Consider the following 56658-nt stretch of genomic DNA (forward strand, 5'->3'; position numbering starts at 1 on the left):
GCAAACCAATGTCAACAGACAGCTCTGCAGCAGTGCTGGACGTTGTTTTAAAGCACAGCACGACTTATGACCGCCTAGGCAAGCTGGTGGGCCTGAGCAAGAAGCTGGAAGGCTCTATAGACCCGTTAAAGAGCGAATCCAAGATGGAGCACGACAGACTGGCTAACAACCCTACCAAAGATATTGGCAGATACGAAATGCTGGAGAATGCAGAATATACCGTCCTGCAGACCAAACGGGAACGGATACTGGATATCCGCTCTACCATACATAATGTCGATCAAAAAATTGGCGAGTTGGTTTCCGAGCTCAAAGAGGATAACTCCCGCTTGTCACAAGCAAATAAAGCCGTACCGGAAATTTCCCGACTTGAGGAAGATACGAATAGTGATAAGAAGGATACCAAAGACAGCACTTCGAAAGATAAATCGCTCTCGGGAGACCAAAAAACTGGGGATGATGCTGGAGCTTCCGGGGTGGTAAAATCAATTGACGTACGGGTGTGAAGGCTTTCGAGGAGATTAACAAAAACCGCTATTCACTCGATTAGTTAATCAAATGAATAGCGGTTCAGCTAAACTGAGATTTGTTTCATTGAAGATTTCAACTAAAATTCTGATCAAAACATATATTAGTTTCACATTTAATTTTGTACCATTTACCACCATAACCCTCGTTTTCTTGTACAACCAGTCTATTTCCGCATCGTAGGCAATTCTTTGTTACGCTGCTATCTAACTTATACTCTTTAACGTATTCTTCGGCATGCTCTACCCCTTTGATTTCTTGTCTAAGTGCTTGGTCACTGATATCGAATTCTTTCATGTCTCCTCTACTAGCATGTATAGACCGGCCAAACGCACCAAACCCTCCAACCAATTCGTGATGATGAGTACTAATCCGTCCTCCACCTCTTTCAAACAACTTGATGATTGGCTCATATGTATCATGAAATTTAACAGCAACCGGGTTGCCGGCATCAATCAGAATGCACCATTGAATATAGTTGATGCAAATTATTTTTAGAACCGTTAAATTTATCGGCTCAAGATTAGGACAAATTTCATACAGATTATCAAAATCGAGAATCTCCATTTCATTATTAATGATTTTGGCCATGCCCGCAAAAATACTAACGCCTTCAATAGACATAAATTGTAATAAAACGCCAACTCTACGATAGTATTCAGCGATAAGTGTAGCGTCTGCCGTATATTCACCTTTAGACCTCACATCTTCATACCTTTTATTAGAGATATCTATATAATACTCAGCATCAATATTGTTAATTCGATTTACGGCTCTTGTATAATGACTCTTCATAATAGCTCCCTTACTTTGAACAGTTATTATCTAAACGTTCGTTCATAATCTTCGAAACGGATCTTTCTAATTTGTTTACGGTCAGTTGTTCTAACAATGATTCCTTCTGATTTGCCTGTTGCTTCGATCCCCACTTGCGTATTTTCGAACCTTGTTAAGTAAGAATATGTATTCTCAAGAGAAGTTGGAAATTGCGAACCCTTGATGGTTTCCAGAAGGGGTGCGGACTGCAAATCCATGCGCTCTACAAATCTCTTCTTCTCAATTTCATCATAAAACGGCTGATTACCATGATCTCGCCACTCCGCAATTTTCTCCTGCGATAATTCTAGTAATCTAATTAATTCATCCTTATCCAAGGAGAACACGTCAAATACACGATACCCTTGAGTTCTTCTGTCAGAATAGTTCTTAGATGCTTTAGTTTTTCCTCCATAAGATTCCTGATAAATTACGGTTAATGCCCAGTCCCCCTGTGAAAAGATATCTGCTGTTACTTTCTCTGCTAACGGTTTAAGGAATTCTGCAATGTTCCCGTAAGGATTACCGATTCTGTCTCCTTTTGCATATAACAATTCTTCTCTGGAACCAACTAGATAATCAACTTCGTTATAATCATTTTTAAATAGAATGATTCTTGAATTTTCACCATCTACTTTTTCGTAAACAAAAACATCGTCTGATTCTGAGAAGCCTTTGGACTCCGTTAATACATCATTTAAGCGGCCCCGTTCACCTAATTGATGATAGGTAAGAATGCTTGGGTACTTTGTTAAAGAATTAATTTTCTTCAAATTCAATATATAACTTCCTCTCTCAATGAAAATATTATTCAAGCATGATCGCGAAATGATTGAAGTTGGTTGTAAACAGTGTTACTCTATCAACGGTAAACTCAAATCTTCAATACCTCTATTAATATTCACTATTTTAGTTATAAAGAAAGGTAATACTATGATAAAAGTTGATAACTTATCCTTTTCATTTCCGCAAAAAGAACTCTATAAAAATATTTCATTTACGTTAGAAGAGGCACAACATTGCGCTTTTATAGGAACAAGTAGCAGTGGAAAAAGTACACTGATAGATATACTGATGGACCCAGAAAGATATATTTTCGATGGCATGTTAGAGATGGAACAGGCTTGCACAATTGGGTATGTAAGTCAGTTCTCGCAACTGGACAAATCTAAAGAAACAACAGTTTTTGAATATGTAGGAGAAGAATTTATTAAGATACAAAATGAAATAAAATCTATTTGCACTGAAATGGAAACATCATCGGATATTGATTCGTTACTAGAAAAGTATCAATTAGCTTTAGACGCATTTGATTCAATTGGCGGAGATGATTTTGAAAGCAATATTAAAAAGAAACTAAATCTAGCAAACCTCATGAAGCTAAAAGATCTTAGGGTATCCGACCTGAGTGGCGGCGAATTCAAACTTATTCAAGTGATGAAGGAAATGCTTAGTAGTCCAGACTTAATGATTATGGACGAACCAGATGTATTTTTAGACTTTGAAAACCTAAATGCGCTTAAAAATCTTATTAATTCCCACAAAGGAATGCTGCTAGTTGTTACGCACAACCGATATCTATTGAATCATTGTTTCAACAAAATTATACACCTTGAAAACATGGAGATCCAAGAGTTTAATGGGCGATATATTGATTATAACTTCTCATTACTTCAAACTAAAATTGAGTTACAGGAGCTCACGGTCGCTGAGCATGAAGAAATTGAGAGAAACGAGAACATCATCAATAATCTTAGAGTTATCGCAACCTATAATTCAGAAGCATCTAGAGGGAGAGCTTTAAAAGCTAGAGTTAGGTTTCAAGAGAGATTGGAAGCGCGTAGAATTAAAGCGCCATTCGTAGATATTAAGCAACCGAATATCAGTTTAGGTATTGATAATGAAATTGAAGACACCGTTGTTGTAAATGTCAATAATTATAGTGTTTCCTTTGATGAATTGCTTTTAGAAAATGTTAACTTTGAGATAAAATCAACTGATAAAGTAGCCCTTGTCGGTTCAAACGGAACTGGGAAGACGACTTTACTCCGAGAAATCTTTAAAAATAATCATGATTCAATTGAAATAAACGCGGATGTTAAAATGGCTTATTTATCTCAGCTTCAAAGCGAAATACTAAAGGATTCTAATACAATACTGGAAGAATTCATCGATGCCGGGTTTAAAACTTATGATGAGATAAGATCGTATATTTCAAACTATGGCTTTGAAGGAGAAATCGTTAATCAAAAGATAGAATCTTTATCTGGTGGAGAAAAAAATATGCTTCAATTGGCTAAAGTTTCTGCCAGTAAAGCAAACGTATTGCTTCTTGATGAACCGACAAGCCATTTAGACACCTATACACAAATAGCACTGGAGAAAGCCATTGAAGACTATAAAGGTGCGATTCTCATGATTTCTCATGATTTCTATTCTGTGGTAAATGGTATGGATTATGTTTTAATCATTGCCGATAAGACGATTAGAAAAATGAGTATGCGAAAATTCAGAAAGATGATTTATGCTAGTCATTTTGATAGAGACTATTTAGAAACTGAACAAAAGAAAAAATCAATTGAAATGAAAATAGAATTGGCTTTAAAAGATACTGATTTTGAACTTGCAAAAGTATTGGTTGATGAGCTGGAGGAGCTAATTAAGTTGCTTTAAACTGCAACCTTCTGGAATGAAATAATTACAAGAAGAAAGACACTGATGAATAGGATCTCAGTGTCTTTTTATATAAGAATGAATGGATAGTCAATGCCGTGTGGCAAAATGACTGCTATATCATGATATTACCCACCTGTTCCTTCTCCTCTGTCGTGCTCAACAGAATCAGTTAGCCTTCCGTCTTTCATACGGATTACATGATCTGTTGCTGATGCAACTAACGGGTCATGCGTGACGATAACCACGGTCACTTGCTTATCTGTATTTATCTTGCGCAGCAAGGTTACTATCGCCTCCGATGTCACAGTATCTAAAGCTCCAGTAGGCTCATCAGCCCAGATGACGCAAGGATTATGGACAATAGCGCGGGCAATTGCAACCCGCTGGGCTTGTCCCCCGGACAGTTCATGCGGCATGGCCTTTAACTTATCCGATAGCATGACATCTTTAAGCGCCGCCTTTGCAGCTTTGTGGGCAACTGACATCTTAGCGCCCTGACTGATAAGCGGCAATGCAACGTTATCAATATTGTATCGGTTCCGCTGGCACGGCAGTTGGGACTTAGTGTCGGTAAAACAATGATAATCTCGTTTGATGGACAAGAAGTGCCTGTAACGATTCGCGATTTAGCAGAGGAAAGCGGATTAACAGGTTTTCGCGGAACAATGCGGGCACAAGGGACCGTTATTCTCTCGGATAAGCTTGCGCATCAGATATTCGGCGTTCCAGCAGCAAGCGCACACAGTATGTTACTGGCGACGGACAAGATGTATTCATCATTACCAGGCAGTTCCTTCTTTACTGATCTCATTGAGAGACCAGTCAAAAAAGAAGCGCTATCTCATATGTCGATGGTGCAGAGTATTTTCACGCCTCCATTTTTGTTTTTTGTCGCTGTTTCTTTGTTCGCTGTCAAAATAAACGTCACTGGACAATTATCGATTCTAGTTGTATTCACCGTTACACTGACGAATTCCTATATAAGTGACCCATCTATTTATAGTGTTGTAATCCATACTCTATGCTATTATCAAAATATGGAAAACAAATTTTACAGCTTATTCCCAACTGAAAAAGCTTACAAAGATTATGTTTTTTCACTTAAATGGAAAGGTGGTATCTTTTGTCCCTTTTGTAGCTCCAAATACCATACACCCCTTCAGAACTTTAAGTATCATTGTAATTCCTGCAACAGCAACTACAGTCTTTCAGTTAATACTGTGATGCATAATACAAAATTAGATATGCGTAAATGGCTAATTTCCCTAGACTCATATTTATCATATGAAAACCTGAGTTACAGAAGACTCTCAGAAATTCTTCAAGTTGATAAGAAAACTGCCTACAGAATACTCCTCTCTCTCTCCAAGCTCTTTAAAACACATAAGCTAGATGTTGTTGTTTTCTTAGGATTAAATCGGAATATTGAAGAGGTTCTAACCCACGTATTACTAATAAATACAAGAAAGAAGGGGTACTAAGATGGAAGAATTAGCGATTTCTATAGCTACACATCAGGGTATTTTGAAAATTGGTGACAATGAACTAACCTGTGCCGTACTTGAAGATGGTTCTCGTATTATCTCTAGAAATGCAATATTCAAAGCATTTGGTAGAACCAAACGTGGTCGAAAAAAGGGCGAAGTACGAGTAATAGATGTCCCTGATCTACCCAGTTTTATTGATGCTCAAAATTTACAACCATATATTGATGAAAACTTAATGAACTTACTCAGAAAAAAAATTACATATAAAAGTGGAAACGGCAAGCCAGTCGAAGGATATACCGCTGAAATTATACCTTTATTGTGTGACGTATATCTGTCTGCCAGACTAGAAGGAACATTAAAGCCAAGCCAAATGAAGTTAGCCATTGCAAGCGAAATATTAGTAAGAAGTTTATCAAAGATCGGTATAGTTGCTCTTGTCGATGAAGCCACTGGATACCAGATTGACAGAGATAGAGAGGAACTTCAGAAGCTACTGGCTGTATATATCTCCAAAGATTTACTTCCTTGGACAAAAAGGTTCCCTGATGAATTTTATAAAGAGATGTTTAGATTACGTGGCTGGGACTATCCAAGACCTGCTGGTAAAAGACCTAGTATTGTTGGTTTTTACACAAACAAATACGTTTATGATTTATTACCACCAGGAGTCAAAGCAGAGTTACAAGCGAAAAACCCCGTTATTTCAGCAGGCAGAAGAAAATGGAAGCACCATCAATTTCTTTCACAAGATATTGGAAACGTACATCTGGAAAAACATCTTCTTAAAGTCATCACATTAATGCAAGCAGCAGACACATGGGAGGAATTTCAGAGGAAATTCAATAGAGTCTTTAACATAATGGAAATTGAACAAGTTGAAATGGATTTTGGATAATTCGGATGCATTACTTAAGTCATTCCTCGTTTTAGGCAAAGCAAAAAGAAGTAAGCCACTTCACACCCTCAGAAAGTTTGAGTGGCTTGCTTCTTGTCGCTACGTAGGAAGGGAATGCTTAAGCATCTTGCACTGTCGTCCTGCTATTGTAGCCTGTGTTAATGACGGTAAATCATACGTAATACGGTCAGCTTATCCCTCGACAAGTTAGGCTGACCACTTCTTTGCGACATTGGGTAACAATAAAAGAATCATATCAAAACCCTAGTCTTAAATCAAATTTGCAACCGCTGTCTATACGGCACTTATAGCAAAAGCTCTGATACCAGAACACTCGAATCGTACCACTACTCAAGTACAATGTCATATCTTTATCCTTACAATCATTTGACCTCAATTAGCAAAAGCCTTTCTTGAAATCCACCATTCTTGTCATGCTTCTCCTTACGAATTCGCTCCAATTCGTCAACGCTTACTCCTTTGGTCTGCACAAAGCTATACATCACTTCAAGCAAATCAGCAAGTTCCTCCAGTTGCTGATCTTCGGAAGCTTCAAGAAACTCATTCAACTCTTCCTGCATCTTGGTCTTCAGCGCTTCAATATACTCAGTATCCTCCATTACCTTGACAGTACATTGTTTTCCACTCGCTTCAATAATCTGTGGTATCTTATCACGTATCAATTTATTGTAAGTCTTCATCGTCTTCATTCTCCCCCTCTGTTCATCCCTGACAAGCAATCCAGAACTTACGTACAAGATTGCTATCCACTGCCAGTTGAAGCTCTGAGACATGCTTATCAAGCTTGCCTTGTTCCTTCATACGTTGAAGGAGTGTCTTATTCCTCTCATCAAGCCGCTCAATCATGTTTTCACTTGGTATCACATTGGACTTGCTGCTGTTACAGGACTGGTGGGCAAACACAAGGTTCCACACATCATCAGAATAAAGATATGACCAAGGAATAACGTGATCAATGGCTGGAGCCTCATTTTCAATTCTAGTACCGCACAAGAAGCAAATACAATCAGTATTCTCGATTTGAAGGTAGGATGAAAACTTCCCAAGCGACTTACGTCTTACTTGATCTTCGTCAATGATCCTCACCTTCTTCGAGAGCCTTGGCGAGTGATTGAAGTTCTCCAGCATTTGTGTCCACCGATAATTGATCGCATCAAAGACAATCAAACTATTCTCCTTGAGAGCAAGCAAGCTGTCCGCACTCATGAACAAACTGTCTGCTTTTTGCTCGTAGTGGTAGACCTCTTCAACTTCTTTGCCTTCAACCCTTAAGAAGCGGTAGCTAACATCTGTCTTTAATGCTTTGATCGTCGCATTAACAGCTTTCTGATACTCAGAAGGACAAATGGATTCAATATTGGCTCGAAACCATTTCACTGGTTTAACTGTACCTGAGTGTTTCTGGTAATCAACTATCAGCTTCTTTACTATTGTCACAAGCACTGGAGGTTTTAATGGGTTTGAGCTTTGCTGAAGGTCAAAGAAGATCGTTTGTTCAAAATAGTACCGTAAGACCCTTTTTGCAATATCCCTCAGTTGTATTTCGACTGTATCTGCTGAATTTCGTAATGACTCCGCTTCAAACTCTAAAGCTATTTCTGTGATAGCCTTAGCCCATGACGTTTTGTAAGTATTGTCAAAACTACAATTTCTGATGATGTACAGCCACTTATCCAGAAAGTTCATGTTCTACTCCAATACGATTAAGTTATTACTCCATAGTGCTACTACAACGTCCATTTGAGAATCATGAGTAAAATGTGCCCCTTGTCTAACCTCACTCCAAAGTTTTAACTTATTTTCTGCTAATTCAGGCTTGTTCTTGAGAATTTGCACAGCTTTTATGGCATATTTCTTATTCTTCTGTAATCCAGTTTTTCCAGCATACTTGCCTTTTACAATACCCTGAATCATACCAGCTTCACACAAGCCAAGAAATGCACTCTTGGGACAACTCTTCTGTTGTGCCCAAGTTCCCTCACCAAAAACCTCTGATGCTACTATGTTCCATGCTTTAAGTGGCTCTAACTGTTCTTCACTCTTAATCAATCGAACAGTTCTAACTGCGACCACACCATACAAACCCATAGCCACTATCCTTTCAATTTTATAAAGATATATGACGGTAGGTATTCCATAAATCAACAAAGATAGTTATAATGACCTATACATATACTACCATAATCCAAGGTGAATATGAGCATCGAAAATTGGCTAGGAGACGTTAAAAGGAACCTTCTTTAGTTGGATTAGCAATGCAGTTGAATGATCTTTGCCTTTGTACTAGCATTCAATTTCACCTTCGGCAAATATGGAGCTTCATTGGGAGGTTGAAAATGTCGAAGGTAAATGCAGCTCAAACAATAAAGGTGAATGATCAGATTCCTGTAAGTGGAGATAAAATTTCAAATTCTGTCGCTCCAAGTAATGTAGAAGATGACCTCTACATCTGTGCCAGATGTGGTAAGTCTGCAACGAATAAAGTTAAAAAATATTGCTTGTCCAATACGAAACGCTTTAGGGGACGAATATATTGGTGTGATCATTAAAGGATGTTAGGTCGTGAGGAGGTTAAATAAATGAACAGCGGTGTAATGGAGTCATGGAAAAATGAATTTCTTGAATTTGATGATACGTATATCAATCATGTATCAAAATTTGTTGATTACTTAAGTATGATCGGAAAAGCAAATCAACCTAATAACATTGTAATAGAGGATGTCATTAACTGTGTAGGGCATTACAATAGCATTGGTAAAATCAATACAAGAACGAGTATGGTGAACCATCTCGAAGGAATAAAATCATTTTTTAAATTCTTAGTCAGTAAGCACTATACAAATGACATATTTAATAATATGGTTTCTTACCAAGACTTCAAAGATAGCCTTACACTTAAATTCCAATTAGTACAAGTCACAGAAAGAGGGCTTTGGTCTGATGTAGAATTGATTCAAATAATTGAAAGTTTGGATAATTATTTCGAAAGAAATGATTTAAGCAAATTATCAAAAACTAATGAAATAAAGAAATTTTACAAATTCTTAGTATTACGAATTTTTATCAAGCTTACATTAATTGCCCCTGCAAAAAAATCCGTCATTTATTCTTTAAAAATTAATGATTTTAGTTCTGATTACAGGTCAGTAATTATTAATTCTGTCAACATAAAGATTCCAAACGGATTGAAAAGGGACCTTCAATACTCTATTGAGTGTGTTGAAAAAAATCTAAAAAAGAAATTAAATATAAAAGATGGACTACTAGCTTTTTTGTATCCAAACGCCTTTCCGGTAGAACGCCTTAATGAGTACTTTTGTTTATTTCTTAAAGCTCACCCCGATATCGTAGAGGTAGCACCAGATTCAGATACTTTTGAACTTGAAGGAATAATGAACTCTGCATTATTAGGTCTTGTACAAAACAATGTTAACCCTGCTTTAATAGCAAAGATAAGCGGAGTTAAAATCTCAAGCCTTGAAAAAAAATTCTATACTAATGGCTTCCACATTAATGATGCTGATGAACTAATTAATAATGAATTAAGCAAAAACTCGTATTATCATTATATTTAGATACCTTTAATATGGTTCTTTCAACTATATAAAATTCAGATTTCATATAAAGCACAGCCTACGTTAAGTGAGATTTCCACCAACGTAAATGTGCCTATTTTTATTGATTAACTGGTATTACTGCCTATAATAAGCTTAAAACTTAACGTTATCTGTAACAGTAAGCGATCTGCTGTAGTCCCCCTTCATCAATTGATACTCAAAGAGTTGATCATCATCGACAAAATCAATAAGCTATATGAAGATCAGTATTCGAAAATCACACCTTTTTTTGTCGAGGATAAATCATTCACAATTCACTACAATCAACACAACTAGGTTTTATAGAAAGGATACTCAAAATGAAAAACCATGTTTTTTACTCTTGGCAATCAGATCTCCCCAATAACAACAATCGTAGTTTTATTGAAAGCTGTATTAAGCAGTGCCTGAAGGAACTAAATATATCTGAATCGTTTGATATAGAATTTGTCATAGATAGGGATACCCAGAATGAGACAGGAACCCCTGATATTGCAAGCACAATTTTTTCGAAAATAGAAAAATCAAAATTATTTATAGCTGATGTCAGCATTATTAATTCCGATTATCACAAAAGAAAAACACCTAACCCTAATGTTCTTATTGAATTAGGATATGCAGCAAAAGTATTAGGTTGGGAGAGAATAATCTGCATTTTCAATTCAGATTTTGGTTCATTTGACGATCTTCCCTTCGATATAAAATTCAGAAGACCACTTTGTTATAGTCTTGATGGTAAAAATAAGGTGCAAGTAAAAAAACAGATAGCAGAAGCAATCCAGAGTAATATTCTTTCTTTAGACTCAAAAGGAGCAATTTCGATAAAAGAGCACTCCTCATATCTTGTTATGGAATCATCGAACTTTTACGATCTGTTAGAAAAGAAGCTGCATAATATTGTTAGTAATGCTAAACTTCAAAAAAAATATAATTATTCGAAGGAATGTTATTCAATTGAAATATGGGATGACCTACTACACAGAATCGAAAATGAAGAACCAAGTGAAGAAACTGACGTAGAATACCACATTTCTATCGAATTTAATGACGATACATACTCATTTAAAGAATACACAAATAAAACATGTTCAGTATTTTTCCAATTAATAGAGAAATTCAAGCAGATTAACTTCACTAATAATAAAGTTTATACTGTATTTGAAATTATTTCTCATGGATATAGTCCTTCAGAAAAGAGGAATTACGGTGGCTTATCAGATGAAATTTTAATAGAGTTGCAGTAACACTTACAAATAAGCATTTTGATATGAGGAAGACGAACCTGCTAAATTCCGCAGGTCACATGCACATGAACACGCATCAGGTGTTATAGAAGCCCTCTACGGCACTCACAAGCTTGCCTTTGATGTGAGTGAAGCTGGACTAGCTAGTGAGCCTGAATTCAATTTGAGCCAACTGGATTGTTTCAGCCATGCCGTAACACTCGTATTAGTGCAGTTGCCACGTTAGAAGATAGACTGACGGAACATGGCTTATGGTATAGCTTTAAGATTTTTCACAATCCTTATGCGGCTATGCCGATTTCAGAGTAAGTATTTAAGGGGTATAAGCAGTTTGTGAAGAATGATACTACTAGGGAAATGGAGTGGATTGTTTAACATTTGTGAGACAAGAGCATACCGTGTTTCACAAATGTTAAACACAAATTCATCCAATAATAAAACCTTGTAACGCTAAGAGGTACTGTCTTCTAAGGTTAAACTGAGTGTTAATGCGAGAGTGCCGCAAGCGGCACGATAGGAGCGGAGCGACAGGGTTTTACGGTTTTGACTCTCAGGGAGTAGAACACATATTTTTGCTATTTTTGAGTCTGTAAAATATATTGTGTAAACTCTCAAACCCATTAAAATGGAAGTAAGAGAAAGGTTGGGGAGAACACATGGGACTTTGGTCAAAACAGCAACTTCGAGAATTTATTAAGGAGAATAATCTGGTTACAGCACAAGATGCACAGAATGCCTTAAAAGATCTATTCGCAGAGACAATTCAGGAGATGCTGGAAGCCGAAATGGATACCCACTTGGGCTATGGAAAGCATGAAGTGAAGGCGAAGCTCACGCCAAACAGTCGGAACGGAAAGAGCCGTAAAACGGTAGTGAGTGAGTACGGCGAACAGGAGATCACCGTCCCTCGGGACCGGCTGGGGGAGTTTGAGCCTCTGGTCGTCAAGAAGCATCAATCGAATGTAACGGGCATCGAAGAGCAGATTATCGCCTTATATGCCAAAGGGATCAGCACCAGAGAAATTCAGGATCATTTGGGGCAGATGTATGGCATTGAAGTCTCCCCTACGCTCATTTCCAATGTGACGAACAAGATTGTGCCTCTCATTAAAGAATGGCAGAATCGTCCGCTGCAGGGCGTCTATGCGGTTGTCTATCTGGATGCGATCCACTTCAAGGTCAAGCAAGACGGGGCCATTATCAACAAGGCCGCCTACATGGTCATTGGCATCGATCTGGACGGAAATAAAGACGTGCTGGGCATGTGGATTGGTGAGAATGAGTCCTCCAAGTTCTGGCTGAGCGTGCTGAATGAGCTTAAGAATCGCGGGGTCCAAGATATCCTCATTATCTGCGTGGATAATCTGTCCGGATTCTCCCAGGCGATTGCGGCCTGCTATCCCCAAACCGAAATCCAGAAATGTATTATACACCAAATCCGCAGCTCCACCCGTTACGTGTCGTACAAGGACATTAAGAAAGTAACTGCCGATTTAAAGCCCATTTACAAGGCAGCTACCGAGGAAGGTGCCTTGCTTGAACTTGACCGTTTCGAGGAAGTTTGGGGAGCGAAATATCCCCTAATCCTCCGTTCATGGCGAACGAATTGGGACGAGCTCGCTACCTTTTTCAAGTACCCGCCCGAGATCCGCAAACTCATCTACACCACCAATATGATTGAGAGTTACCACCGTCAGCTTCGAAAAGTGACGAAGGGAAAGAGCATCTTTCCTACGGATGAAGCCTTGCTGAAAATGCTCTATCTGGCTACCGTGGACGTCACCCGGAAATGGACAGGACGTGTCCAAAACTGGGGCCAAATGCTACTCCAGCTGTCGGTCTTTTTCCCCGATCGGGTCGGTCAACACTTGCGTTAGTTTGAGAATTCCCCCTCGGGGGAACCTATGCTTAAAAGAGTTTACACAAAATTATTGACAGACCCCTATTTTTTCTTTCATTCCACGTCAATAGTACTCTTAACCTATTCTTGATCTTCCTGCTTTACTTCAATTTTTTCATACTGGATTGGAGGTAGTGATTTTACTTTCTCCATTTGATATTTTGCTAAGAATTTAAGTCCTTCTTTTGATGTTTGAATTTGCTCAAATTGAACACCTGAAACTTTTACCTTTTCTAAAATTCCGAAATACATTAATTTTGGTGCTACTCTATAATACAATTTAATCCTCTTTTCAGTTGCACCATTTGCATTTGTAACTCCAGTTGCGAAAATGTTCGAATAAGAAACTAAAGCCTTAAGCAAGCTCACTTTGGTTACATCTTCATTACCGGATACTTCTTTTGGTAAGGTAATAATAGTACTTTCAAGCGTAGTCTTTAATTCCTCATAATCCCATTCACCAATCATTACCTTCTCTTTCTGTTGTTCCTTAGCCTTATCTAATTCAGCTTTCAACTCTGCATTTTCTTTCAATAAAGCCACATTCTCTTTTAATGTCTCTTCTGAGCTACCTACTTGATCAGCCTTAACCCATCCAATAAGTGTATCATCCGATTCAAATTCCCTAAGTGATTCCATCGTAGTAAGTCTAATATCCTTAATATCTTCATAGAATTTTGAAATATGCCCTAGCACTTGTCCTTTAAAATCCATGTATTTAGCATAGTTTAGTCGCTCTAAGAAGTCTGGATTCTCTCTAGCCTTCTCGAGCAATTTCTTCTCATCAATTACAATGGCAAATCTACGCTTTCCTAATTCACCAGCATAGTCATATTCCCAATGTGTGTAACTCTTACCTGTCTCTTCATCAATGCTACCGTATCTGCCACCCAGGATAAGCATATAAGCGTCTGATTCTTGTATCCAGCGCATTATAGTTGTTTTCTGTGATTGGTCACCGGACTTAAACAACTCCATACCAGCAGGAATATGTCCAGCATTAAGAACGGCAGAGACAGCCGCTTGTCGTTCCTCAATCATATCCGTATATGTAGATGAAATAAAAACCTGTAGCTTCTTCTTCATATGTATTCTCCTTATGTATTATTCGCTTTCTAATTATACAATATGTTACAGGATTCAACATGCAAATATAATAAATGTATCCATAAAAAAGGCTATCACTAGGAAATCAGTGACAGCCTTCCATTTTTATCAATTCAACCAGCCCATATAACTCAATCCAATTGTTCCCCTTCGTCTTCACATATAATTTTCCATTGATCAATTTACCTGTTCTAAAACGGCTCATAATCGTCGCTTCCAATCTTGTATAGTTGTTACACGAATGCCATAGCTGTCATAAAATATAATTTCGGGTCATTCATCTTCATATCATATAATTGTCTCAGGCTTGCCCCAAGCCTCTCGTATTGCATTCTCATACCTTCGTTGATTGGCTGGAGGAACAGTCTTTCCAGAGCATCAAAAACGTCCATTTGTTCAAGTTCAGCATAGCTATTGTATATGTAGTTGTATGATCCGATTTCCTTACAAAGCTTCATTATTGCGGTTGATTTGTGCTTGTTACCTTTATAACCATTGATCCAGCGTGTAACAAATTGTTGACGGTCTAAATCAGTTTTGAGGAAAAAGTCGATGATAGATGATACGACGATGGCCTTGTGAGGTGTTTCAGTGAGTCTCAAAATGTCTTCTGTAGATACTTGCTTAACTGTTGATACAGGTTTCTTAAGTGTGATGTTCACCGTATTCACCTTTTGAACATTCAACATTTGCGTTTGAATTGTCATTGTTATTGTCTCCTTTTAGTTGTTTGATGATATGGATAAAATGGGCATAGTTAAATAAGGAAATGTGTATACATTCCTTTTGAGAAATGGTAATATAAAATAGCGAATATCATCTTGTCGTGATATTAATTTATCACGATGTCATGATATTATCAACTCAATATAGGGGGATTTTTTATATGCGACTAAAAGTAAAACTGAAAGAAGTTTTAAAACAAAGAGGGATTACTCAAAAGGAATTGGAAACTATGTCTACTGTTCCCCAATCAAAAATTTCAAGTCTATGCAACAACAAATTCTCAGAACTGAATATTGCCAATCTTGAAAAAATAGCTAAAGCGCTCAACATTACCGACATATCAGAATTGATGCAATTTGAAAATGAATCAGAAAACGAATAACACACAGCACATATTGAAAGCATAGCATTAGCCACATCCTTCATAGACCGATGGACCATTGGTCCATCGGACATATATACAGACACAAAGAAAAAGCCCTAGAGAACGTGTCTTAGGGCTTGGGCATTAACATTAAAAATCTAGAACTATACCAAATTTATCTTCTATATCCAATAGAAGTAGAATTATATCTCCGAATTTCATATAACCTTTCTGATCTATGGTATCTATTAAGTACGTTTTATTTAATGATGTTTCTAACCTCATGTTCTTCCATTCTGAAGGTTTATCCGGTTGATTTTTATTAAAATTAAACTTTCCTCCATGAGCTGCAGCATTTCTAACATGTCTATAAAATTGCCAAAGTGGATCATCTGAATAATGCTTATCAACAGTCAATGCATAGGTATTGATTATTAGAAAGTATAAAGCACCATGAAAAAGGTAATCAAATCCGTCTTTATTGTACTCCAACACCTGATTAGCCAGATCATCAATATCTATAACAACGTTAGGTTGTGTCCCTGAGAAACTTAATATTTGATTCCCCATTAAGGGAGTAAGATTAAAGTTGTTTTTAAACTCTTCTTTCGTTTTATCGTTTATAACTAATCCACTAATCATATGATCAATTTTTTCTTTATCACTATCTTTAAAGAGATTTATTAAAAACCTTGAAGAGAGTTCAAATATTCCATGTACTGAACACAAGTAATTCATTATTAGAGGATAGAAGGTACTTTGTTTAATATCTTGATATGATATTTCAGGCATCAAATTCCTCCCTATATTTCTTCTTACATTTTGCTACAGAAGGAAACTCTTTTCCATGTGTAAAAAGATAGTATTTTCTCAAAGCATTCTGAATTGCGCCATTTTTATCACCAAATTCGGCTTGTATTCCTAATAGTGTTTGGTAGGTATTGTAGTCGTCTTTAACTACTGTGTCCAGGTCAACCTTAAGAGCTTTTTCAATTCTATTAGCTCTACTGATTCTTGAACTAACAGCATCATATTTACTTTTAATACTATCCAGTGATTCTAAGAATACCCTGAATTGTGTCTCCTTCATAGCCTCTCCTTTGCTCACTCAAACTAAATCATACCGCAAATTCTTATTCCCCTCATACCTTGGCTTGTACATGGCGTGTAGAATCGCTTCTATAAGGTTCAGAGCAAATAACCCTAATGAAGCATCAATAATCAAATCTACACGCTTAGTATTCATTCTGATCCAGTCTCCAACGCTATCATCATCAAGGTTATGGATACTCATTGTTGGATCAGCAAGTATAGATTTTGATAAATTACTTTGATTTCTCCTTGGATGGTAATGGTGGCTGTAGAATCTTGATTTATTCTTCTCGCTCACCTTACCAATTTTCAAGAATTCACCTTGATATTGAAATGTATAAATAGCTATATGGTTCTTTGGATATTTAGATTTATGTGGATTTCCACTATTAACAAATCGAATCTGTTCTTCTCTTACATTAATACCTGTTTGCTTTAGGATATTGAATATCAATTGCTTATCGGTTTCAATTTCTTCTTGCGTCTCCCACATTTAAATCACCCCTTAAAGGTCTTCATCATCCTTCAACAATTCAGCATATACCTTATTCTCATGTAACTTTTCATCATCAATGAACCAGTTAAGGAAGCTCTGAACAACAAGAATATTAGGCATTTCGTCTGGATAGATTCCCTCACTCTTAATTGATTTCCCTAATGAGTTGATAATCTGAATGTGTGCCTTCTGTGAATATGCATAATCATCTTCATGAGCAAATTTAAAATCCATGGATTCAATGATTGCTTTAACTGCTTTAAGTTGTAAATCTGCTCCCATAAAGATTTCATGTTCCCCGTTAATTGTTACTGTTACATCCTCTGAACGAATCAGAATGTCGTCATGAATTGACATGGTTGAATCCCCCCTATTTAGATATTTCAGTCTATAAATTGCTGCAATCTGTACTCGTCATCCATCATATCTGCATACATCATATCAGCATAATGTTCTGCCATTTCATCCGCATAATCTGGGTCAACCGACTCGAATCTCGCTTCCACTAACAATTCTTGTATATTCTTAATATAGTCAATAAAAAAGGTAACTGTTTGCTCATACAATCCTTTTAGATCCCTTGTAGTCTCGTTTACTTCAGCTACTGACAATTCAAGTTCATAATGCATTAGTTTGTTTCTGGTTAGATTAAATTTATCAATCCCCGCTATAAAAATTGGAGGAATTGAAATATCGCACAACAATTGCAGCCGCTTGATACTTTCACTAAGATTAACTGTTTTTAAATCACTACTAACTTCAAATACGTTTGATTTACCCTGTTGTATCATTTGTTTTTTAGCATTCATATACCTTCCTATATCGCTAAAAATTAGATACTCGTTTTCACGTTTTAAGATCAGTTTGAATAGAATCTCAATGGCATGATTCAATGATAAGATTGCATCTTTCATGTTGTGTTCTACGCCTTCAATTAAGTATGAAATCTTTTCAATACTATTGTAGGCAGACTTTAAAGAGTCCACACCATTCTCTAATAGGCCATACTTCATAAGCCAGTTCCTCCATTTTGAACAGAATCAAGAAAACACACTATTCATCTTTTCTCCAAGTGAATAATACTCGTCTACGGCCTTCTCATACCTCTTCACAAGCTCTGTATGCTCATTAAGTTTGTAACTACTATCTACTTCACTCTTTAACAATAGATTGTGTGTAATGCCATGTAGGAGTTGTACAGCATACATAAGTTTATCAACGTATTCGATAAAGATATTACATTTAGCAGCAGCTTCACTTCCAGATTGTCTTATGTCATTTACTTGTGTTTTGTATCTTGACAGATCATTATGAATACTTTGAAGTCTCTGTTCCAACTCTTGAAAATTTATTGCTTTGAACAAAAAAGGGATAGGAATAGAGTTGCGAATAGATTTCTTGAATATCTCATCATGGATGTTAGTGTAATCAGTCAATGAATCATTCAAATTTCTAGCTATGGCAATTAGGCTGCTCATGTTCGACACCTCATCCTGTCGAGATATGTAATACAGTAATATTTTACCACGAATGAAAGTACATCAGCATCTAATATTCTGGATTAGTGATAAGTTAATAATGCTGTAATTAAATAGTGAGAGTTGCTATAGACCTGATAAATTCCGAGTGGTAGAATTCAGGAAAAACGTCATGGGGGACTCTTAAAATGGCATCAAGGATATGTAACAACTGTGTACATGAGAATCCAGAGGAGAGTTTGTTTTGTAATAAATGTGGATCAAAGTTAACAAGTGGTAATAGTACACCAATAGAATTACATAACGAAGGAAGTACCCCTGTAAGTGTAAAAATTTCTGATGATATCACTGCAAATGAGAAAGATAAATTTCCAGTTAAAGCACTAATAATAATCATAATAATAGTATTAATAGCAGGATTAAGTGGTTTATATAATCATTATATGGATGAAAAAGAAATCAAGGCAACGAAGATAACTCTTAGAAATCAAGAAAAATTATACTCATATATTCGAGAGGCGAACTGGGAAGAAGCGAAGTTATTTATTGAAAATACTGATGCTAATAATGTTACTAATATAGACGACATTGATTATCTTAGTTTATACATAAATGCTAGATACAACTATGGACAGATTAACGATGATGAAAAACATAATAAAGAAATATTCGATAAAATTGATGGTGTATGGTATGAGTTAATGGATTACGAAGGTGAGTTTAAAGAAGACATAAAAAAATTCAATATTGAATATATTAAAATTCGTTGGAAATATAATGAGTTAGAAGAGAAATTTGGTTCAGGAAGCAATAATACTTCATCCCCAACCTTAGAAGAAGACACAGACATTAATGAAGAGTATTCAAAGGAAACATGGGATAAGACTGCTGGTAGCACCACAGGGTATGATTGGCTAAAAATGAATAATGCTCAGAAAAAAGATATTGTTGAAGGTGTCATTTTAGACTGGAAATCAAATAATTTTGATGTTTCTGTCAGTTCTACCTATTTTATATCTGCGCTTAATGCATTTTATGGCGATGTTTCTACTAATAGCACTAACCTAGCCGAAGCAATGTCTATGATTGGTCTTTCAGGAAATGTCTTGAGCAAAAAATAATACATACACAAATTCATTTGCCTACTTCGGGTGGGCTTTTTCTATGCCTATAAATGCTGACCTTAAAGTTGACCAGTGGTATGTTTCTTGTCAAGTTTAATCTATTCCCCAGCATCAATTTTCGGCTGATTTACTTACAGTATTCTAATGAATTAGTAGCTGTGTGAATGCTGGAGGGTAGTTGTTAGGGTATGAATGGAGTATAGGAAACGCTATAGAGTTATTGTAGATTAGGATAAAACAAAAAAGGCACATGTATCAGTTGAGGGCAGATGTACATGTACCTTATGGATTGAATGGTTCTCAGACGCTCTAGGACTGGCTGTAAGAGGCTTGGATTAGTCGATTTGATATTTACTCTATTCACAAGGAAAGAGTTGCAGTAGAATAAGAACTTCGAATAAAATTAGCAATAAAATTCAACGTGATATTGTAACCCATCAGAAATAACTTCAACTCCCTGGCTAATTCCTGCTTCTTTTTTTGCTTGTTTCTCCGGATTCTTTGAAAACAGTCCCATTTATGTAGTCTCCTTTAATTTTCATATAGATTTGATTATCGATTATTTGATATGTAGGATTATTTTACCATACCAAATAGTACGAGAGTATGTATTTTTTGGTTCCAGTTAGCATTACAGTACAACCAAATAAAGCAACTAAACCTAGAATAGATTAGCTGCCTTTTGGATTCGCTAGTTCTTCAATTTCCACTTACCAAGCGGACTATGATTTTGATATTTCTTCGCAATCTCTTCTCGCGTTAAATCCATATATGCTGCCTCTGTAAACGTGACCGAACTATGTCCAAGAATACGAGACAAAGTAAAGAAATCCCCGCCGTTTAAAAGATAGTGTCTTGCGAAATTATTGCGAAGCATATGAACGTCAATCCCCGCCATCTTACTAGCATCTTTTAATTGCTTTTCAAATGATTGGACACTTAAAGGAGTTCACTTGGTAGTTGGAAAAAGTAATTCTGATTCTGTATACCGATCTTTAAATCTTAGATATTGTTTCAATTCTCGCTGCATTACATTAGAAAAATAAACGTAGCGTTCTTTTTTACCCTTTGTTTTAGTCAGTAGGATCATTTTATTTTTAAAATCTATTAGATCGTCCCTCACTTCTAAGCATTCACCAATTCTCATACCTGTATCTTGTATCAGCATTACGATAATCTTATTTCGGTAACCATGAAACTTTGTATAGTCAAATTTATCAATTAAACTATTAAATTCCCCTTCGTTTATCCCCTTTTTTTGTCTCCTCACAGTTTTTATCTGCGTAATGTTCTCGACTGGGTTTTTGGTCAACTCTCCTTCTTCTTTTAACCAATTGAACAAAACTTTGATGTTGCGTATATAGTTGTTTATTGTGACCGATGAAACCTCTTTTTTATAGTCAGTCCTTTTCTCAGGAAAATTGACCTGTTTCGAAATTTCCCTGCTCACTACTGTATACTTACCCCGCTCTTGAACATAGGCAATATACTGTCTGATGTGTCCTGTTCGTACCTCGTTCACTTTGTCTACTTCGTGTTTATCTTTCAAATAAGCAATAAACAGCTTTAGCGATTGTTCATAAGAGCTAATCGTTTTTCGTGATAAATTTTTGTTTTGACAATAGGCTAAAAAGTCTTCTAAATAATACTCCAATTCCGATAACTTCATTTCGATCCTCCATCTCTTTTCCTACAAAAAAAAACCAATAAACCAAAAAGGTTTATCGGGTGAGATGGGAAAAGTTTATAGGTTTCAAAACAAGTTTATCGGCTTTTGAATACTGGCTGGATACAACTTCCAATCCCCACAAAGTCCTTCACGTATCCTGATCCTTACCCTTTCAAGAAACCTTATGTTCAATCCGCAGCTTGTCGGCTACCATGGCAATAAATTCTGAGTTAGTCGGCTTGGATTTGGAGATATTAATGGTATAGCCGAACAGGTGGGAGATGCTGTCGATGTTGCCGCGGGTCCAAGCCACTTCAATGGCATGACGGATCGCGCGCTCTACGCGTGAAGGTGTGGTCTTGAATTTCTCAGCGATGGCCGGATATAGTGTCTTGGTGATAGCACCGAGGATTTCGATATTGTTGTACACCATCGTAATGGCTTCCCGTAAATATTGGTAACCCTTAATATGGGCCGGAACGCCGATTTCATGAATGATTGAGGTAATGTTGGCATCCAGATTTTTGCCTTTGGAGAGTGGCACAACATTGTTGTTATTTCTGGAGCCGGAATAATTGGACATGCTGGAGGAGGAGCTCATACTGCCTTGGGTACCGACAAGCTGACGCACACGATTGGCCAGAACCTCCATATCAAACGGCTTAAGAATATAATAGGACGCGCCAAGCTGCACAGCTCTTTGAGTGATGTTCTCCTGCCCAAAAGCAGTCAGCATAATGATCTTCGGTTGCGGATTCAAATCCATATCACGCAGGCGTTCCAGGACGCCAAGTCCATCTAAATGCGGCATGATGATATCAAGAATAAGCACATCCGGAACTTTACGTGCCCCGCTAAGCATTTGAAGCACTTCTTCACCATTATAGGCTATGCCTGTAACGGTCATGTCTTCCTGTTCCGTAATGTATTCAGCAAGCAAGTTCGTAAATTCCCTGTTATCATCGGCCAACAACACTTCAATATTCTGCACTGGCTGCTTCCTCCTTATTTATATCTGCTATTCGAAAATAACATTTATTGTCTCCCTTACATTTTCGACATGCTAATCAAATATCCTTCTGTCGAAAATTATTTTTCTTTATTTTTTTTCGGCGTTGGATTATAATTAAATATTTTGTTTCATATTTCGATCTTTCTCGCTTGGCTTCGACAAAAAAATCTTAAGGCTAAACCGCCTTAAGATTGTAGGGAGCAATATTGCTCTGCTGAGCCACACCAGAGTCCTTCAGCATCCATTCGATGAAGCAGCCATACCCTGACTTCGGGTCATTGACGAATACATGGGTCACTGCGCCGATTAAACGTCCATTCTGCACAATCGGACTGCCGCTCATGCCTTGAACGATTCCTCCGGTTTTGTCGATCAGACGGGGATCTGTAATGCGCAGCACCAGACCTTTGGTTGCCGGGGACTGCTGCTGGGCAACATGGATGATCTCCACATTGAACCGCTCGACCTGCTGTCCGTCAACAACCGTAAGAATTTGCGCAGGCCCTTCCTTGACTTCATTGCTCATGGCAATCGGTATCGGCTGCTTATAAAGACTGTGCTCCGGATTGCGGGTCATTTTGCCAAAGATCCCGAAGTCCGTATTGCTTTGAACATTGCCAAGCACTTGGCTCTCCTTTAGAAATACAGCACGTTTCTCGCCTGGATCGCCGTCCTGGCTCTTGGAGATTGATGTCACACTGGACTGGACGATGTGACCGCTGCCGACGACAATCGGTGTTCCGGTATTCATGTCCGTAATGACATGGCCCAGAGCGCCATATACGCCCTGCTCAGGAGCATAGAACGTTAAGGTGCCGACACCGGCTGCTGAATCGCGGATGTACAGCCCCAATCTCCATACCTTGTCATTACGGTCATAAGCAGGCTTCAGCTTCGCTGTTTGTTCTTTCCCGTCACGTTTGTACACGATGGTCAGCGGCTCATTTGCCATTCCTGCACGCTCCACAAGCTTGGCTACCTTAGATACCTCGTCCAGTTTGTTCCCGTCAATCGAGATCATCAGATCACCCGGTATAAGGCCGCTGTTCTCTCCAGGTGAAAGCTTGGACTGCTCGGATACTTCAATAAGATGATGGCCCACAACCAGAACACCTGCTGACTTCACTTTGACGCCAATCGTCTGGCCTCCAGGGATGACTTTCAGCTCCCTGTCAATTCCTTGTACCGGCGTGTCAGGCGGAATATCCAGGGGTGATGCATAGGCCTGGAGAGATCCCGTAATTCCTGACATGCTGAGAAAGAAGGCAAATAAAAGGCCGGGCATTAACTTCCTGAGGTTCGGCTTCAATGGCTGTCACGCTCCCTTTTGCTTCTTTCGCTTGACGAAAAAGGTGGTCGCCAATTGCGTACCTATAAGATAACCTTGCCCCCAGGCTTTTATTACTGTCAATCATTGTCCCGCTTAGCCTAAAGCTGCTTTGCTGGCCTCGGCCAGACCAAGCATCTCCTGTGCGTGATGCAATGTTTTTTCGGTAATTTCCACACCGCCCAGCATTCGGGCCAGCTCCATCACCCGGCCTTCCGCTGAGAGGGACTCCACTTCGGTCATCGTGCGTCCGTCCTCGACTTTTTTGCGAATTAAATACTGATGATCGGCCATGCAGGCCACCTGTGGTAAATGCGTAATTGAAAAGACCTGGCAAGAAGATGACAACCTGAACAGCTTATCCGCTATGGACTGGGCAGCCCGGCCGCTGACACCGGTATCCACTTCATCAAAGATAAGAACCGGAATCGCATCGGTCCGCGCAAATATGCTCTTCATCGCCAGCATAATCCGCGACAGCTCACCGCCGGAGGCAATCTTGCCCAGCGGTCTCAGCGGTTCTCCCGGGTTCGGGGAGATCATAAATTCGGCGCTGTCGATTCCCTGTCGGGTCAGACGGTAACGCCGCCCCTGATGTTCGATACCCCGGGGGTCCTCCAGAGGTTCCAGCTTGACCTGCAGCGAAGTCCGTTCCATCTGCAGATCCTTCAGTTCACCTTCAACCTGGGTAGACAGATCCACCGCACATTGGCTGCGCGCGACGCTGAGCTTCCCGGCTGCCTCCATTAGAACGTTTAGCAATCCATCGCGCTTCACGGTCAGCTTCTCTATATATTCGTCTTTATTCTCCAGAAGGTCGGTTTCCCGTTCAATCTGCTCATAATAAGCCAGAATCTGCTCTACACTTTCCCCGTATTTGCGGCGCAATCCAGTTATCTGATCCAGACGGTTTTCAATTTCCTCCAGCCTGACCGGATTGAACTCGATTTCCTCACGGTAGTCGCGCAGCTGGAACGCCGCATCCTCAAGCTGATAATAAGAGGACTGCAGCTGATCAAGCACAGCCCGGAGACCCTTTTCATCATAACGCACCGCGTCCTCCAGCTTCGAGATCACGTTACCAATTGATTCCAATCCCTGCCTGTCATACAGCAGCTCGTATGCGCCGGATACGGAATCCATCATTTTCTCGCTGTGGGATAGTTTGACCCTTTCTTCAGCAAGTAATTCATCTTCTCCGGGTTTTAATCCTGCAGAAGAAATTTCCTCTAATTGAAAGCGGTACAAATCGAGCATTTGGTAAGCCTTCTGGCTTGATTCCTGCAGCTCCCGCAGTTCTTTCTCTACTTTGGCAAAAGCGGAATATTTCTCTTGATAATCAGCCTTAAGAGGGCCGATCACGGCATCTCCGTATGTATCCAGCAATCCCAGGTGACGTTCTGCCTTCAGCAGGTTCTGGTGCTCATGCTGCCCGTGAATATTAACCAGCTGTTCGCCGATCTCACGCAGCATACTGAGATTCACCATTTGCCCGTTGACCCGCGAGGTGCTTTTGCCAAGGGAGGTGATTTCACGGCGGATAACCAGATGCTCCTCCCGGTCGGCTCCGATGCCAAGACGATCTAGGGTTTCCCATACCGGATGGCTGGCGGGTAAGCTGAATAACGCTTCCATTTCTGCCTTCTCACAGCCGTAGCGGATCGAATCCGCTGATCCGCGTCCGCCTGCAATAAGTCCAAGCGCATCTATAATAATCGATTTACCTGCCCCGGTTTCCCCTGTAAGCACATGAAAACCGGGATAAAAATGCACATCCACTGCTTCAACAACGGCAAGATTGCGGATCGACAAGGTTTCTAACACGAATACAACACCTCCGAAAAGATGATCACTGAGTTTTTTAAATTAAGAGATATAGCCCATAATTTGCGAAATAACATTTTTGCTGTCCTCCGGCTGACGGCAAATAATCAGAATAGTGTCGTCACCGGAAATGGTACCCATAATTTGCGGCCAGTCAATATTGTCGATCAGAGCTGCTACTGAATTGGCAGTACCCGGAAGACATTTCATCACCACAAGGTTGGCGGAGAAATCAATATGAACAAAGTTGTCCACCAGCACGCGCTTCAGCTTCTGAATCGGGTTGTAGCGCTGGTCGGTCGGAAGAGAATATTTGTATCTGCCGTCATCCATCGGAACCTTGATTAGCAGCAGTTCCTTGATGTCACGCGATACCGTAGCCTGAGTGACCTGGAAACCGGCGTCGCGCAATGCTTCCACCAGATCATCCTGCGTTTCAATATCCCTCTGTGTAATAATTTCACGTATCTTGATATGCCTATGTCCCTTCATTATTGCCTCCCGTATTTAAAAAATGAACATTAATTCGATTCCCCATCATCTTTACCAAGTTTGATGAGATGTATGGCCGAAGCAGACGTGTTAACATACAGAACACCACTGCATTCGGGATAAATCAGCAGATAAGGCAGCAGGGTATCCCGCAGGCCGCTGCCGGTAAACTCCAGCCCTTTGCGCGGGCGGGATAAAATCACCAGGTAAAAATTGTCCTCTTCTTTACTGGCAACGTAGTCAATGAAAAGCCTGCTGTACATTGGAGACCCGTCCACCTGAAAGGATAGCGGAATCTTCAGTTTGCCACCAATCACCTCATATCCAGCCGCCTCCAGCAGATCTATGGCAGGATGGGGCAGAATGTCTTTATTGAGGGGCAGCCGGTCCTTGATGAACGAACGCGGAGAGCTCTGCAGCCATATAAATATCCGGTAAATCAGGAAGATCGATACCGCCACTCCAATGAGTATCATAACCACTTTATCAGAGCTCACCAAAGCAATCACCTCGGTGATTTATTCGCTTGAGGATCGCTGAAATCCTGCTTGCCGTACTGAGCACTTGGTTATTTGTTGCTGAACTAGCAAAAGAAACTCATCGTTTCTTCGATGAGTTTCCAGTGGTATTGGCAGTAAATGTCGCCGCCGCTTCCTTAATTACGGCATCAGCAAGCTCTGCAAACGAAGTCCCCGGGTCCGCCACCGATGCTGTTTCCACAGCTTCCGGCAGCAGCTTCCAATGGGCCAGAAATTCGATATTTCCTTCTCCGCCAGTAATCGGTGAGAATGTCAGACCTTCCAGCCGGTAGCCCAGCTCTGAAGCCATAGTCAGCACATTCACCAGCACCTCTTTATGAACGGCAGGATCACGCACCACTCCTGATTTGCCTACCTTTTCACGGCCAGCCTCGAACTGCGGCTTGATGAGTGCGGCGATGTCCGCAGGGCGGTTAACCAGCGCTTTGAGCGGCGGGAGAATAATTTTGAGCGAGATAAAAGAGACATCTATGCTTGCAAAATCTGGCACCGGTCCGATCAGATCAGGCGGCGTCATGTAGCGGAAGTTGGTCCGTTCCATCACGCTGACCCGCTCATCATTGCGCAGACCCCAATCCAGCTGGTTATAACCGACGTCAATCGCATAGACATGGCTTACACCATTCTGCAGCGCGCAATCGGTGAACCCTCCGGTAGAAGCGCCAATATCCAGCATTATTCTCCCGGTCAGTTCGATACCAAACTGGCGGATCGCCTTCTCCAGCTTCAGTCCCCCGCGGCTGACATAAGGATGGACAGCACCCTTGACCTTCAGGGTTGCACCGCGCGATACCTTCATGCCCGCCTTCTCGATCCGTTCTTCATCCGCAAGCACCAGGCCGGCCATAATGGCAGCCTTGGCCTTCTCGCGGCTTTCATAAAAGCCTTGTTCAACTAACAGTACATCTATACGTTCTTTAGGGTGTTCCATGTTCATCTCCCGATCATTGGGCTCCCAAGTTCAGCTTCCTTCATTCAGGAAGTAGAAGTCGTCTTGTAAGTATATTTGCTTGAAGCCTTCATTGCCTTTATACGTCCGCACAGCGCTTCCACGGTAAGTCCCGTCTCCTGGCGCTGCTCTTTAATCGAGCCATGTTCAATAAACAGATCCGGCACACCCATTAAGTGAACGCGGGCATCATAAATTTCATGTTCGGCATAAAATTCAAGCACAGCACTGCCCAGAGAACCGGCCTGGCTGGCTTCCTCCAGCACTACCATGCTGGTTGCGGCATGGGCAAGCTCAAGCAGCATGGAGATGTCGAGCGGCTTCAGGAACCGCGCATTCACAACACCTACCTGAATGCCTTCACGCTTCAGAATCTCCGCCGCTTCCTCTGCTACCTGGACCATCGGTCCGCAGGCAAGCACCGCATAATCGTCACCCGGGCGCAGACGCTCCCAAGAGCCGATAGGCAGGCTGCGCAGCTCGGCGTCCAGTTGAACTCCGGTTCCGTCAATCCGCGGATAACGGTAGGCAATCGGACCGTCGTTGTACTCCAGCGCCGTCTTCATCATATGGCGCAGCTCATTCTCATCCTTCGGCATCATCATGACCAGATTCGGAATATGGCGCATAAAGGCGATGTCATACACCCCTTGATGCGTCTCGCCGTCAGCGCCGACGAAGCCGGCACGGTCAATCGCGAACATTACGTTGGCGTTATGCCGGCAGATATCGTGAACGATTTGATCGTACGCCCGCTGCATAAAGGTCGAATACACGGCAAATACCGGCTTCATGCCTTCCATTGCAAGTGCCGCACAGAGTGTTGCCGCATGCTGCTCGGCGATCCCGACATCAATCATCCGATCTGGAAATTCCTTGGCAAACGGGAATAAACCCGAACCTCCAGGCATCGCCGGGGTAACGGCAATGAGGCGCTTGTCCTCATGACCTAGTTCAATCAGCGTCTGCCCGAAGACTTCAGTGTACATCGGATTGCCCACAGCCTTAAGGGACTGTCCAGACTCAATCTTGTAAGGAGAAATGGCATGCGACTTATAGTAATCGGTTTCAGCCGGTTTATAACCTTTGCCCTTAGTGGTCAGCACATGCACCAGCACAGGTCCGGACACATTATCCGCCTGATGGAAGGTATCAACCAGCTTTTCCAGATCATGCCCGTCTACCGGCCCAAGATAGGTAAAGCCCAGTTCTTCAAACAGCACTCCGGGAACCATCATATATTTAAGACTGTCCTTGATCTTCTCAACGGTCTTGGCCAGCTTGCCGCCGATCGCCGGAATCTTCTTGAGGGATCTTTCAACTTCATCTTTGGCCCGGAGGTAATGGCGGTCGGAACGGATTTTGCTCAAATAATTGTGCATCGCCCCGACGTTGGGAGCAATGGACATTTCGTTGTCGTTCAGTATGACCATCAGCTTGCGTTTCTCATGACCGATATGGTTCAAGGCTTCAAAAGCCATCCCGCCGGTGAGCGCGCCATCGCCGATCACAGCAATTACCTTGTTGTCTTCGCCCTTCAAATCACGGGCCATAGCCATACCCATCGCAGCTGACAAAGAGGTGCTGCTGTGCCCGGCTTCCCATACGTCATGCTCGCTTTCAGAACGCTTTACAAAGCCGCATAGCCCATCACGCTTGCGCAGCGTGTCAAACCGGTCCTGGCGGCCGGTCAGTATCTTATGCACATAAGCCTGATGCCCTACGTCGTATATCATTTTGTCCCGGGGACTGTCATAGCAATAGTGCAAAGCCAGTGTAAGCTCCACTACCCCCAGGTTGGATCCGAGGTGCCCGCCGGTTACAGTAAGCTTCTCGATCAGAAACCGGCGGATTTCCTCCGCAAGGGTAGCCAGCTCCTCGGTTGACAAGGATTTAAGTTGCTCCGGATCATTTATTTGTGGAAGCAGCACGAGTATTCCCCGCTTTCCTAGATGTTGTAAAATATATAAAACCCATTATAACACAAACGAAACGGCTGTCGTAACACAGCCGCTCCCTAAATTTTTCTAATGATCGCGAGCCATTAAATACCCCGCGATTTCAAGCAGCCGTGTATTGTCGGCAAATCCGCCCTCAAGCACCGCGCTCCGGGCAGCGTCTGTTAGGCGTTTCACCTCTTCGCGCGAGGATTCCAGCCCGATGAAATACGGGTAGGTCACCTTTTGCTGCTTGATGTCGCTGCCTGTCTTTTTGCCGAGTTTGCCTTCGTCGCCGACCAGATCCAGAATATCATCCTGCACCTGAAAAGCCAGCCCGATATGGGTGCCGAACTCACGGAGCGCCTCCAGCTGCTTCTTATCGGCTCCGGCGATCCGTCCGCCCGCCAGCAGCGAGAAAACGATAAGATCGCCAGTCTTATGAAGATGAATGTACTGCAGCTGTTTCAGATCGGTCAGCCCCTGCTCACCCTCCATATCGGCAACCTGGCCGCCGACCATGCCGCGCGGACCGGCCATTTCGGCCAGGTCCTCCACGATGGACAGCACCTGCTCCGCAGGAATGCCATGGCGGCGGGAAGCCTGTACCACGCTGTAGAACGCATGCGTCAAAAGCGCATCGCCGGCCAAAATTGCCGTCGCTTCACCGAATACTTTGTGATTCGTCAATTTGCCGCGCCGGTAATCATCATTATCCATGGCCGGCAAATCGTCGTGAATCAGCGAATACGTATGCACCATCTCAATGGCCGCTGCTACCGGCAGAGCCGCCTCGCGGCTGCCTCCCAGCGCTTCACAGGCAGCGATGACGAGCAGCGGGCGGAGGCGCTTGCCTCCGGCCTGCAGCGAATAGTCCATCGCTTCCTTCAAGTGGACGGGGACTGTCCAGGCTGCCGGAAGCGTCCGCTCCATCTCAGCCGCAACCCGTTCGCAGACTTCGGCAATGTAATCCTTCAGCGGCGGTTGCTGCGCCTTGCCGGCAGCGCTTGTCTCCAAGTCATGCTCAAAGCGGCTCATCGGCATCCCCTTCCAGGCGGGCACCGAACGGTTTTTTGCGCAGCTCCCCATCCTCCAGGGTAATCATCTCAATCTTGCGTTCCACTTGTTCCAGCTTGCTGCCGCACAGCTGCGAGAGCTTCATGCCCTGCTGAAACAAATCTATAGCTTTCTCCAGGGGAACGTCGCCGTGCTCAAGCTCACGTACGATTTCCTCCAGCCGCTCCATGGCTCCTTCAAAATCCAGTTCCGCTTCCTTCGTCATCGTCTTTGCCATCCTCCTTCATTCCCCATACCTGGCAGCTTAGCTGTCCGTCACTGAGCTTTATATTCACTACATCGCCAAGCTCAACTTCCTTAAGCGATTTGATTAAATGCTGTTCCTGTTCATCGTAGACGAGGCTGTAGCCCCGCGACATGACCTTGAGCGGGCTGAGCGCATCCAGATGGCGCAGCTCCGACACATACCGTGAGCGCTTGTCCTGCAGGCGCGCCTGCATGGCCCCCGCCAGCTGGCGGGTCATGCTCTCCGCCTGCTGGCGGGCAGCGCTGACACTGCCCAGCGGATGGAACCGCTGCAGGCTGTGGTGCAGCACCGCCTGGCGCTCACGCGCACGGCGGTTCCGGGTCTCCGCTGCGCGTGTGAGCGCCGTGCGGAGCATATCCAGCCGCTGCGCGTGCTGGGTCAGCTGGCGGCGCGGGCCGACCAGCGCCAGCGAGCGCTGCAGCGAAGCCAGGCGCTCGCCGCCGCGTTGGGAGCGGCGCAGCAGGCCCTGGCGCAGCCGCTGCTCAGCCGTGCGCAGCTGGGCGGCCAGTTCAGCCGCACTCGGCACGGCCAGCTCTGCGGCGGCCGTAGGCGTCGCCGCCCGCAGGTCGGCGGCGAAATCGGCGATCGTAAAGTCGGTCTCGTGGCCGACGGCCGAGATGACCGGAATGCTTGACGCCGCGATGGCCCGGGCGACAGCTTCTTCGTTGAAGGCCCATAGCTCCTCCAGTGAGCCGCCGCCCCGGCCGACGATCAGCACATCGGCCTCGCCCATGTCATTTAAGGTTTCAATGGCCTTCACAATGGAAGGGCCTGCACCTTTGCCCTGGACAAGCACGGGATAGAGCACAATCGCCACCTGCGGAAAACGCCGCTGCAGCGTAATCACAATATCCCTAACCGCCGCGCCTGTAGGAGAAGTCACAACCCCGATACAGCGCGGGAACCGCGGCAGCGGCCGTTTGCGTGCGGCCGCGAACAGCCCCTCCTGCTCCAGCTTGCGCTTAAGCTGCTCGTAAGCCATGTACAGACTGCCGATCCCGTCAGGCTGCATATGCGTAGCATAGAACTGATACTGCCCGTCCCGTTCATATACGGTTACATTGCCTCTGGCAATAACCTTGGTGCCTTCCTTCGGGACAAAGGGCAGGCGCTGGTTATGCGAAGCGAACATTATCGCCTTGATCCGGCTGCTCTCATCCTTCAGCGTGAAATACATATGCCCGCTGCCGTGATGGGTGAAATTCGAGATTTCACCGCGAATCCACACATCGGACAGCAGGTTGTCGGAATCGAGCTTCATGCGGATGTAACGGTTAAGATCCTTTATCGAGTAGACTTGCCGTTCTGCCGCCATGAGCCCTGACCTATTCCAGGCCGCGGCGGCGTTTGGCCGCTATCAGCGTGTTGCTCATCAGCATGGTGATCGTCATTGGCCCCACTCCACCCGGTACTGGTGTAATGTATCCGGCAACTTCCTTGGCACTCTCATAATCGACATCACCGGCAAGCTTGCCGTTATCCAAACGGTTCATCCCGACGTCAATCACAACAGCTCCCGGCTTAACATAAGATCCGTCAATGAAGTTAGCCCGGCCGATGGCTACCACCAAAATGTCTGCCTGGCGGCTAAGCTCAGCAATGTTCGCGGTGCGCGAATGGCACATTGTTACCGTTGCATTCTCACGCTGCAGCAGCAGTGAGACCGGTTTGCCGACGATATTGCTGCGCCCGATGACTACAGCATGTTTGCCCGACAATTCAGTGCCGGTACGTTTAATCAGTTCGATGACTCCGGCAGGCGTACAAGGAAGCAGGCTGTCATCGCCGATGACCAGATTGCCGACATTGATAGGATGGAAGCCGTCAACATCTTTCTCCACAGATATAGCGTCAATGACTGCCTTCTCTTCAATATGCTTCGGAAGCGGCAGCTGAACCAGAATACCGTCAATATCATCACGGCTGTTCAGCTCTGCCACCAGCTTCAGAAGCTCTTCCTGGGAAGTGGAGGCATCCAGCCTGTGAACTTCCGAATGGAAGCCAAGCTGGGTGCTGGATTTCTCTTTATTGCGGACATACACCTGAGAAGCCGCATCTTCACCGACAAGAACGACAGCAAGACCGGGCTTCACGCCGCGTTCGGCCAGTCCGGTAACTTCCCGGGCAATGTCGATACGAATTTCGTCGGATACCTGTTTACCGCTGATGATTGCTGCTGTCATGTAAGTCTCTCCCCTTTTGTCTGATTAAGATATAAATAGAATACTTTAAAGGTCTGCTTTGAGCGTGTCAATCTCCTGAATCATCTTGCCGAGAACACCATTGACGAACTTGCCGGAATCGTCCGTACCGAAGTGCTTGGCCAGATCAATCGCCTCATTGACGGCAACCTTAGCCGGCACATCATTGCCAAACACCATTTCGAACGTGGCCAGGCGCAGAATCTGACGGTCCACCCGGGACAGCCGGCTCATCTGCCAGCCTTTAAGATAATGCTCAAGCATATCGTCGATCGCAACCTTATGCTCCCATACGCCATTTACGTGCTCAACGACATACGCCTTCAATTCAATTTCATCTGTAATGACACGTTCAGTCTCATTCTCTTCCGAAGCTTCCTCAATCAGCATCTCCACGGCTTCCGCACTGTCTACGTCATTCATTTCCATCTGGTACAGGCTTTGGACAATAATCTCTCTCGCTAAACGTCTTTTCATGTGTTTCCTCCTACAATCTAATCTTGCATTTTATATTACACTGCCGTGTTTCCACACCAGCCTGTCGCGTTGCATTTCATACAATTATTTTAAGCTAAATCAAGCAAATTCTATCCCTAAACAAGCTTTGCGGACCAATACTGCAATTTTAAATGTACAAAATGCAATTAAACAAGCGCAAAACTTCATTTTACGTTAGTTAAATAAACCTGTAGCCTAATCTCAACTGCTAGCCAGAGGGAATTGAGATACTGCTGCGGGCAATCCTGCAACGTTCCAGCCGATTACCGCCCTGCTCCAGAAAAAAAACCGCACAGCCCTTCTTCCGGCAAAACAGGCAACTCTAACGAACGGGTTCCAGCTCCGGGAGAAAGACTATAGCGGTTCACTTGAAGGGACGCCAGCGTCCGGACAGCCGCGCTACGAGCTCCTGCCACTGAAACAGGGGACCCTGCGCGGTATCCTTTCTTTTGCCGAACGTATATCCGATGAACACTACCAGTGCAAAGAACAGCATATCCCAAAAACCGCTAATCAAATAAATCAATCCGAGAACGATGCCGAAGGTGACTCCGGCGATTCTCCCCCCGTGACTTTCCCATACTTCTCTCCAGAACATAGGGAAACTCACCTCTATTCCACTCGACTTTTGAAGCTTGGAGACTGAGTAAGGTTGGCAATATATACAGAAACGTCAGCAACCGGAATTCCGGTTGTTTCCTGCACGAAATCATGCACCTGGCGCTGCACTTCCGTTGTAAGCAGCGGAAGGGAATGCTCGCCGTCCACCACTGCACGGATCATAATTTCGAGACCGGCCTGGGAAACGCGAATGCGCGATTTCAAATCCCTGATCCCTTTTACTTTAGCGGCAGCCTTGAGGCTCAGATTCTCAATGGTCTCTATTGAGATCTGAATATCCCCGTACTCCGTGCGCTGATCCACCGAAGGCAGCGAGGCCCGGTCCCGGCGCAAAGAGATGTAGAAGAATCGGATGCTGAGCAAGAACAGGATAACAGCCACGGCTATTACAGTTATATACGCTGCAGGGTCATCCGGAATCTCCAGCGTATCCGGAATAGCGCCGCTTAAGAGGAGGATGGCAATTACAGATAATATTCCGATACTTAAGCTGTACAGAAACAGCAGAAGTCTGTCCAAAATTTTTGCCACGAGTCACTTAACCTCCTTAAATTAGAGTAAACCCTCGACGGTGCTGTCGGGGGTTTATGGAAGAACGTTGGCCCTTATTTCACGCGGAGAACCGCGTCTGTATCTTCACTCTTGTCTGGAGTGTTATTGTTTCTGAATTGCACATCATGAATATGCACATTTACTTCCACAACAGTCAGACCTGTCATTGTCTCGATGGAACGTTTCACGTTGCGCTGAATTTCTCCAGCCACTTCCGGGAGACGGTTGCCGTACTCAATAATGACGGATACATCTACAGCCGCCTCACGTTGGCCAACCTCTACCTTAACGCCCTTGGACAGGTTCTTGCGTCCGAGAAGCTCCACGATTCCTCCGGCAAAGCCGCCGCTCATGCCAGCCACACCTTTAACTTCTACGGTTGCCAAACCTGCGATAACCTCGATCACTTCAGGAGCGATCTGAATCTCACCGATCTCCGTACGTTCGAATTCCGTCGGCAATGTACTCATTTTGGACTTCACACCTTTCAATCAAAAAGTTGTTCACAATTTCAAGCGCCAAGCACGTCTCTTATTAAACATACTATATCATTTGCCGAACTTTATGACAAACAATGAGAAGCCGTCCTAAATTTCATACTCCTCGAGGAATTTGATATCGAAATTGCCGTCCAGAAACACCGGGTGCTCCAGCAGTTTCTGATGGAAAGGAATTGTAGTATGTATGCCTTCCACAGCAAATTCAGCAAGCGCACGTTTCATCTTCGCAATCGCTTCCTGGCGCGTAGGCGCCCACACAATCAATTTGGCAATCATCGAGTCATAGAAAGGTGAGATTGTATATCCCGGATAAGCTGCGCTGTCTACACGTACACCCAGTCCGCCCGGAGGCAGATAAAAGCCAATCTTTCCCGGTGAAGGCATGAAGTTACGCTCCGGATCCTCTGCATTAATACGGCATTCAATCGACCAGCCGTTAATCACGATATCTTCCTGTGTAAAGGACAGCGGGTTCCCTTCAGCCACAGAGATCATTTCCTTAATCAGGTCAACGCCCGTAACCATCTCCGTTACCGGGTGTTCAACCTGAATCCGTGTATTCATCTCCATGAAATAAAACTGTCCGTCCGGACCCAGCAGAAACTCCAGCGTACCCGCTCCTGAGTAATTGACCGCCAGTGCGGCCCGCACCGCTGCTTGGCCCATAGCTTCGCGGATCTCCGGCGTAAGTACGGAGCATGGAGCTTCCTCCACCAGTTTCTGGCGGCGGCGCTGTACGGAGCAATCCCGTTCGCCTAGATGGACAACATTGCCGTGGTTATCAGCAATGATCTGAATCTCCACATGCTTCATGCCAGTCAGGAATTTCTCCAGGTATACGCCTGCATTGCCGAAAGCCTTCTGTGCTTCCTGCTGCGCGGCGGTAATCTGCTTCACGAGTGATTCCTCATCCTCGGCAATGCGGATGCCCTTGCCTCCGCCGCCTGCGGTAGCCTTAACGATAATCGGATAGCCGATATCGCGGCCCAGCATAATAGCCTCCTCCACATCGCCCACCAGCCCGTCAGAGCCGGGAATGATCGGCACGCCAGCCAGCTTCATCGTTTCCTTGGCTACAGCCTTGTCGCCCATACGCGTAATCGCGTCGGGGGACGGTCCGATGAAGGTAATATTGCAGGATCCGCAGATTTCTGCGAAATCGGCATTCTCAGCCAAAAAACCGTAGCCGGGATGAATGGCATCGCATTCAGTAAGCGTGGCCACACTCATAATATTTGTAAAATTCAGATAACTATCCTTCGACAGCATCGGGCCGATGCAGTAAGCTTCGTCCGCCAGCCGGACATGCAGTGAATCCCGGTCAGGCTCCGAATAGACTGCCACGGTGGAAATGCCCAGTTCACGGCAGGCCCTAATAATGCGGACCGCGATTTCGCCGCGGTTGGCAATCAACACTTTTTGAATGTTCATGCGTTTCCTCCCAAAGTTTAACGAAGCTTGCAAGCTCCTCAAGTTCTGCGTGCTTTATTCCGGTTTCACCAGAAACAGCGGCTGGCCGTATTCCACAAGCTGGCCATTCTCGGCAAGGACGGAAACGATCTCTCCGCGCACTTCAGCCTCCAGCTCATTCATCAGCTTCATCGCTTCAATAATGCAAACCGTTGATTTCTCGCTGACCCGGTCGCCGACATTAACAAAAGACGGGGTTTCCGGTGAAGCAGCACTATAGAAAGTCCCTACCATCGGTGAGACAATTTTATGTAATGCGCCTTCAGCGGGTGAAGATGGCGGCTGCTGTGCAGCAGGGATCTCATAAACGGCCGTAGGTGCAACTTGCTGCGGACTTTGCGGCTGCGGTGCCGGCGTAAAGGGATAGCCATAAGGAGTCGCCTGTATTGCTGTTCCATCAGCTTCAGGGCGATCCGGTTTTCGAATAGCCAGCTTCATTCCTTCGCTTTCAATCTCCAGCTCGTGTACGGAGGAGGTTTGGTCCAACAATTTAATCAATTCCTTAATTTCGCTTAACTTGAACATTTAATAGTTCACTCCTTCAGCTTTCTCTCGAAGCCACTCTTCTGATACGGTCAAGATAACTTTATGTATTATATCACAAACGATAGAAATGGAAAGAGCCCGGGGCGCACCCGGGCTCTTTCGGCATTTTCTTTAGTTTTCGACAGGCTGATTATTGCTCGCTGACATATTGGACTCTGATCTTGTCCTGGGAAACGCTTAGTTCCTTCATCACAAGATCCACGATTCCAACTGCTTGCTTCACATCCAGCTTCTCGCTCAGCACCACCACGGTGTAAGCATCTCCGGATTCTTCTTTGACAATGGCTTCACCATATTTTTTCTGCAGTTGCTCTTCAATTCCGGTGATTTTGGTTTCTTTTTCTTCAAGCTTGTTCAGCTGTTCATGGGCAACTGCATTTTCGGCAGGGGTTTTGTCCATGTCATTGATCAGGGCCAGCAAATCGTTGTAATTCTTCAGATTCTGCTGCTCGCGTTCATAGAGGTAGTTGTTGAACAGGCTGCTTGCAGAAACACTCTGGGAGGCTACCTCATCCAGAATTTCATCGTCGCCCTTGGCTGGAGTTTTCTCTGTGGAAGCTGCTGTAGTATCTTTATCGGCTGCTGCGGAGGTATCTGCAGCTGCGGTTTTTGAATCGCTTGATTTGTCGTCCTTTGCGGCCGCTGTCTTATCGGCGTCTTCACCTTTGGCATTCGCCGGCAGGGTGCTGTCATCTTTTACTGCGGCATCATCGTTGTCACCTTTCGCGGCGACAGTGCTGTCATTGGTGCTGTCATCAGCAGCGACGGCAGTGTTGTCGTCCGCAGTACCCGTTGTTCCGGCATCAGCAGTAAGTGCGTCCTTTGTGTCCACTTCATTAATGACCAAGCCGTTATCCAGTACTGTTGAATTCGCGCCAGTTTCCTTGAGGTTATCCACTTGAATACTTCCCGCTGTTTCCTGGGGGACCGAGGCCCCGGAGTCCTCTGTGAATAAATAGTATGCGGATAGCACAACCATTAAGCTGAGCATGGATACCAACCAAATCGTTTGTCTTTTGCCCTTCATTTTTTATTCCTCCTCAAAGTTTGTACATGTAATCAATCACTGCTCCTGCTTGCGCGGCACTACGGATATGCGGTAGCTAGGCACGTTCAGACCCTTCTCGACAGCCTCTTCAATCAATCCCCGGACGACTTTGTTCTCCGCTCCCTTGGCAACGACGAGAACGCCGCGCACCTGGGGTTTTATCCGCTTGGTTATAATCGGGGTTTCGTCGCCCGATTGGCTGTAGGTGACGATCTCGCCATCCCGTGTGTATTGGGTAGTGTGCCGTTTGCCTCCGTTGGCATCGGTCTCTTCACTCTGCTGCTGGGAATCGTTCATATCCCGGACCACGACAATTTCTTCAGTAGAATCCACAGTGACCATAATATCGACCGTGCCTACACCAACGATTTTCTCCAGAATTTCTTTCGTGCGGTTCTCCATTGCCAGCTCAATGCCATCAAATGAATTGGGAGTGCTCAATTCCCCTTGCTGCAGCGTTGCCTGCGAACTCTCGCTTACCGGCGGTTCTCTTCCAGTGTTCTCGCTGTCCAGCTTTTTCACGTTCACGAAGGAGTTGAACAGCATGATTGCCGCACCCAGCAGTCCCAAAATAATCAGCCAACGGAAGGTATGACTCCTTTTCGGACTGCCGGACCCGCCCCCTGCCCATTGCTCCAGTTTCTTCAGCCAATTGCCCACTTCTTATCCCTCCTCCGGTTACCGGCGTATGCCGTATTGGTAGAGCTATATCTATAATTTCTCGGCGCCGTTTTTACCGCCTTGAATATGAATTGCACCGCGTTCTAAATTCCAGTTCTGCTCCAGCAGCTTGATGATCAATTCCTCATCGGTAGTTGCACTGGAGCTGTCTTCAACCGATGTCCCGGCTTCTGTTCCAACCTCAGCCGCCTCTCCCTCTTCACCGCCCAGGCTAACCTGCACAGGTTCCACAGGCTGGATGATGATCGGCTCTGCTGTGTCTGCGCCATTGTTTAATTCCGCACCTGTACCCCCAGCCTCCACTGCCCCGGCCGCTGCCGGCAAGGAGACGGTCACCGAAGAGATTAACGGAACCTCTTCACCGCCGCCCTCCCCCGGAGCCTTGCCCATCTCCAGTGTTACGGTGACTTTTGCCCCGCCTACCCCTGTGCTGCCGGCAATCTGGTCTCTCATCTGCCCAGCCACCTCTTCGGCGGCCAGCTTCAGACTTTGTTCCTTCGCTCCTGCAGCCAGCATCCGCCCGTCCGCCAGGATTTTCTCCAGCGAGTCTGCTCCGTCACCTGCACCGGACAAAAGACCGCCGTGTTTCTCCTGCTGCACCATCGCCACACTCAGCTCTGCTGCAGCATCTCCTTTCAGAAAAGAGACAATCGGGCTCAGCATAGTAAGCAGGACCAGCAGACTGAGCACCAGCCTGGCATAACGCTCCATCGACTTGCTCGGAAGCAGCATTTCCACGAAGGCGGCCATCAGCACCACCAGAATGAGCTCCCGCAGCCATCCGCCCAACCAGGTCATTGTCTACCTCCTACAAGTTTTGTTAGGACTGCATCGCAGTACTCGCTTCGATAATACTTACTTTGGAGAAAAAACCGCTTTGAAGCTGTTCCCTGTTCACCTCATCATGACGGTGACATTGCCGGCTGTCAGCATGATCGTGACGGCCAGGAAGAACATCAGTGATACGGCGGCCAGCGCCGCGAATACATAAATCATGCTTTTGCCGATCGTCTGCAGGCAGGTTACAATCGGTGTCTCGCCCAGCGGCTGCATGACTGCTGCGGCCACATTGTAGATCAGCGCGAGAACCAGGATTTTGATCGCCGGAAAAGCACAAAGGAAGAGGATGATAATGACGCCCGACAACCCGATGGCATTCTTCACCAGCAGTGAGGCCGAGATCACCGTATCGGTGGCGTCCGCGAACATTTTGCCGATTACCGGCACGAAATTCCCCGTAATATATTTGGCGGCACGGATGGTCACTCCGTCCGTAACCGAGCTGGTAATCCCTCTGACAGATATGACGCCCAGGAACACGGTCAGCAGTACGCCGAGCATTCCCGCTCCGATGTTGCGCAGCAGATTGGCCAGCTGGGTCAGCTTGTATTTCTCGGACATTGCGCTCACCAGATGCAGCACCGCCGAGAAGAACAGCAGCGGGAACACGACGGTGTGGATGAGCGTGCCCACCGCATGGATCATAAAAACAATCAGCGGATGGGTAACCGACACCGTAACGATGTTGCCCATCGAAGCCAAAAGCGCGAAGAGCAGCGGGATCATCGCCATCATGAAATCGATCATCCGGTCGATGGCATCCTTGGCATAACCGATTGCGATATTGAAGCTGTTGACTGCGATGACCAGCACAACCATGTAACAGAGCATATAGGCGATTTTACTGACTGATTTCCGTTCAAAAGCGGTCTGCAGCGTCTCCAGAATCATGCTGAGCACACTGACCATAACGATCGTCACCAGTAGCTTGCCGTTGTATAGCACCTCGTGCCACATGTAGGAGGTCAGTCCGGTCAGCACGCTTTTGAAGCTGAGTCCCTTCTCCCCCGGCAGCAGCATATCCATCAGCGAAGGAGTCTTCCCGTCCGGAAAAAATCCTCCGTAATCCTTCATCAGCTGGTCCCAGTACGACTCCACCTTGTCTGTCGGCAGACTTTGCATTTGCCCCTTCACCCACTGATCCACTGGAGAGGAAGTTCCTCCCTGGGTGGGTGGAGACGTTGGTGAGGCAGTTGGAGCAGTGGTTGGCGCAGCGGCTGTAGCCTTGGCGGTATCCGCACACCACAGAAACAGCAGGCAGAACAGGAGCAGCAGCAGCATTTTTAGTTTTGGCGGACGAAAAATACTGCGTTGACGCATATCCTTTCCTCCCGCCTTTCTCTGGCTTCTTTTTACTACGTGTCACGGATCAGGCGGGCAGGAGCTTCATCACCGTTTCGATAATAATGCTGATGATCGGTACGGCAAGCACCATGATCAGCACCTTGCCGGTCAGCTCGATTTTGGAGGCGATGGATTCCTGTCCGGCATCACGCACAATCTGTGCTCCGAACTCCGCGATATAGGAAATTCCGATGATTTTGAATACGGTTTTGAGATAGATCATTTCCATCCCGGAGGACTCCGCCACCCGCTCGAGCGTGCCCAGAATCGTGCCGATCTTGCCTATCAGGAACAGGAAAATCAGAATGCCTGCCGCAGTCGTCAGCAGAAAGGCGAACATGGGCTTTTGTTCCTTCAGAACAAGGATCAGAACCGTTGACAGGAGCCCTATTCCTACCACTTGAATGATTTCCATAAGGCCTGCCTATTGAAAAAGAAAAATCGTTTTGATTTCCTGGAGCAGTCCGTCCAGCATGCGGATCACCATAAACAGCACAATGATGAAACCGACTATCGTCACCCAATGGGCGATGTCCTCTTTACCCATCTGTTTGAGCACCGTGTGAATCATGGCGATGATGATGCCGATGCCGGCAATCTGAAAGATCGCGTTGACTTCAATATTCATTCCTGGCACCTCGCTAAAAGATCAAAATGACGATCAATGCTCCAAGCAGCAGACCCAGGCTTTTGCTCATTTTTTCATATTTGCCCTGATCTTCTCTGGCCACTGTCTCCTCCTGCTTCAATTGCTGCAAAGCCAGCGCGATATGCGTGCTTTGATTCGACCTGTCGCTGGTGCCGAGCGTGCAGCTCAGCTGCCGGAGGATCTCCTGCTCCGTTCCCTTCAGGGAGGCGGTTTTGAAGTGGGCATCCATCGCCCGCTGGATAGCTTCCTCGGCGCTGCGGTCATGTGGCGGGCTCATCTCTTCAGCCGCTCTCATAAAAAACGCCTTCAGCGGATCCTTGGACTGCAGCCCAATCCGGCGCAGCGCTTCCGGGAGCGGGGTGAAGCCGTACAGAATCTCGGTCTCCAGCCGCTGCAGCGCTGCGATAAGGCCTCTGATGTGCCGGGGCCTGTCAGCATACTGCGCAGCCCGCTTGAACCCGGCCAGCGTACCGGCCAGCACGATCAGCACGGCTCCGAACAGCTTAAGCATGGCGGTCACCGCCCAGCCGCTCTTCAGGCGAGACCAGCAGCAGCCCGCGTTTCTGCCCGTCCAGGATGCGGAACGACAGCCCGGCGTCCGTCCGGTGCAGGATGACATAACGCTCGAACATATGATGTTCCAGCAGTCCGCCAAGGCCGGGCCGCCGGGCCAGCTCGGACACTTCCTTGCCATGGGCCGAAGCCACTACCGAGATACCGGCGTGCAGCGCTTCGGTGACGGCTTCGGCATCCTCAGGACGGCCAATTTCATCGGCGACCAGCACATCGGGCGACAGGGAGCGGATCATCATCATCATGCCTTCCGCCTTGGGACAGCCGTCGAGGATGTCCGTACGCGGACCCACGTCAAAGGCCGGGATGCCGCGGCGGCTGCCGGCGATTTCCGAACGTTCGTCGACGATGCCAACTTTCAGTCCCGGCCGGTTGCCCTCCCGCCCTCTTGGGCTCCCCGTCGAGATCTGCCTGGCGAGATCGCGCAGCAGTGTAGTCTTGCCATGCTGCGGCGGCGAGAGGATCAGCGTGTGCATGACCCGCTGCCTCCCCCTTTCCAGCAGGTAGGGCAGAATTCCGTCGGCAATGCCGGGCAGCTCACGGGCAATCCGGACATTGAAGCCGGTGATGTCCCGCAAGTGCTCCACACCGCCGCCGCTTAAGACGGTCCGGCCGGAAAGTCCAATGCGATGTCCGCCGGGGATGGTGATAAAGCCCTTGCGCAGTTCTTCTTCCATCGTATAGAGCGAATGATTGCTGATCAGGTCAAGCAGCCGGTGAGTGTCCTCTCGGCTTGGCTTGTACGCTTCTTCGGGTCTTTGGGTCAGACTGCCGTCGCCGGTGAGGAAATGATATTTGCCGGAATAGTTGATCTCCAGCGGACGCCCTTCGCGGACCCGGATTTCCTCCACCTTGTCCAGCAAATGAACAGGAAGTCCTCTCAGCAGCGCCCTTACTTTTTCGGGAAACAATAAAAGCCAGTCGTTAGCCATACAGAGTACCCCCAAGTTGTCCTCTACTTTAATAGCTTTATTCCATATTTATGCTTGTACCTGTGCTTTATGACTATCATCTATCATTTTTTCAGAATCCCGATTAAGAGAAAGGCTACCCCGCAGCCAATCCAGCCCAGCTTGCCCCAGGACAGCTCCTGCGCCATCCCTGTGAGGCCAACCGCGGTCGTTAAGACCAGTATCGTAGGTCCGACCAGAGCCAGCCCGGAATTGACCGCCAGTGCCTTGTCCACCTGATTCAGCCGCAGCATGATCAGCGCAGCCGTTATTTCCACACTGCCTGAGAGCAGCCGAAGCGCCGCCATCCAGCTCACATACTTGTCCAATCTGTTCAACTCCTTTTTTACATTTGGAAATTGAATTGCAACCTGCCAGACTTTACCCGCGGGAAAACTGCTGTTATCCATGGATATGCTGGACTTGCCTACTTTAGACAATAAGAAATGGGCGGTTTTCAATTGGAAGATGTGAAAGAAATCATAGTGAATCCCTCTATAAAAAAATATCATCAGTATGATAAAATAATTTTTGCAGTACTAAAAAAGAGGAGCTGGAAAATATAAGGGCTGCCTGTGGGATAAACTACAACCGGACTTATCGCTTCAAGCTTCTTGTTACACTTTCATAGTTGGATAAAGACATCGGAAAAAGAGGGGATTTATGTTATGCAAGTTCGTAATTTCGTAGTGCCGCTTGTTTCAAACACAGTAGCCAAACAGGTGAGGGATGTGGCCATCATTATTTTCTCGGCCTTTCTGGTGGCGAGCGGACTCCGGCTGTTCCTTATTCCTCATCAGCTGCTCAGTGGCGGGGTAGCAGGGACGGCATCCATCCTTGGTTATTTAACGAATCCGAAGTACATTTCACTGTTCTATTTTGGTATCAATCTTCCAATCCTGATCTGGGGCTTCATTGTCGTAGGGAAGAAGTATATCTGCTTAAGCATGCTTTCGGTACTGGCCACTACCTGGTTTCTGACCGTCATCCCCCTGGTGAAACTGACCAAGGACCCGATCCTTGCCAGTATCTTCGGAGGGGTAATTATTGCGGGCGGGGTAGGCTTCTCGCTTCGTGCAGGGGGTTCTTCCGGGGGTTTTGATATACTTGGTTCTATTATTACGCGCAAACACGATATTCCAATGGGGACCGTTCTCTTTGTAATGGATGGTCTGGTCATCCTTAGCCTCGGCTTCTTCAAAAGCTGGGATTCTGCCCTTTACGCTATGCTTTGTATTTTCGTCAAGAGCCGTGTAGTCGATATGATCCACAGCCGCCACATTAAGCTGACCTGCTTCATCGTCACGAAAGAGCGGGAAAAAATGCTGACCCGCCTCAAGCTCCTGCCTCACGGCGTTACTGTCGTCAATGCGGAAGGCGGCTACAGCCATGAAGGCAATACAATGCTGATGACTGTAACGACCCGATATGAGCTTGCCGAACTGAGAAAAACGATTCTGGAAACCGATCCAAAGTCCTTCGTCAACGTCCTGGAGACCGTAGAGATTGTCGGCCGGTTCCGGCGTCTCGGATAACAGCAGCGGAAAGCTGCACATAACAAAAAGTCCTATTCTCCACTTTTATAGCGGGAATAGGACTTTTTTTGTTATTTAGCGGCGGTCCTGCGGACCGCCGACGAAGGCTTGCTCCTCTGTATCCAGATTGTAGGCGGTATGAAGCGCCTGAATGATCTGCTGCAGATTGCCGGATTCAATCACGCAAGATACCTTGATCTCGGAGGTGCTGACCATCTTAATGCTTACGCCCTTTTGGGAAATGACCTCAAACATTTGCGCGGCCACACCCGGATGGCTGACCATGCCTGCGCCTACGATCGATACTTTGACGAGATTATCCTCTGAAGTGACTTCACGGTAGGGCAGTGCGCTGTGCAGCCCCTCGATCACTTCCTTGGCCCGTGATAGCTCGCTAAGCGCCACCGTAAAGGAGAAATCCGCTTTCTCATTCTGCACGCCGCTCTGTACGATAATATCTACGTCAACGCCTTCTTCGGCCAGCTTGCCGAACACTTGGGCCAATACGCCGGGAAAATCAGGCACTCCCAGAATACTGATCCGGGCCACGTTCTTGTCATAGGCAATTCCACTAACTACTACTCCCTGCTCCATGCTCGCTTCCTCCTTCACCACAGTACCTTCATTATGATTAAAGCTCGATCTGACGACCAGCTTCACTTGATATCGTTTGGCATATTCCACGGCGCGCGGATGTAGTACTGCCGCTCCCAGGTTGGCCAGCTCCAGCATCTCATCATAAGAGATTTCCTTCAGCTTGCGCGCTCTCTTCACGATACGCGGATCTGTGGAGTAGATGCCATCCACATCCGTGTAAATTTCGCATACATCCGCTTTGATGGCGGCTGCCAGTGCTACGGCTGTCGTATCCGAACCTCCGCGGCCCAGCGTGGTAATTTCGCCGCTCTGGGTCATCCCCTGGAATCCGGCTACAATGACGATCTGCTCGCGCTCCAGTGACTCCAGTACGCGCTGTGGATCAATTTCATTGATCCGTGCCCGGCCGTGAGTCTCATCGGTGACGAAGCCGGCCTGCCAGCCTGTATACGATACGGCACTGCGTCCGATTCCGTGCAATGCGATGGAAAGAAGCGCAACAGAGATTTGTTCCCCCGTCGTCATCAGCATATCCATTTCACGTGCGGGCGGCTGAGCGTTCAGCTGCTTCGCCTGATCAATTAGATCATCCGTGGTGTCCCCCATGGCGGATACAACCACAACACAGCGGTGCCCTTCATCCTGCTTGTCTGCGATGCGTTTGGCGACACGCTGCATGCGTTCAATATCGCCGACGGAGCTGCCTCCGAATTTCATGACATAAAGTGACAAAGTCCCATTCACTCCCTATTTCGCTCTATGTAGTAGCTTATATTTGATTTCCCGCTTTAAACCAGTATAATACGAAAACCATATCATGCGTTAATGGTTTCACAAAAAAAGCGTCCAATTTCCGTTTCTTTCCGTGATTTACCAGCTGCCTTTACCCGGATAGCCAAAAGCCTCCCCCGCAGGATGCAAGGGAGGCCGGTTGGTATAAATGTAAGTTAAGGCAGGGCAAATCTTACGCGCGGGAGATGTATTTACCTTCGCGGGTATCAATCAGAAGAACATCGTTTTCATTAATGAAAAGAGGAACCTGAACGTTCAATCCGGTTTCTACCTTAGCAAATTTAGTAGCGCCCTGAGCCGTGTTGCCCTTGATGCCCGGCTCTGTTTCTACAACCTTCAGCTCAACGCTGGTAGGCAGGTTGATTCCGAGAATTTCGCCCTGGTAGCTGACGATGTTCACCGTCATGTTTTCTTTAAGGAAATTAAGCTCCCATTCCAATTGCTTAGCAGACAATTCGAATTGATCATAAGTTTCGTTATCCATAAATACATGGTCTGCACCGCTGGCATACAGATATTGCACACCACGGTTCTCGATGATCGCACGGCCAATAGTTTCACCTGCACGGAATGTACGTTCTACTGTGTTGCCGTTGCGCAAATTCTTCAGTTTGGAGCGGACAAATGCCGCACCTTTACCTGGTTTAACGTGCTGGAAATCAAGTACAGTAAAGATGTCGCCTTCTACCTCTACGGTCAAGCCTGTTTTGAAATCGTTAACTGAAATCACAAAAAATCCCTCCTGGAATCAATAATTTACCTGTTCAAGCGATCCTTACAATACCGTATAATCTTTGGACGAATGTGTGAGAAGCGAAATACCGCTGTCTGTAATCACGATGTCGTCCTCAATGCGCACACCGCCGAGGCCTTCCAAATAAATGCCCGGCTCCACGGTTACTACCATACCCGGCTGCATAATTTCATCAGCAAGCTTGGACAACCGCGGCCATTCATGGACTTCCATGCCAAGGCCATGGCCTGTGCTGTGGCCGAAATATTCCCCATAACCATAACGGGTGATAATGTCACGCGCCAAAGCGTCGCACTCCCGTCCGGTCATACCCGGCTTGATGTTAGCCAGCGTGTGCAGCTGCGCTTCAAGTACAATATCATAGATTTCTTTCAGCTTGGGATCCGGAGTTCCCAGCGCAATGGTGCGGGTTACGTCCGAGCAGTAGCCGTCCAGCAGCGCACCGAAATCGAAGGTTACGAATTCGTTGTTCTGGATGACCTTGCTGCTTGCCACACCATGAGGCATTGCCGAACGTTCACCGGAAGCCACAATGGTGTCAAACGATGAAGAAGTAGCCCCATGGGTACGCATGTAGAATTCCATTTCCAGATCTACATCACGCTCGGTCATGCCGGGCTTGATCACATTCAGAATATGGCTGAATGTTGCATCTGCCAGATCCGCTGCCCGCTGCATGACGGCCAGCTCCTCCTTGTCCTTGAACATGCGCAGGTTCTCAACTGCTTTGGAGACTGGAACCAGTGCCGCCGGCTGCAGAGCCGCAGCATATGCGGTGTAAGCACTGAAGGTTACATCATCCTGTTCAAAGCCGACACGGACATTACCGCCCTGCGGCAGCAGCTCGCGTACAGTGTCAATGAATTTCGCACCATGCTGAACCACTTTAAGTCCGTTCACCTGCTCTGCAGCCTGTGTCATGTACCTAAAGTCGGTCAGCAGATAACTGTCATCACCGGTCACCAGTACATAACCGGAAGAGCCGGTAAATCCGCTCAAATAACGGCGGTTGATGCCGCTGGTTATTAACATCGCATCCAATCCTTGTTCCTGCAAAACCGTACGCAGCTTGGAGACGCGCTCGTTGCCCATTTTCATTCTCCTCTCGAAATAGCCACATTGTATTTTAACATAGGGTCATGCCCTTGAGAAGTTTTTTCGGGCCATTAAGCCAGGCTTGTCTGCTGCTCACGTTTCCGCTCATCCGTATACTCGATCGCCGCAGTATAGCCGATGAACAAACCCCAGAGTAAAAAGATACAAAATTCACTGATTACAGAGTTCCACGGAAGCCTGAACGGAGGCTGCATGAGAAATTGCCACGACCCGGCAAGAAAGATTGCGGACCAGCACAGAACACCGTAAATCATCCCCGGCCAGGGGCCCTTCAGCTTGCGGAAGATCAGCACATAAAAGAGTGATGCTGCTACCGAGAACACGATAAAAGACAGGTATCCGGCCAAATGTCCGGCTGCTGTCATCAGAAATTCATGTTTAAAGAAAGGCTCGGCCAAAAAACCCGGAAGAACCTTGGTAAAATGAAAGGCATACATCAGCCAGCGGATCCCTCCCCAGATTATTCCGGCAAAAAAGCCCAGTTCAACGGCAAAATAAAAAGGGTTCGTATGTTGCGATTTTTGCTTTCCTGCATTATTCATCTTACTGCCTCACTTTCAATATATGGATTGCTTTTCGGCCCCTCCGCTCTCTAAATGCTAGTATGCACAGGAAAAGGCAATCCAACTAGCAATGTGGGCATAAATTAGTTACAATGTATTATATAAATCATATTAATACATGGGAAGGTGAATTGGTTGTCCCAAGAAACTCCAAGTTACGGCGGCCAAGCCGTTATTGAAGGCGTCATGTTCGGCGGCAAGCATATCAACGTAACAGCCGTAAGAAGGAAAAATCAGGAAATCACATTTTTGGAGGTGCCGAGAAGCGATAAGAGCTGGGTCGTTAAACTGCGCAAGATTCCGCTGCTTCGCGGCATTGTCAGTATTATAGATTCCAGCGCCAAAGGCTCCAAACATCTGAATTACTCAGCGGAATCGTATGCCGAGGATGAAACAGAGCCGGAAGAGCTTGCCAAGCAGCAGAAAGAAAAAGAAAAGAAGAAGGATGAGGGCTGGAGCCTCGGCATGATTTTTGGCGTGGCGGTTATGGGTATTCTCTCCTTTCTCTTCGGCAAGGTAATATTTACGCTGGTGCCGGTATTCGTTGAAGATTTTTTATTCGGCAATGCATTTGATAACTATGTTCTGCACAACCTCGTAGAAGGTGCGATCAAGCTGGTTCTTCTGCTCGTTTATTTATGGGCTATCTCGCAGACCCCGGTGGTCAAGCGGTTGTTCCAGTATCACGGAGCCGAGCATAAGGTCATCAGTGCCTTTGAAGCCGGTGAGGAATTGACTGTTCAGAATGTACAGAAGTACAGCCGCCTGCATTACCGTTGTGGAAGCAGCTTTATGATGCTGACCATTGTGCTGGGTGTAATCATTTACTCCGTTGTCCCTTGGGATAACCTTACCCAGCGCGTACTGCAGCGGATTATTCTCCTTCCTGTCGTCATTGGCGTATCGTTTGAAGTGCTGAAGGGCACCAACGCTGTACGGGACATTCCGGGTCTCAAGTATTTAGGTTATCCTGGGCTGTGGCTGCAGCTGCTCACCACTAAGGAACCAAAGGATGATATGGTGGAAGTCTCCATCGCCTCGTTCAACCGGATGCGGGAGCTTGATGCCGCAATTGAAGCAGGGGAATATACAGAAGTGAGAGTGTCAGGCGGCATATTGGATCCTGCGAAAGGATGAGTGGCCTATGAGGCATGCTATAATTTTTTGGATTTCGGTATCGCTTGCGGTACTGGGTCTCGTTACAGGAATGTTGAGTGATGTTTTCGGAACGTTGTCGGTATTCCTTTTTCCTTTGGTATTACTCGGTCTGCTCTATTACGGGTACAAGATGACACCGGCTGGAAAAACACGGACTCCCGGCAGACCGCGCACAAAAGTAAAGCCTTCACAGAAAACCATGTCTAAAGTGGCCGGGGTACGCAAAGCCCAAACCGCACCCGGTAAACGCAAAAGCTATCCGTTCCAGGTTATCGAGGGCAGTAAGGGTAAAAGCGACGATCAGCTTCCAAAGTATCATTAACAGGTTCTTGCTGCTCAAGCAAAAACTGTAAGCACAAGTGGAAACGGCTTTGCCGTCCTCAAAAGGACGGTATCCGTTTCAGCGAGAAATAGAAGGATAATTTATAGCGTGAAACATATAAATTCTTATCTTTTCAAAAAGGCATCTCCACGTTGCATAACTGACGTGTGGGATGCCTTTTTTAATATAGTTGCTGGGGTGGGAAGATGGGGGCTCGGGGAGAGAGGGTTCCCTATTGAGACTCACTGGGTGAGCTTGTGAACGGGCGGCCTCCAGTTTTTGAAGAACTCCTCCCCCGCCTTATATCCCGCCGCGTACAGATCATCACCCTGCACCGGGGAAATATGAAAACTGGTTGTAGAAATCCCCAGTGTCGGAATTTTGACCGTCCGCACAAGTTTCTCTGTTTCGATATAACGTTCATCATGGGCCGACAGCATGGTCCCTACCAGTGCCTGCAGCATACTAAAGGGACCGGTGATCCGGTGAGGCTGGGGATCCGTCCTCCCGATCAGCTGATAGCCGACTGTAGGGATGTTGTGCCCCGGACTTATAAAACCTGCTTGTTTCTCATCGAACAGCCATAACGGAAAATTGCTGAGCAGTCCTCCGTCGACGAAATAAACGAATTGTTCAGTGAATGACTTCCCCCGGGCAGCCTGCCCGCTTAAACGCAGCATAACCGGGTCGAAAAAATAAGGAATGCTGCAGCTCATGCGGACTGCCTTGGCGACTTCAAACCCGCCTGGGGTTATGCCGTATTCCTCCAGTCCGTCCGGAAGGACAACAATTCGTCCGTTCGAGATATCTGAAGTAATGATGGACAGCTTCCCGCGCGGTAAATCGCTGAAGGTGACAATGCCTTTCTCCCGCAAAATGCCGCGGATCCAGGATTCCAGCGCCTCTCCCGAGTACAGGCCTTTTTTAATCATCACCCGCAGTGCAGGACCTATGTAAGCTGTATTGTACAACGCTCCCCGTTTCAAAAAAGAAGAAAAAGAAGTTCCTTTTATAATCCGGCTCATGGCTTCACCGTTATAACCTGCAGCCAGCATCGAGGCGATAATGGAACCCGAGGAGGTTCCGGCTACTTTACGGAAGGTGCGGCCCGCATGTTCCGTCGCCTCTACCGCTCCTGCGAGCGATATTCCCTTTACCCCACCGCCTTCAAACACAGCATTAATCTCCATACAGAGTTTACCCCCGTTCCATAGATCCTATTGCTTATCTATGAGCACGGGGGAAGTTTCATGACTTCTTATGATTGCAATTGCCGGTAATTCATCAGGATTTGAAATAGAACGTCAATAAGCTGGAGAGTCCGAACGGATCACGCACAACTATATCATTCGCACGGAACATAATGCTTCCGGCAACCTCATCGTACTGTTCGTTATATTTGAGCTGGTTGATGATTTGCTCTCCGCTCTGCCATTCGGCCTTCTGATCACTTGCTCCAACCTTATAAGCTGCCTGGCCAATGTACAGCTTCACTCCGGTACCCTTAACTTCATTTACCCACCAGTCTACCAGCTTGTCATAGCGGGCTGCGGAGAAGGATAAACTCCAGTAAATCTGCGGTGCAATATAATCGATCCAGCCATTTTTGATCCATGTCCGGGTATCTGCATACATGTTATCATAGGCCGATACGCCTGCCGTTGTGTCCGATCCGGTACTGTCGGCCTTCTTGTTGCGCCATACGCCAAACGGGCTTACACCGTAAGAAACATCAGATTTCGCGCTGTGAATCTCCCGGCCAAGCTGGCGAATAAATTCATTGATGTTGTCCCGCCGCCAATCCCCTTTACTAGAGATAGCCTTGGCGTTATATGTATTGAACGCCGCGTCATCGGCGAAAGAGCCGGAGGGATAAAAGTAGTCATCCAAATGCACACCATCAATGTCGTAGCCTTTGACAACCTCCATCACCGTGTCGATAATATGCTGGCGCGCCTCGGGAATCCCCGGATTAATGTACAGCTTGTTCTCTGCATTTACGATCCATTCCGGATGGGCCTTGGCTACATGATTGCTGGCAAGGCTTGAAGTGCTGGCATCCGTGGTTGCACGGAACGGGTTGAACCAGGCATGAAACTCCATGCCGCGTTCATGTGTACTGCTAACCATGTACTCCAGCGGATCATAACCGGGATTTTTCCCCTGCGTTCCCGTTAACACCTTGGACCAGGGAACAAGCACCGAAGGATACAGGCTGTCCCCTGACGGTCTGACCTGGACAAATACGGCGTTATAGCCAGTGGCCTGCAGCTTGTCCAGCATCGTGCTGAACTCTTTCTTCTGTTTGTCGGCATTGTTCGCCGAAGAAGTCGACGGCCAATCCAGATTAAATACGGTGGAGATCCAGGCACCTTTCATCGCCTTGCCTGTTTTTGCTCCCGGAATGGACGGGATTTCAGGAACGGTTGGCTTCGGCACCGTTGGCGTTGGCACGGTAGGTGTTGGCACCTCAGGCGTTGCCGGTGTAGTTGGAACCGAAGGGGTCCCAGGACTGATAATTTCGGTATTCGAGTACAGGGCGATATTATTTGCTGCCTTATTCCAGGCCACCTGTAGCCCAAGCTGTTCGCCTACAAAACGAAGCGGCACCATCACCCGGCCCTGCCGGCTCTGAACCGATGTTTCAAGGCTGATAGAAGCTCCGTCCACGAGGGCCGTTGTGCTGCCGCTGGTCAGCTTCAGCACGGTGTTCCCTTTGCTGATCGTGGCCGTCTTGCTGCTCTGGTTCCAATCCACTATCGCGCCAAGTCCCCTGCTGACTACAGCCACAGGCACTAGCGTTACATTGGAAGCGGTAATGTACGGCGGCACATCACTGCTCAATGTTTCCCCATCCAGCTCAATCGTAATCGGCACCGCTGCCGCACGGACACCGGGTAACCCTACAGACAGGCACAAGACAAAAACCAGCAATCCTACAATCCATTTACGGTAATTCATAATTCCTCCCAGGTTTACATTCTGAAATGTGTATAAACAAAAAGAAACGGCCCTCTCGTCCTTAAATAAGGGAGACGGCCGTTTGCTTTGGAAACGGGGTCATAGAAAAAAAGAACGTTACCCGTTTTGACGTAAAAAAACTGGAAAAGTTGCGCAAAGCAAGAAAAATCTGCTTCGTTTAAGAATCGCTGACCAGCTCATGGTGAATATCGTATAAGGTCTGGAGACGTGCTTCATCGCGCCGGAAATATTCCACCAGCGTTTCAATCCGCGTGATAGAATCCCAGCTCAAATGATGTTCGATGCCTTCCACATCCTTATAAATATGCTCCTGCTGTACTCCGATCAGGCCAAGAAACTCCTCCAGCAGCTGATGACGGTCAACGAGACGTTTTCCTACTTTTTTACCTTTGCTCGTTAGGACAAGCCCACGATATTTCTCATAGATGAGATAGTCGTCCTTATCCAGTTTTTGGATCATCTTGGTTACAGAGGAGGGGTGTACTTCCAGTCCCTCGGCAATATCCGAAACCCGCGCATATCCTTTCTCGTCGATGAGCTTGTATATGCGCTCCAAATAATCCTCCATGCTGGGTGTTGGCATTCAAGTTTACCTCTTTTCTATAATGAGCGTGGCGCGGGGGCCAACCTTGCTCTAACAATGATACATGTTTCTGCCGCTCTTTGGCAAGTCCTCCGGCCCCTTGTTGCCCTGCATAGCGATGTTTACCATGATTTTATTCCGCCCTTAACCGGCACAATAACGATATCCTCATCCCTAAGGAGCGTGAACCCATGACTGTAGTAACGCCCGAACGTCCCTCGGCCAAAAGACAGAAAAAGCCGACCGGTCTTTTCATTCCAGAGCTGGTTTTTTTCGAGCCGGATTCGCTTAATTATCCCAAAGGAGTACAGATTATGGAATGGGTCAAAGCCCAGAACATCCCCTATCGCATGACGACCTCGCATAACCGTATTACGAACCTGCCCGGCGAAACCGAGGTTGAGCAATACAAAATCGCCAAAAGAACACTGGTGGTCGGCCTGCGCAAAACGTTAACCTTTGACCAGTCCAAGCCGTCTGCGGATTATGCGATTCCGATTGCCACCGGCTGTATGGGACATTGCCATTATTGTTATTTGCAAACCACGCTGGGGGCCAAGCCCTATATCCGTGTCTATGTGAATACCGGGGACGTCATCGAAGCCGCTAAAAAATATCTCCAAGAGCGCGCTCCGGAAATCACTACCTTTGAAGCCGCCTGTACTTCCGATCCGCTCGGGTTGGAGCATATTACCGGCTCCCTGACGGAGCTGATCAACTTCATGGCCGCAGAGCCGCTCGGGCGGCTGCGTTTTGTAACCAAATACCAGCATGTTGAGCCGCTGCTTCAACTGAAGCATAACGGCCATACACGAATCCGTTTCAGTGTGAATGCCGACTATGTCATCAAGAACTTCGAGCCGGCTACTTCGCGGTTTGAGGAGCGGATTGAGGCTGCGGGAAAAGTAGCCCGGGCCGGATATCCGCTGGGCTTTATCATCGCACCGATTATCTGGCATGACGGCTGGGAAGAAGGCTATGCGGAACTGCTGGAGAAACTGGCCAAAACCCTTCCGACAGATGTGGGCAAAGGATTGACTTTTGAGATGATTCAGCACCGTTTCACCAAAACGGCCAAAACCGTGATCGAGAAACGTTACCCCAAATCAAAGCTGGAGATGGATATCGAAAAGCGCAAAAAGAAATGGGGCCGCTGGGGCCAAAATAAATATGTGTACCCCGATGAACAACAAACCGCCCTGCGGGAGTTCATCACAGAGCGGATTTTTGAACATTTCCCGGAAGCGGGAATTGATTATTTTACCTAAGCTAGAAGATTAGCCAGTCCGGCGTGACTCCCTGCAGCCAGATCGTTATCCGGAACATTTGATCTGTAAACAGCAAAACCCCCATTAAGACCATTAGTGCGCCACCGATCTTCATCAGCACATTGGAATATTTCAGGATTTTTCTCGCCCCGCCCAGGAAGAAGGCCAGTGCGAAAAACGGCAAGGCGAAGCCGATACTGTATGCGGTAATCATCGTAAACCAAGTTCCCGGATCACTGGCAGACAGCGCGATGATTGCCGTCAGAATCGGCCCGATGCAAGGTGACCAGCCCGCGGAAAAGCCGATGCCAAAAATAAAGGAGCCGGCGTAACCCGCCGGTTTCCATTTCAAATCAAGCTTGCGTTCCCGCAGCAGAAACTGTGGCTGAAAAATCCCCAGCAGGAACAGTCCCATCACAATGATTAGGATAGCCGACAATTGGCGGATCAGATCACGCTGCCCGTTGAAAAATTGCCCGAACAGCCCGGCCCCAAAGCCGAGCGTATAAAAGACTACTGAAAACCCCAGGATAAAAGCCAGCGTATGCGACAGGGTGCGGAAACGTACCTCTTTGCTGTTACTGCCACTCTTTAGCTGCTGCACGGACAACCCGGTAATATAAGATAAGTACGAAGGATAAAGCGGCAGACAGCAAGGTGATATAAACGACGCCACACCAGCGGCAAAAGCAATTCCTGCATTCAGGTTCGACAAAGCGGCAGCTCTCCTTCCGGGTTCAGGGTCACTTTGCTAGTTACATTCTTAAGAGGGTAATCCTTTTTTGCCGATCAGTGTAAGGGTCAGCAGGGCAATAAGCAGTAGAACGATTGTTGCCCCAGGCGCCAGATTCCAGACCCCCGCAACTACCAGACCTCCCACAACAGCAATCTCGGCAATGATAACCGACAGTACAACCGAAGACTTAAAGCTGCGTGACAGCAGCAGACTAATCGCCACCGGAATCGTCAGCAGCGCAGACACGAGCAGCGAACCGACAATCTTAATGGCCGTACTGATCACAAGCGCCGTAAGCACCGTAATGAGCATGTTGAGCAGCTTCACGGGCAGGCCGCTGACACTCGCCGCATCCTCCTCAAAGCTGAGCAGAAAAAACTCCTTGAAAAACAGCGTCACGACTACAACTACGGCAATCGTCACGATACCCACTACAATCAGATCGGTATTATTGAGCGTATAGATACTCCCGAACAGATAGCTCATCACATCCGCATTATACCCTTTGCCTAAGGTGAAAAAGAGTGAAGCCAGCGCTACCCCACCTGACATAATAATTGCGATGGACAGCTCAGCGTAGCTCTTGTACGCCTTGCGCAGCTTTTCGATGGCAAAGGAGGCCACCACCGCAAAAATCAGACCTGCCCCCAGCGGATAAAACCCGGTCAGGAAGCCCAGCGCCACACCTGCGATGGTCACATGGGCCAACGTGTCTCCGATCATCGACAATCGTCTGAGCACAAGAAAAACGCCTATAAGCGGCGCGGTAATGCCGATCATCAGCCCGCCCGCAAGCGCCCGCTGAAAAAAGTCACTGAATAGAATTTCCAAGATATATTCTCCTCTGAATTTCGATAGATCTATTTTTAGAAGCTTCAAACCAAATTTCAAACAATTACGACCCCTCCCAAACCCTCCCTTCCAAGGGAGGGCCCCAAGGGCTCTGCCCTCTGGACACCCGCTTAAGTGCAGCTGGCGTGGGAGAAGTGTATTGCGGTATCTGGTGATTGCGGAGGAATGAACGCTTTTCCTCCCTTACGGGACACGCTTTACCGGTGCGGGATCTGGGTACGGAATAAAGGCTAAGGTCAAAAGCCTGGTCATCATTGTACAATGGATGACCAACGGTAAACCTGCTTGTTTCAGCGGAGAA

Annotated in this window: 64 protein-coding genes and 1 pseudogene (2 of these 65 cut by a window edge); 14 read left to right on the forward strand and 51 right to left on the reverse strand. The window is 46.0% G+C overall.

Annotation, left to right across the window (positions count from 1 at the left end; genetic code table 11):
• Positions 1 to 506, forward strand: partial view of a FlxA-like family protein gene (locus NST07_RS23415; protein ID WP_342480241.1) — the 3' portion only. The gene continues 286 nt to the left of window position 1, outside the view; the window shows 506 of its 792 coding nt (coding positions 287-792); the start codon falls outside the window, past its left edge; it ends in the stop codon at positions 504 to 506.
• A 97-nt stretch (positions 507 to 603) separates the two neighbouring features.
• Here the strand turns inward: NST07_RS23415 and NST07_RS23420 are convergent, their stop codons facing one another.
• The gene (locus NST07_RS23420) at positions 604 to 1323 is read right to left on the reverse strand and encodes a hypothetical protein (protein WP_341094755.1); all 720 of its coding nucleotides are present in this window, start codon (positions 1321 to 1323) and stop codon (positions 604 to 606) included.
• Positions 1324 to 1349: 26 nt separating this feature from the next.
• The gene (locus tag NST07_RS23425; RefSeq protein WP_342480242.1) at positions 1350 to 2123 is read right to left on the reverse strand and encodes an RNA ligase family protein; all 774 of its coding nucleotides are present in this window, start codon (positions 2121 to 2123) and stop codon (positions 1350 to 1352) included.
• 154 nt (positions 2124 to 2277) lie between these two features.
• Between NST07_RS23425 and NST07_RS23430 the strand changes: the two genes are divergently transcribed.
• A complete protein-coding gene (locus NST07_RS23430; protein ID WP_342481971.1) occupies positions 2278 to 4017 on the forward strand; it encodes an ATP-binding cassette domain-containing protein in 1740 nt (579 codons plus the stop codon).
• Between the two features lie 128 nt (positions 4018 to 4145).
• On the opposite strand, the gene NST07_RS23435 is transcribed toward NST07_RS23430, so the two are convergent.
• On the reverse strand, positions 4146 to 4622 hold the full coding sequence (locus tag NST07_RS23435) for an ABC transporter ATP-binding protein (protein WP_342480243.1): 477 nt from the start codon (positions 4620 to 4622) through the stop codon (positions 4146 to 4148).
• Between NST07_RS23435 and NST07_RS23440 the strand changes: the two genes are divergently transcribed.
• Together NST07_RS23440 and NST07_RS23445 are read left to right on the forward strand one after the other, a co-directional pair.
• Positions 4599 to 5501, forward strand: a complete 903-nt coding sequence (locus NST07_RS23440; protein ID WP_342480244.1) for a transposase — start codon at positions 4599 to 4601, stop codon at positions 5499 to 5501. The genes NST07_RS23435 and NST07_RS23440 overlap by 24 nt on opposite strands.
• 1 nt (position 5502) lies before the next feature.
• Positions 5503 to 6405 (forward strand): P63C domain-containing protein, encoded by a 903-nt coding sequence (locus NST07_RS23445; protein ID WP_342480245.1) that lies wholly within the window; start codon positions 5503 to 5505, stop codon positions 6403 to 6405.
• Positions 6406 to 6788: 383 nt separating this feature from the next.
• Here the strand turns inward: NST07_RS23445 and NST07_RS23450 are convergent, their stop codons facing one another.
• Genes NST07_RS23450 through NST07_RS23460 form a run of 3 tightly spaced genes read right to left on the reverse strand, consistent with a single transcriptional unit; the run spans position 6789 to position 8514 of the window.
• The gene (locus NST07_RS23450; RefSeq protein WP_342480246.1) at positions 6789 to 7106 is read right to left on the reverse strand and encodes a nucleoside triphosphate pyrophosphohydrolase; all 318 of its coding nucleotides are present in this window, start codon (positions 7104 to 7106) and stop codon (positions 6789 to 6791) included.
• Between the two features lie 22 nt (positions 7107 to 7128).
• Positions 7129 to 8112, reverse strand: a complete 984-nt coding sequence (locus NST07_RS23455; protein WP_342480247.1) for an HNH endonuclease signature motif containing protein — start codon at positions 8110 to 8112, stop codon at positions 7129 to 7131.
• A gap of 3 nt (positions 8113 to 8115) precedes the next feature.
• On the reverse strand, positions 8116 to 8514 hold the full coding sequence (locus NST07_RS23460; RefSeq protein WP_342480248.1) for a hypothetical protein: 399 nt from the start codon (positions 8512 to 8514) through the stop codon (positions 8116 to 8118).
• A gap of 248 nt (positions 8515 to 8762) precedes the next feature.
• Between NST07_RS23460 and NST07_RS23465 the strand changes: the two genes are divergently transcribed.
• From NST07_RS23465 to NST07_RS23480, 4 genes are all read left to right on the forward strand, one after another.
• Positions 8763 to 8975 (forward strand): hypothetical protein, encoded by a 213-nt coding sequence (locus NST07_RS23465; protein WP_342480249.1) that lies wholly within the window; start codon positions 8763 to 8765, stop codon positions 8973 to 8975.
• Positions 8976 to 9005: 30 nt separating this feature from the next.
• Entirely contained in the window at positions 9006 to 10001 is a 996-nt protein-coding gene (locus tag NST07_RS23470) for an integrase (RefSeq protein WP_342480250.1), read from the forward strand.
• A 341-nt stretch (positions 10002 to 10342) separates the two neighbouring features.
• A complete protein-coding gene (locus NST07_RS23475) occupies positions 10343 to 11266 on the forward strand; it encodes a hypothetical protein (RefSeq protein WP_342480251.1) in 924 nt (307 codons plus the stop codon).
• A gap of 656 nt (positions 11267 to 11922) precedes the next feature.
• A complete protein-coding gene (locus tag NST07_RS23480) occupies positions 11923 to 13143 on the forward strand; it encodes an IS256 family transposase (RefSeq protein ID WP_342479894.1) in 1221 nt (406 codons plus the stop codon).
• A 104-nt stretch (positions 13144 to 13247) separates the two neighbouring features.
• Here NST07_RS23480 and NST07_RS23485 read toward each other — a convergent pair whose 3' ends face one another.
• Positions 13248 to 14252 (reverse strand): DUF4062 domain-containing protein, encoded by a 1005-nt coding sequence (locus NST07_RS23485; protein ID WP_342480252.1) that lies wholly within the window; start codon positions 14250 to 14252, stop codon positions 13248 to 13250.
• Between the two features lie 254 nt (positions 14253 to 14506).
• Positions 14507 to 14980, reverse strand: a complete 474-nt coding sequence (locus tag NST07_RS23490) for a hypothetical protein (RefSeq protein ID WP_342480253.1) — start codon at positions 14978 to 14980, stop codon at positions 14507 to 14509.
• A gap of 179 nt (positions 14981 to 15159) precedes the next feature.
• Here NST07_RS23490 and NST07_RS23495 point away from each other — a divergent pair, with 179 nt between their 5' ends.
• Entirely contained in the window at positions 15160 to 15381 is a 222-nt protein-coding gene (locus tag NST07_RS23495; protein ID WP_342480254.1) for a helix-turn-helix transcriptional regulator, read from the forward strand.
• Between the two features lie 132 nt (positions 15382 to 15513).
• On the opposite strand, the gene NST07_RS23500 is transcribed toward NST07_RS23495, so the two are convergent.
• The 6 genes from NST07_RS23500 to NST07_RS23525 are packed head-to-tail and all read right to left on the reverse strand — an operon-like array spanning position 15514 to position 18429.
• Positions 15514 to 16155 carry a hypothetical protein gene (locus NST07_RS23500; RefSeq protein ID WP_342480255.1) on the reverse strand — a complete coding sequence of 214 codons (642 nt, stop codon included), beginning with the start codon at positions 16153 to 16155 and terminating at the stop codon, positions 15514 to 15516.
• Positions 16148 to 16453, reverse strand: coding sequence for a hypothetical protein (locus NST07_RS23505; RefSeq protein ID WP_342480256.1), 306 nt, complete (start codon positions 16451 to 16453; stop codon positions 16148 to 16150). Before NST07_RS23505 ends, NST07_RS23500 begins: the two co-directional genes overlap by 8 nt.
• Positions 16454 to 16471: 18 nt before the next feature.
• Positions 16472 to 16948, reverse strand: coding sequence for a hypothetical protein (locus NST07_RS23510; RefSeq protein WP_342480257.1), 477 nt, complete (start codon positions 16946 to 16948; stop codon positions 16472 to 16474).
• A 12-nt stretch (positions 16949 to 16960) separates the two neighbouring features.
• Positions 16961 to 17308, reverse strand: a complete 348-nt coding sequence (locus NST07_RS23515; RefSeq protein WP_342480258.1) for a hypothetical protein — start codon at positions 17306 to 17308, stop codon at positions 16961 to 16963.
• Between the two features lie 26 nt (positions 17309 to 17334).
• Positions 17335 to 17964 carry a hypothetical protein gene (locus NST07_RS23520; RefSeq protein ID WP_342480259.1) on the reverse strand — a complete coding sequence of 210 codons (630 nt, stop codon included), beginning with the start codon at positions 17962 to 17964 and terminating at the stop codon, positions 17335 to 17337.
• A gap of 27 nt (positions 17965 to 17991) precedes the next feature.
• Complete coding sequence (locus NST07_RS23525; protein ID WP_342480260.1) at positions 17992 to 18429, reverse strand: hypothetical protein; 438 nt, start codon at positions 18427 to 18429, stop codon at positions 17992 to 17994.
• 188 nt (positions 18430 to 18617) lie between these two features.
• Here NST07_RS23525 and NST07_RS23530 point away from each other — a divergent pair, with 188 nt between their 5' ends.
• Complete coding sequence (locus tag NST07_RS23530; RefSeq protein ID WP_342480261.1) at positions 18618 to 19550, forward strand: zinc ribbon domain-containing protein; 933 nt, start codon at positions 18618 to 18620, stop codon at positions 19548 to 19550.
• A gap of 694 nt (positions 19551 to 20244) precedes the next feature.
• Here the strand turns inward: NST07_RS23530 and NST07_RS23535 are convergent.
• From NST07_RS23535 to NST07_RS23665, 27 genes and pseudogenes are all read right to left on the reverse strand, one after another.
• Positions 20245 to 21222, reverse strand: a pseudogene (locus tag NST07_RS23535) (tyrosine-type recombinase/integrase).
• A gap of 172 nt (positions 21223 to 21394) precedes the next feature.
• Positions 21395 to 22213 (reverse strand): sporulation transcription factor Spo0A, encoded by an 819-nt coding sequence (spo0A, locus tag NST07_RS23540; RefSeq protein WP_076108893.1) that lies wholly within the window; start codon positions 22211 to 22213, stop codon positions 21395 to 21397.
• A gap of 196 nt (positions 22214 to 22409) precedes the next feature.
• Complete coding sequence (spoIVB, locus tag NST07_RS23545) at positions 22410 to 23486, reverse strand: SpoIVB peptidase (RefSeq protein WP_342480262.1); 1077 nt, start codon at positions 23484 to 23486, stop codon at positions 22410 to 22412.
• Between the two features lie 171 nt (positions 23487 to 23657).
• Positions 23658 to 25385, reverse strand: a complete 1728-nt coding sequence (gene recN / locus NST07_RS23550) for a DNA repair protein RecN (protein ID WP_341094763.1) — start codon at positions 25383 to 25385, stop codon at positions 23658 to 23660.
• Between the two features lie 42 nt (positions 25386 to 25427).
• Positions 25428 to 25877 (reverse strand): transcriptional regulator ArgR, encoded by a 450-nt coding sequence (gene argR, locus NST07_RS23555; RefSeq protein ID WP_341094765.1) that lies wholly within the window; start codon positions 25875 to 25877, stop codon positions 25428 to 25430.
• A 29-nt stretch (positions 25878 to 25906) separates the two neighbouring features.
• A complete protein-coding gene (locus NST07_RS23560; protein ID WP_038600318.1) occupies positions 25907 to 26353 on the reverse strand; it encodes a hypothetical protein in 447 nt (148 codons plus the stop codon).
• Between the two features lie 121 nt (positions 26354 to 26474).
• Positions 26475 to 27347, reverse strand: a complete 873-nt coding sequence (locus tag NST07_RS23565) for a TlyA family RNA methyltransferase (protein WP_342480263.1) — start codon at positions 27345 to 27347, stop codon at positions 26475 to 26477.
• A gap of 44 nt (positions 27348 to 27391) precedes the next feature.
• On the reverse strand, positions 27392 to 29296 hold the full coding sequence (dxs, locus tag NST07_RS23570; protein WP_342480264.1) for a 1-deoxy-D-xylulose-5-phosphate synthase: 1905 nt from the start codon (positions 29294 to 29296) through the stop codon (positions 27392 to 27394).
• Between the two features lie 96 nt (positions 29297 to 29392).
• Positions 29393 to 30340, reverse strand: a complete 948-nt coding sequence (locus NST07_RS23575; RefSeq protein ID WP_341094774.1) for a polyprenyl synthetase family protein — start codon at positions 30338 to 30340, stop codon at positions 29393 to 29395.
• Positions 30327 to 30584: an exodeoxyribonuclease VII small subunit gene (gene xseB / locus NST07_RS23580; protein ID WP_038594924.1), complete on the reverse strand. Its 258-nt coding sequence runs from the start codon at positions 30582 to 30584 to the stop codon at positions 30327 to 30329. The genes NST07_RS23575 and xseB overlap by 14 nt, the downstream gene beginning before the upstream one ends.
• Complete coding sequence (gene xseA, locus NST07_RS23585) at positions 30556 to 31941, reverse strand: exodeoxyribonuclease VII large subunit (RefSeq protein ID WP_341094775.1); 1386 nt, start codon at positions 31939 to 31941, stop codon at positions 30556 to 30558. Before xseA ends, xseB begins: the two co-directional genes overlap by 29 nt.
• A gap of 10 nt (positions 31942 to 31951) precedes the next feature.
• On the reverse strand, positions 31952 to 32809 hold the full coding sequence (gene folD / locus NST07_RS23590; protein WP_341094776.1) for a bifunctional methylenetetrahydrofolate dehydrogenase/methenyltetrahydrofolate cyclohydrolase FolD: 858 nt from the start codon (positions 32807 to 32809) through the stop codon (positions 31952 to 31954).
• Between the two features lie 45 nt (positions 32810 to 32854).
• Positions 32855 to 33304, reverse strand: a complete 450-nt coding sequence (nusB, locus tag NST07_RS23595) for a transcription antitermination factor NusB (protein WP_340897300.1) — start codon at positions 33302 to 33304, stop codon at positions 32855 to 32857.
• Between the two features lie 385 nt (positions 33305 to 33689).
• Complete coding sequence (locus NST07_RS23600; protein WP_038594928.1) at positions 33690 to 33923, reverse strand: DUF2273 domain-containing protein; 234 nt, start codon at positions 33921 to 33923, stop codon at positions 33690 to 33692.
• A gap of 14 nt (positions 33924 to 33937) precedes the next feature.
• Positions 33938 to 34477 (reverse strand): alkaline shock response membrane anchor protein AmaP, encoded by a 540-nt coding sequence (gene amaP / locus NST07_RS23605; protein WP_341094777.1) that lies wholly within the window; start codon positions 34475 to 34477, stop codon positions 33938 to 33940.
• A gap of 74 nt (positions 34478 to 34551) precedes the next feature.
• Entirely contained in the window at positions 34552 to 34968 is a 417-nt protein-coding gene (locus NST07_RS23610; RefSeq protein ID WP_341094779.1) for an Asp23/Gls24 family envelope stress response protein, read from the reverse strand.
• Positions 34969 to 35085: 117 nt separating this feature from the next.
• Positions 35086 to 36429, reverse strand: coding sequence for an acetyl-CoA carboxylase biotin carboxylase subunit (gene accC, locus NST07_RS23615; protein ID WP_038594931.1), 1344 nt, complete (start codon positions 36427 to 36429; stop codon positions 35086 to 35088).
• A gap of 54 nt (positions 36430 to 36483) precedes the next feature.
• Complete coding sequence (gene accB, locus NST07_RS23620; protein ID WP_341094780.1) at positions 36484 to 36993, reverse strand: acetyl-CoA carboxylase biotin carboxyl carrier protein; 510 nt, start codon at positions 36991 to 36993, stop codon at positions 36484 to 36486.
• Between the two features lie 151 nt (positions 36994 to 37144).
• Positions 37145 to 38041: a SpoIIIAH-like family protein gene (locus tag NST07_RS23625; protein ID WP_341094781.1), complete on the reverse strand. Its 897-nt coding sequence runs from the start codon at positions 38039 to 38041 to the stop codon at positions 37145 to 37147.
• Positions 38042 to 38077: 36 nt separating this feature from the next.
• Positions 38078 to 38722: a stage III sporulation protein AG gene (gene spoIIIAG / locus NST07_RS23630; protein ID WP_038594934.1), complete on the reverse strand. Its 645-nt coding sequence runs from the start codon at positions 38720 to 38722 to the stop codon at positions 38078 to 38080.
• Positions 38723 to 38773: 51 nt separating this feature from the next.
• A complete protein-coding gene (gene spoIIIAF, locus NST07_RS23635; protein WP_341094783.1) occupies positions 38774 to 39541 on the reverse strand; it encodes a stage III sporulation protein AF in 768 nt (255 codons plus the stop codon).
• A gap of 96 nt (positions 39542 to 39637) precedes the next feature.
• Complete coding sequence (gene spoIIIAE, locus NST07_RS23640) at positions 39638 to 40903, reverse strand: stage III sporulation protein AE (protein ID WP_341094785.1); 1266 nt, start codon at positions 40901 to 40903, stop codon at positions 39638 to 39640.
• Between the two features lie 49 nt (positions 40904 to 40952).
• The gene (spoIIIAD, locus tag NST07_RS23645; RefSeq protein ID WP_038594936.1) at positions 40953 to 41342 is read right to left on the reverse strand and encodes a stage III sporulation protein AD; all 390 of its coding nucleotides are present in this window, start codon (positions 41340 to 41342) and stop codon (positions 40953 to 40955) included.
• Between the two features lie 9 nt (positions 41343 to 41351).
• Positions 41352 to 41555, reverse strand: coding sequence for a stage III sporulation protein AC (gene spoIIIAC / locus NST07_RS23650; protein WP_020426549.1), 204 nt, complete (start codon positions 41553 to 41555; stop codon positions 41352 to 41354).
• A gap of 13 nt (positions 41556 to 41568) precedes the next feature.
• Entirely contained in the window at positions 41569 to 42087 is a 519-nt protein-coding gene (spoIIIAB, locus tag NST07_RS23655; RefSeq protein ID WP_341094786.1) for a stage III sporulation protein SpoIIIAB, read from the reverse strand.
• Entirely contained in the window at positions 42080 to 43081 is a 1002-nt protein-coding gene (gene spoIIIAA / locus NST07_RS23660; RefSeq protein WP_341097731.1) for a stage III sporulation protein AA, read from the reverse strand. The genes spoIIIAB and spoIIIAA overlap by 8 nt, the downstream gene beginning before the upstream one ends.
• A gap of 83 nt (positions 43082 to 43164) precedes the next feature.
• Positions 43165 to 43407, reverse strand: a complete 243-nt coding sequence (locus tag NST07_RS23665; RefSeq protein ID WP_341097732.1) for a YqhV family protein — start codon at positions 43405 to 43407, stop codon at positions 43165 to 43167.
• Between the two features lie 360 nt (positions 43408 to 43767).
• On the opposite strand from NST07_RS23665, the gene NST07_RS23670 reads away from it, so the two are divergent.
• Entirely contained in the window at positions 43768 to 44634 is an 867-nt protein-coding gene (locus tag NST07_RS23670; protein WP_341094788.1) for a YitT family protein, read from the forward strand.
• 75 nt (positions 44635 to 44709) lie between these two features.
• Here NST07_RS23670 and NST07_RS23675 read toward each other — a convergent pair whose 3' ends face one another.
• From NST07_RS23675 to NST07_RS23690, 4 genes are all read right to left on the reverse strand, one after another.
• Positions 44710 to 45963 carry an aspartate kinase gene (locus NST07_RS23675; protein WP_341094789.1) on the reverse strand — a complete coding sequence of 418 codons (1254 nt, stop codon included), beginning with the start codon at positions 45961 to 45963 and terminating at the stop codon, positions 44710 to 44712.
• Positions 45964 to 46195: 232 nt separating this feature from the next.
• The gene (gene efp, locus NST07_RS23680; protein WP_076108880.1) at positions 46196 to 46753 is read right to left on the reverse strand and encodes an elongation factor P; all 558 of its coding nucleotides are present in this window, start codon (positions 46751 to 46753) and stop codon (positions 46196 to 46198) included.
• A gap of 45 nt (positions 46754 to 46798) precedes the next feature.
• The gene (locus NST07_RS23685; RefSeq protein ID WP_341094791.1) at positions 46799 to 47869 is read right to left on the reverse strand and encodes a Xaa-Pro peptidase family protein; all 1071 of its coding nucleotides are present in this window, start codon (positions 47867 to 47869) and stop codon (positions 46799 to 46801) included.
• A 74-nt stretch (positions 47870 to 47943) separates the two neighbouring features.
• Positions 47944 to 48435 carry a YqhR family membrane protein gene (locus NST07_RS23690; protein WP_341094793.1) on the reverse strand — a complete coding sequence of 164 codons (492 nt, stop codon included), beginning with the start codon at positions 48433 to 48435 and terminating at the stop codon, positions 47944 to 47946.
• A 156-nt stretch (positions 48436 to 48591) separates the two neighbouring features.
• On the opposite strand from NST07_RS23690, the gene NST07_RS23695 reads away from it, so the two are divergent.
• Positions 48592 to 49593 carry a DUF1385 domain-containing protein gene (locus tag NST07_RS23695; RefSeq protein WP_341094794.1) on the forward strand — a complete coding sequence of 334 codons (1002 nt, stop codon included), beginning with the start codon at positions 48592 to 48594 and terminating at the stop codon, positions 49591 to 49593.
• A gap of 7 nt (positions 49594 to 49600) precedes the next feature.
• Positions 49601 to 49936, forward strand: a complete 336-nt coding sequence (locus tag NST07_RS23700; RefSeq protein WP_341094797.1) for a hypothetical protein — start codon at positions 49601 to 49603, stop codon at positions 49934 to 49936.
• Positions 49937 to 50178: 242 nt separating this feature from the next.
• Here NST07_RS23700 and NST07_RS23705 read toward each other — a convergent pair whose 3' ends face one another.
• From NST07_RS23705 to mntR, 3 genes are all read right to left on the reverse strand, one after another.
• On the reverse strand, positions 50179 to 51126 hold the full coding sequence (locus tag NST07_RS23705; RefSeq protein ID WP_341094799.1) for a patatin-like phospholipase family protein: 948 nt from the start codon (positions 51124 to 51126) through the stop codon (positions 50179 to 50181).
• Between the two features lie 94 nt (positions 51127 to 51220).
• Positions 51221 to 52897 carry a family 10 glycosylhydrolase gene (locus NST07_RS23710; protein WP_341094801.1) on the reverse strand — a complete coding sequence of 559 codons (1677 nt, stop codon included), beginning with the start codon at positions 52895 to 52897 and terminating at the stop codon, positions 51221 to 51223.
• 178 nt (positions 52898 to 53075) lie between these two features.
• The gene (gene mntR / locus NST07_RS23715; protein WP_038594947.1) at positions 53076 to 53501 is read right to left on the reverse strand and encodes a transcriptional regulator MntR; all 426 of its coding nucleotides are present in this window, start codon (positions 53499 to 53501) and stop codon (positions 53076 to 53078) included.
• 191 nt (positions 53502 to 53692) lie between these two features.
• Between mntR and splB the strand changes: the two genes are divergently transcribed.
• Positions 53693 to 54769, forward strand: coding sequence for a spore photoproduct lyase (gene splB / locus NST07_RS23720; RefSeq protein WP_341379206.1), 1077 nt, complete (start codon positions 53693 to 53695; stop codon positions 54767 to 54769).
• Between the two features lies 1 nt (position 54770).
• On the opposite strand, the gene NST07_RS23725 is transcribed toward splB, so the two are convergent.
• From NST07_RS23725 to NST07_RS23735, 3 genes are all read right to left on the reverse strand, one after another.
• The gene (locus tag NST07_RS23725; RefSeq protein WP_038594949.1) at positions 54771 to 55484 is read right to left on the reverse strand and encodes a cytochrome c biogenesis CcdA family protein; all 714 of its coding nucleotides are present in this window, start codon (positions 55482 to 55484) and stop codon (positions 54771 to 54773) included.
• 48 nt (positions 55485 to 55532) lie between these two features.
• Positions 55533 to 56336 carry a metal ABC transporter permease gene (locus NST07_RS23730; protein WP_341094803.1) on the reverse strand — a complete coding sequence of 268 codons (804 nt, stop codon included), beginning with the start codon at positions 56334 to 56336 and terminating at the stop codon, positions 55533 to 55535.
• A 204-nt stretch (positions 56337 to 56540) separates the two neighbouring features.
• Positions 56541 to 56658: the final stretch of a hypothetical protein gene (locus tag NST07_RS23735; RefSeq protein WP_342480265.1), read on the reverse strand. It continues 128 nt past the right edge of the window; the window shows 118 of its 246 coding nt (coding positions 129-246); the start codon falls outside the window, past its right edge; it ends in the stop codon at positions 56541 to 56543.

It is taken from the genome of Paenibacillus sp. FSL L8-0340 (assembly GCF_038593145.1).
In the GTDB taxonomy this organism is placed as follows: Bacteria; Bacillota; Bacilli; order Paenibacillales; family Paenibacillaceae; genus Paenibacillus_AQ.

What these genes read in the sequence shown, in the direction of transcription:
- NST07_RS23685 (WP_341094791.1), bottom strand. Translation starts at nt 47,869, where the DNA reads ATGGGCAACGAGCGCGTCTCCAAGCTGCGTACGGTTTTGCAGGAACAA.
- NST07_RS23490 (WP_342480253.1), bottom strand. Translation starts at nt 14,980, where the DNA reads ATGACAATTCAAACGCAAATGTTGAATGTTCAAAAGGTGAATACGGTG.
- spoIIIAC (WP_020426549.1), bottom strand. Translation starts at nt 41,555, where the DNA reads ATGAATATTGAAGTCAACGCGATCTTTCAGATTGCCGGCATCGGCATC.
- NST07_RS23670 (WP_341094788.1), top strand. Translation starts at nt 43,768, where the DNA reads ATGCAAGTTCGTAATTTCGTAGTGCCGCTTGTTTCAAACACAGTAGCC.
- NST07_RS23480 (WP_342479894.1), top strand. Translation starts at nt 11,923, where the DNA reads ATGGGACTTTGGTCAAAACAGCAACTTCGAGAATTTATTAAGGAGAAT.
- NST07_RS23455 (WP_342480247.1), bottom strand. Translation starts at nt 8,112, where the DNA reads ATGAACTTTCTGGATAAGTGGCTGTACATCATCAGAAATTGTAGTTTT.
- NST07_RS23470 (WP_342480250.1), top strand. Translation starts at nt 9,006, where the DNA reads ATGAACAGCGGTGTAATGGAGTCATGGAAAAATGAATTTCTTGAATTT.
- NST07_RS23610 (WP_341094779.1), bottom strand. Translation starts at nt 34,968, where the DNA reads ATGAGTACATTGCCGACGGAATTCGAACGTACGGAGATCGGTGAGATT.
- NST07_RS23445 (WP_342480245.1), top strand. Translation starts at nt 5,503, where the DNA reads ATGGAAGAATTAGCGATTTCTATAGCTACACATCAGGGTATTTTGAAA.
- NST07_RS23440 (WP_342480244.1), top strand. Translation starts at nt 4,599, where the DNA reads ATGATAATCTCGTTTGATGGACAAGAAGTGCCTGTAACGATTCGCGAT.
- NST07_RS23460 (WP_342480248.1), bottom strand. Translation starts at nt 8,514, where the DNA reads ATGGGTTTGTATGGTGTGGTCGCAGTTAGAACTGTTCGATTGATTAAG.
- nusB (WP_340897300.1), bottom strand. Translation starts at nt 33,304, where the DNA reads ATGAAAAGACGTTTAGCGAGAGAGATTATTGTCCAAAGCCTGTACCAG.
- NST07_RS23575 (WP_341094774.1), bottom strand. Translation starts at nt 30,340, where the DNA reads ATGAGCCGCTTTGAGCATGACTTGGAGACAAGCGCTGCCGGCAAGGCG.
- argR (WP_341094765.1), bottom strand. Translation starts at nt 25,877, where the DNA reads ATGAAGGGACATAGGCATATCAAGATACGTGAAATTATTACACAGAGG.
- NST07_RS23520 (WP_342480259.1), bottom strand. Translation starts at nt 17,964, where the DNA reads ATGAAGTATGGCCTATTAGAGAATGGTGTGGACTCTTTAAAGTCTGCC.
- NST07_RS23430 (WP_342481971.1), top strand. Translation starts at nt 2,278, where the DNA reads ATGATAAAAGTTGATAACTTATCCTTTTCATTTCCGCAAAAAGAACTC.
- NST07_RS23500 (WP_342480255.1), bottom strand. Translation starts at nt 16,155, where the DNA reads ATGCCTGAAATATCATATCAAGATATTAAACAAAGTACCTTCTATCCT.
- NST07_RS23710 (WP_341094801.1), bottom strand. Translation starts at nt 52,897, where the DNA reads ATGAATTACCGTAAATGGATTGTAGGATTGCTGGTTTTTGTCTTGTGC.
- accB (WP_341094780.1), bottom strand. Translation starts at nt 36,993, where the DNA reads ATGTTCAAGTTAAGCGAAATTAAGGAATTGATTAAATTGTTGGACCAA.
- NST07_RS23525 (WP_342480260.1), bottom strand. Translation starts at nt 18,429, where the DNA reads ATGAGCAGCCTAATTGCCATAGCTAGAAATTTGAATGATTCATTGACT.
- NST07_RS23690 (WP_341094793.1), bottom strand. Translation starts at nt 48,435, where the DNA reads ATGAATAATGCAGGAAAGCAAAAATCGCAACATACGAACCCTTTTTAT.
- NST07_RS23495 (WP_342480254.1), top strand. Translation starts at nt 15,160, where the DNA reads ATGCGACTAAAAGTAAAACTGAAAGAAGTTTTAAAACAAAGAGGGATT.
- NST07_RS23565 (WP_342480263.1), bottom strand. Translation starts at nt 27,347, where the DNA reads ATGGAACACCCTAAAGAACGTATAGATGTACTGTTAGTTGAACAAGGC.
- NST07_RS23465 (WP_342480249.1), top strand. Translation starts at nt 8,763, where the DNA reads ATGTCGAAGGTAAATGCAGCTCAAACAATAAAGGTGAATGATCAGATT.
- spoIIIAE (WP_341094785.1), bottom strand. Translation starts at nt 40,903, where the DNA reads ATGCGTCAACGCAGTATTTTTCGTCCGCCAAAACTAAAAATGCTGCTG.
- spoIIIAB (WP_341094786.1), bottom strand. Translation starts at nt 42,087, where the DNA reads ATGCTTAAGCTGTTCGGAGCCGTGCTGATCGTGCTGGCCGGTACGCTG.
- spoIIIAD (WP_038594936.1), bottom strand. Translation starts at nt 41,342, where the DNA reads ATGGAAATCATTCAAGTGGTAGGAATAGGGCTCCTGTCAACGGTTCTG.
- NST07_RS23700 (WP_341094797.1), top strand. Translation starts at nt 49,601, where the DNA reads ATGAGGCATGCTATAATTTTTTGGATTTCGGTATCGCTTGCGGTACTG.
- splB (WP_341379206.1), top strand. Translation starts at nt 53,693, where the DNA reads ATGACTGTAGTAACGCCCGAACGTCCCTCGGCCAAAAGACAGAAAAAG.
- NST07_RS23600 (WP_038594928.1), bottom strand. Translation starts at nt 33,923, where the DNA reads ATGTTCTGGAGAGAAGTATGGGAAAGTCACGGGGGGAGAATCGCCGGA.
- xseB (WP_038594924.1), bottom strand. Translation starts at nt 30,584, where the DNA reads ATGACGAAGGAAGCGGAACTGGATTTTGAAGGAGCCATGGAGCGGCTG.
- mntR (WP_038594947.1), bottom strand. Translation starts at nt 53,501, where the DNA reads ATGCCAACACCCAGCATGGAGGATTATTTGGAGCGCATATACAAGCTC.
- NST07_RS23475 (WP_342480251.1), top strand. Translation starts at nt 10,343, where the DNA reads ATGAAAAACCATGTTTTTTACTCTTGGCAATCAGATCTCCCCAATAAC.
- spoIIIAF (WP_341094783.1), bottom strand. Translation starts at nt 39,541, where the DNA reads ATGACCTGGTTGGGCGGATGGCTGCGGGAGCTCATTCTGGTGGTGCTG.
- spoIIIAA (WP_341097731.1), bottom strand. Translation starts at nt 43,081, where the DNA reads ATGGCTAACGACTGGCTTTTATTGTTTCCCGAAAAAGTAAGGGCGCTG.
- xseA (WP_341094775.1), bottom strand. Translation starts at nt 31,941, where the DNA reads ATGGCGGCAGAACGGCAAGTCTACTCGATAAAGGATCTTAACCGTTAC.
- accC (WP_038594931.1), bottom strand. Translation starts at nt 36,429, where the DNA reads ATGAACATTCAAAAAGTGTTGATTGCCAACCGCGGCGAAATCGCGGTC.
- NST07_RS23515 (WP_342480258.1), bottom strand. Translation starts at nt 17,308, where the DNA reads ATGTCAATTCATGACGACATTCTGATTCGTTCAGAGGATGTAACAGTA.
- spoIVB (WP_342480262.1), bottom strand. Translation starts at nt 23,486, where the DNA reads ATGTCAGGAATTACGGGATCTCTCCAGGCCTATGCATCACCCCTGGAT.
- NST07_RS23510 (WP_342480257.1), bottom strand. Translation starts at nt 16,948, where the DNA reads ATGTGGGAGACGCAAGAAGAAATTGAAACCGATAAGCAATTGATATTC.
- NST07_RS23560 (WP_038600318.1), bottom strand. Translation starts at nt 26,353, where the DNA reads ATGATACTCATTGGAGTGGCGGTATCGATCTTCCTGATTTACCGGATA.
- NST07_RS23485 (WP_342480252.1), bottom strand. Translation starts at nt 14,252, where the DNA reads ATGAAGAAGAAGCTACAGGTTTTTATTTCATCTACATATACGGATATG.
- NST07_RS23705 (WP_341094799.1), bottom strand. Translation starts at nt 51,126, where the DNA reads ATGGAGATTAATGCTGTGTTTGAAGGCGGTGGGGTAAAGGGAATATCG.
- NST07_RS23665 (WP_341097732.1), bottom strand. Translation starts at nt 43,407, where the DNA reads ATGGCGGCGCTTCGGCTGCTCTCAGGCAGTGTGGAAATAACGGCTGCG.
- NST07_RS23420 (WP_341094755.1), bottom strand. Translation starts at nt 1,323, where the DNA reads ATGAAGAGTCATTATACAAGAGCCGTAAATCGAATTAACAATATTGAT.
- NST07_RS23450 (WP_342480246.1), bottom strand. Translation starts at nt 7,106, where the DNA reads ATGAAGACTTACAATAAATTGATACGTGATAAGATACCACAGATTATT.
- NST07_RS23505 (WP_342480256.1), bottom strand. Translation starts at nt 16,453, where the DNA reads ATGAAGGAGACACAATTCAGGGTATTCTTAGAATCACTGGATAGTATT.
- NST07_RS23625 (WP_341094781.1), bottom strand. Translation starts at nt 38,041, where the DNA reads ATGAAGGGCAAAAGACAAACGATTTGGTTGGTATCCATGCTCAGCTTA.
- folD (WP_341094776.1), bottom strand. Translation starts at nt 32,809, where the DNA reads ATGACAGCAGCAATCATCAGCGGTAAACAGGTATCCGACGAAATTCGT.
- NST07_RS23530 (WP_342480261.1), top strand. Translation starts at nt 18,618, where the DNA reads ATGGCATCAAGGATATGTAACAACTGTGTACATGAGAATCCAGAGGAG.